General features: G+C 53.4%; 47 protein-coding genes and 1 riboswitch (1 of these 48 running past the window's edge). Of the genes, 11 read left to right on the forward strand and 36 right to left on the reverse strand.

Annotated elements, in window-relative coordinates; all coding sequences use genetic code 11:
• On the reverse strand, positions 1-1,162 hold the 5' portion of the coding sequence (locus ACFSOY_RS08965) for a methyl-accepting chemotaxis protein (RefSeq protein WP_386045807.1). It extends 503 nt beyond the left edge of the window; 1,162 of the gene's 1,665 nt are visible here — the first part of the coding sequence; the start codon lies at positions 1,160-1,162; its stop codon lies beyond the left edge, outside the window.
• A gap of 229 nt (positions 1,163-1,391) precedes the next feature.
• On the opposite strand from ACFSOY_RS08965, the gene ACFSOY_RS08970 reads away from it, so the two are divergent.
• Positions 1,392-1,934, forward strand: a complete 543-nt coding sequence (locus ACFSOY_RS08970; RefSeq protein ID WP_386045809.1) for a GNAT family N-acetyltransferase — start codon at positions 1,392-1,394, stop codon at positions 1,932-1,934.
• Positions 1,935-2,229: 295 nt separating this feature from the next.
• Positions 2,230-2,325: riboswitch (cyclic di-GMP riboswitch) on the reverse strand.
• Positions 2,326-2,396: 71 nt separating this feature from the next.
• On the opposite strand, the gene ACFSOY_RS08975 is transcribed toward ACFSOY_RS08970, so the two are convergent.
• Genes ACFSOY_RS08975 through ACFSOY_RS08985 form a run of 3 tightly spaced genes read right to left on the reverse strand, consistent with a single transcriptional unit; the run spans position 2,397 to position 4,748 of the window.
• Complete coding sequence (locus ACFSOY_RS08975) at positions 2,397-2,837, reverse strand: glycosyltransferase family 2 protein (RefSeq protein ID WP_386045811.1); 441 nt, start codon at positions 2,835-2,837, stop codon at positions 2,397-2,399.
• 58 nt (positions 2,838-2,895) lie between these two features.
• Positions 2,896-3,588 carry a response regulator gene (locus tag ACFSOY_RS08980; RefSeq protein ID WP_386045813.1) on the reverse strand — a complete coding sequence of 231 codons (693 nt, stop codon included), beginning with the start codon at positions 3,586-3,588 and terminating at the stop codon, positions 2,896-2,898.
• A gap of 14 nt (positions 3,589-3,602) precedes the next feature.
• Entirely contained in the window at positions 3,603-4,748 is a 1,146-nt protein-coding gene (locus tag ACFSOY_RS08985; protein WP_386045815.1) for a sensor histidine kinase, read from the reverse strand.
• Between the two features lie 461 nt (positions 4,749-5,209).
• Between ACFSOY_RS08985 and ACFSOY_RS08990 the strand changes: the two genes are divergently transcribed.
• From ACFSOY_RS08990 to ACFSOY_RS09000, 3 genes are all read left to right on the forward strand, one after another.
• Complete coding sequence (locus ACFSOY_RS08990) at positions 5,210-6,451, forward strand: helix-turn-helix domain-containing protein (RefSeq protein ID WP_386045817.1); 1,242 nt, start codon at positions 5,210-5,212, stop codon at positions 6,449-6,451.
• Between the two features lie 106 nt (positions 6,452-6,557).
• Positions 6,558-7,448: a YitT family protein gene (locus ACFSOY_RS08995; RefSeq protein WP_386045818.1), complete on the forward strand. Its 891-nt coding sequence runs from the start codon at positions 6,558-6,560 to the stop codon at positions 7,446-7,448.
• Between the two features lie 27 nt (positions 7,449-7,475).
• Entirely contained in the window at positions 7,476-7,658 is a 183-nt protein-coding gene (locus ACFSOY_RS09000) for a hypothetical protein (RefSeq protein WP_386045819.1), read from the forward strand.
• A gap of 161 nt (positions 7,659-7,819) precedes the next feature.
• Here ACFSOY_RS09000 and metK read toward each other — a convergent pair whose 3' ends face one another.
• The 6 genes from metK to ACFSOY_RS09030 all read right to left on the reverse strand — a co-directional run bounded on the left by metK (position 7,820) and on the right by ACFSOY_RS09030 (position 13,016).
• A complete protein-coding gene (metK, locus tag ACFSOY_RS09005) occupies positions 7,820-9,013 on the reverse strand; it encodes a methionine adenosyltransferase (RefSeq protein ID WP_386045821.1) in 1,194 nt (397 codons plus the stop codon).
• A gap of 202 nt (positions 9,014-9,215) precedes the next feature.
• Positions 9,216-9,461, reverse strand: coding sequence for a small, acid-soluble spore protein, alpha/beta type (locus ACFSOY_RS09010; RefSeq protein WP_386045822.1), 246 nt, complete (start codon positions 9,459-9,461; stop codon positions 9,216-9,218).
• A 108-nt stretch (positions 9,462-9,569) separates the two neighbouring features.
• On the reverse strand, positions 9,570-10,508 hold the full coding sequence (locus ACFSOY_RS09015) for an LCP family protein (protein ID WP_386045824.1): 939 nt from the start codon (positions 10,506-10,508) through the stop codon (positions 9,570-9,572).
• 85 nt (positions 10,509-10,593) lie between these two features.
• Positions 10,594-11,085: a hypothetical protein gene (locus ACFSOY_RS09020; protein WP_386045826.1), complete on the reverse strand. Its 492-nt coding sequence runs from the start codon at positions 11,083-11,085 to the stop codon at positions 10,594-10,596.
• 86 nt (positions 11,086-11,171) lie between these two features.
• Positions 11,172-11,900, reverse strand: a complete 729-nt coding sequence (locus tag ACFSOY_RS09025) for a WecB/TagA/CpsF family glycosyltransferase (RefSeq protein WP_386045828.1) — start codon at positions 11,898-11,900, stop codon at positions 11,172-11,174.
• Positions 11,901-13,016 carry an LCP family protein gene (locus ACFSOY_RS09030; RefSeq protein ID WP_386045830.1) on the reverse strand — a complete coding sequence of 372 codons (1,116 nt, stop codon included), beginning with the start codon at positions 13,014-13,016 and terminating at the stop codon, positions 11,901-11,903.
• 212 nt (positions 13,017-13,228) lie between these two features.
• On the opposite strand from ACFSOY_RS09030, the gene csaB reads away from it, so the two are divergent.
• Positions 13,229-14,365, forward strand: a complete 1,137-nt coding sequence (gene csaB / locus ACFSOY_RS09035) for a polysaccharide pyruvyl transferase CsaB (protein ID WP_386045832.1) — start codon at positions 13,229-13,231, stop codon at positions 14,363-14,365.
• Positions 14,366-14,401: 36 nt separating this feature from the next.
• Here the strand turns inward: csaB and ACFSOY_RS09040 are convergent, their stop codons facing one another.
• The 17 genes from ACFSOY_RS09040 to ACFSOY_RS09120 all read right to left on the reverse strand — a co-directional run bounded on the left by ACFSOY_RS09040 (position 14,402) and on the right by ACFSOY_RS09120 (position 39,298).
• Positions 14,402-15,997 carry a copper amine oxidase N-terminal domain-containing protein gene (locus ACFSOY_RS09040; protein WP_386045834.1) on the reverse strand — a complete coding sequence of 532 codons (1,596 nt, stop codon included), beginning with the start codon at positions 15,995-15,997 and terminating at the stop codon, positions 14,402-14,404.
• 125 nt (positions 15,998-16,122) lie between these two features.
• On the reverse strand, positions 16,123-17,061 hold the full coding sequence (locus ACFSOY_RS09045) for a lysylphosphatidylglycerol synthase transmembrane domain-containing protein (protein WP_386045836.1): 939 nt from the start codon (positions 17,059-17,061) through the stop codon (positions 16,123-16,125).
• Between the two features lie 16 nt (positions 17,062-17,077).
• Positions 17,078-17,815 (reverse strand): SDR family oxidoreductase, encoded by a 738-nt coding sequence (locus tag ACFSOY_RS09050; RefSeq protein ID WP_386045838.1) that lies wholly within the window; start codon positions 17,813-17,815, stop codon positions 17,078-17,080.
• 2 nt (positions 17,816-17,817) lie between these two features.
• The gene (locus tag ACFSOY_RS09055; RefSeq protein WP_386045839.1) at positions 17,818-19,176 is read right to left on the reverse strand and encodes an FAD-binding protein; all 1,359 of its coding nucleotides are present in this window, start codon (positions 19,174-19,176) and stop codon (positions 17,818-17,820) included.
• Positions 19,177-19,194: 18 nt separating this feature from the next.
• Positions 19,195-20,088, reverse strand: a complete 894-nt coding sequence (locus ACFSOY_RS09060; RefSeq protein ID WP_386045842.1) for a decaprenyl-phosphate phosphoribosyltransferase — start codon at positions 20,086-20,088, stop codon at positions 19,195-19,197.
• Positions 20,089-20,104: 16 nt separating this feature from the next.
• Positions 20,105-21,460, reverse strand: coding sequence for a glycosyltransferase family 39 protein (locus ACFSOY_RS09065; protein ID WP_386045844.1), 1,356 nt, complete (start codon positions 21,458-21,460; stop codon positions 20,105-20,107).
• A 181-nt stretch (positions 21,461-21,641) separates the two neighbouring features.
• The gene (locus ACFSOY_RS09070; protein ID WP_386045846.1) at positions 21,642-21,788 is read right to left on the reverse strand and encodes a hypothetical protein; all 147 of its coding nucleotides are present in this window, start codon (positions 21,786-21,788) and stop codon (positions 21,642-21,644) included.
• Positions 21,785-23,071, reverse strand: coding sequence for a tetratricopeptide repeat protein (locus tag ACFSOY_RS09075; protein ID WP_386045848.1), 1,287 nt, complete (start codon positions 23,069-23,071; stop codon positions 21,785-21,787). Before ACFSOY_RS09075 ends, ACFSOY_RS09070 begins: the two co-directional genes overlap by 4 nt.
• 129 nt (positions 23,072-23,200) lie before the next feature.
• Positions 23,201-24,868, reverse strand: coding sequence for a CPBP family glutamic-type intramembrane protease (locus ACFSOY_RS09080; RefSeq protein WP_386045849.1), 1,668 nt, complete (start codon positions 24,866-24,868; stop codon positions 23,201-23,203).
• A gap of 73 nt (positions 24,869-24,941) precedes the next feature.
• Positions 24,942-26,240 carry an ArnT family glycosyltransferase gene (locus ACFSOY_RS09085; RefSeq protein WP_386045851.1) on the reverse strand — a complete coding sequence of 433 codons (1,299 nt, stop codon included), beginning with the start codon at positions 26,238-26,240 and terminating at the stop codon, positions 24,942-24,944.
• A 174-nt stretch (positions 26,241-26,414) separates the two neighbouring features.
• The gene (locus tag ACFSOY_RS09090) at positions 26,415-27,887 is read right to left on the reverse strand and encodes a S41 family peptidase (RefSeq protein ID WP_386045853.1); all 1,473 of its coding nucleotides are present in this window, start codon (positions 27,885-27,887) and stop codon (positions 26,415-26,417) included.
• A 75-nt stretch (positions 27,888-27,962) separates the two neighbouring features.
• Entirely contained in the window at positions 27,963-31,622 is a 3,660-nt protein-coding gene (locus ACFSOY_RS09095) for an S-layer homology domain-containing protein (protein WP_386045855.1), read from the reverse strand.
• A gap of 281 nt (positions 31,623-31,903) precedes the next feature.
• Entirely contained in the window at positions 31,904-32,413 is a 510-nt protein-coding gene (locus tag ACFSOY_RS09100) for an SLAP domain-containing protein (protein WP_386045856.1), read from the reverse strand.
• Between the two features lie 117 nt (positions 32,414-32,530).
• Positions 32,531-35,650 carry an S-layer homology domain-containing protein gene (locus tag ACFSOY_RS09105; protein ID WP_386045858.1) on the reverse strand — a complete coding sequence of 1,040 codons (3,120 nt, stop codon included), beginning with the start codon at positions 35,648-35,650 and terminating at the stop codon, positions 32,531-32,533.
• 466 nt (positions 35,651-36,116) lie between these two features.
• Positions 36,117-37,253, reverse strand: coding sequence for a glycosyltransferase (locus tag ACFSOY_RS09110; protein WP_386045859.1), 1,137 nt, complete (start codon positions 37,251-37,253; stop codon positions 36,117-36,119).
• A 21-nt stretch (positions 37,254-37,274) separates the two neighbouring features.
• The gene (locus tag ACFSOY_RS09115) at positions 37,275-38,624 is read right to left on the reverse strand and encodes an O-antigen ligase family protein (RefSeq protein WP_386045861.1); all 1,350 of its coding nucleotides are present in this window, start codon (positions 38,622-38,624) and stop codon (positions 37,275-37,277) included.
• A complete protein-coding gene (locus ACFSOY_RS09120; protein WP_386045863.1) occupies positions 38,624-39,298 on the reverse strand; it encodes an S-layer homology domain-containing protein in 675 nt (224 codons plus the stop codon). The genes ACFSOY_RS09115 and ACFSOY_RS09120 overlap by 1 nt, the downstream gene beginning before the upstream one ends.
• A 128-nt stretch (positions 39,299-39,426) precedes the next feature.
• On the opposite strand from ACFSOY_RS09120, the gene ACFSOY_RS09125 reads away from it, so the two are divergent.
• Complete coding sequence (locus ACFSOY_RS09125) at positions 39,427-40,086, forward strand: YigZ family protein (protein WP_386045865.1); 660 nt, start codon at positions 39,427-39,429, stop codon at positions 40,084-40,086.
• Here the strand turns inward: ACFSOY_RS09125 and ACFSOY_RS09130 are convergent.
• Entirely contained in the window at positions 40,070-40,603 is a 534-nt protein-coding gene (locus tag ACFSOY_RS09130; RefSeq protein WP_386045867.1) for a hypothetical protein, read from the reverse strand. The two genes, ACFSOY_RS09125 and ACFSOY_RS09130, sit on opposite strands and share 17 nt — an antisense overlap.
• A gap of 265 nt (positions 40,604-40,868) precedes the next feature.
• Here ACFSOY_RS09130 and ACFSOY_RS09135 point away from each other — a divergent pair, with 265 nt between their 5' ends.
• The 5 genes from ACFSOY_RS09135 to ACFSOY_RS09155 all read left to right on the forward strand — a co-directional run bounded on the left by ACFSOY_RS09135 (position 40,869) and on the right by ACFSOY_RS09155 (position 46,290).
• Complete coding sequence (locus ACFSOY_RS09135) at positions 40,869-41,447, forward strand: sigma-70 family RNA polymerase sigma factor (protein ID WP_386045869.1); 579 nt, start codon at positions 40,869-40,871, stop codon at positions 41,445-41,447.
• 201 nt (positions 41,448-41,648) lie between these two features.
• A complete protein-coding gene (locus ACFSOY_RS09140) occupies positions 41,649-42,917 on the forward strand; it encodes a tetratricopeptide repeat protein (protein ID WP_386045870.1) in 1,269 nt (422 codons plus the stop codon).
• Positions 42,918-43,307: 390 nt separating this feature from the next.
• Entirely contained in the window at positions 43,308-44,609 is a 1,302-nt protein-coding gene (locus ACFSOY_RS09145) for a helix-turn-helix domain-containing protein (RefSeq protein ID WP_386045872.1), read from the forward strand.
• A gap of 19 nt (positions 44,610-44,628) precedes the next feature.
• On the forward strand, positions 44,629-44,799 hold the full coding sequence (locus ACFSOY_RS09150; RefSeq protein WP_386045874.1) for a hypothetical protein: 171 nt from the start codon (positions 44,629-44,631) through the stop codon (positions 44,797-44,799).
• Positions 44,800-44,997: 198 nt separating this feature from the next.
• The gene (locus ACFSOY_RS09155; protein WP_386046791.1) at positions 44,998-46,290 is read left to right on the forward strand and encodes a helix-turn-helix domain-containing protein; all 1,293 of its coding nucleotides are present in this window, start codon (positions 44,998-45,000) and stop codon (positions 46,288-46,290) included.
• Between the two features lie 175 nt (positions 46,291-46,465).
• On the opposite strand, the gene ACFSOY_RS09160 is transcribed toward ACFSOY_RS09155, so the two are convergent.
• The 8 genes from ACFSOY_RS09160 to ACFSOY_RS09195 all read right to left on the reverse strand — a co-directional run bounded on the left by ACFSOY_RS09160 (position 46,466) and on the right by ACFSOY_RS09195 (position 57,637).
• Positions 46,466-46,843 carry a hypothetical protein gene (locus ACFSOY_RS09160; RefSeq protein ID WP_386045876.1) on the reverse strand — a complete coding sequence of 126 codons (378 nt, stop codon included), beginning with the start codon at positions 46,841-46,843 and terminating at the stop codon, positions 46,466-46,468.
• Positions 46,844-46,996: 153 nt separating this feature from the next.
• Complete coding sequence (locus ACFSOY_RS09165) at positions 46,997-47,374, reverse strand: hypothetical protein (protein ID WP_386045878.1); 378 nt, start codon at positions 47,372-47,374, stop codon at positions 46,997-46,999.
• Positions 47,358-52,610 carry an RHS repeat-associated core domain-containing protein gene (locus ACFSOY_RS09170; RefSeq protein ID WP_386045879.1) on the reverse strand — a complete coding sequence of 1,751 codons (5,253 nt, stop codon included), beginning with the start codon at positions 52,608-52,610 and terminating at the stop codon, positions 47,358-47,360. Before ACFSOY_RS09170 ends, ACFSOY_RS09165 begins: the two co-directional genes overlap by 17 nt.
• Before the next feature lie 59 nt (positions 52,611-52,669).
• Positions 52,670-54,562 (reverse strand): phage head spike fiber domain-containing protein, encoded by a 1,893-nt coding sequence (locus tag ACFSOY_RS09175; protein ID WP_386045881.1) that lies wholly within the window; start codon positions 54,560-54,562, stop codon positions 52,670-52,672.
• 402 nt (positions 54,563-54,964) lie between these two features.
• On the reverse strand, positions 54,965-55,399 hold the full coding sequence (fabZ, locus tag ACFSOY_RS09180) for a 3-hydroxyacyl-ACP dehydratase FabZ (protein ID WP_386046793.1): 435 nt from the start codon (positions 55,397-55,399) through the stop codon (positions 54,965-54,967).
• A gap of 44 nt (positions 55,400-55,443) precedes the next feature.
• Positions 55,444-55,956 carry a CDP-diacylglycerol--glycerol-3-phosphate 3-phosphatidyltransferase gene (pgsA, locus tag ACFSOY_RS09185; protein ID WP_386045883.1) on the reverse strand — a complete coding sequence of 171 codons (513 nt, stop codon included), beginning with the start codon at positions 55,954-55,956 and terminating at the stop codon, positions 55,444-55,446.
• 6 nt (positions 55,957-55,962) lie between these two features.
• Positions 55,963-56,802, reverse strand: a complete 840-nt coding sequence (locus ACFSOY_RS09190; RefSeq protein WP_386045886.1) for a flagellar hook-basal body protein — start codon at positions 56,800-56,802, stop codon at positions 55,963-55,965.
• A 16-nt stretch (positions 56,803-56,818) separates the two neighbouring features.
• A complete protein-coding gene (locus ACFSOY_RS09195) occupies positions 56,819-57,637 on the reverse strand; it encodes a flagellar hook-basal body protein (RefSeq protein ID WP_386045888.1) in 819 nt (272 codons plus the stop codon).
• Between the last annotated feature and the right edge of the window lie 34 nt (positions 57,638-57,671).

Below are 57,671 nucleotides of genomic sequence, written 5' to 3' on the forward strand. Positions count from 1 at the left end.
CCAACAGGTTGGTCTGTGCCGCGATCCCGGTGATCACCTCGACGATCTTGCCCACTTGTGAGGAGCGCTTTTCCAGCGCTTGCACCGCCTCGCTCGTATGTGCGGTCGTCCGGTCGATCGAGTTCATCTGCCCGATCGTCTGCATGATCGCCCGATTGCCCTGCTCCGCCTCTTGCGCGGTCTGCGAAGATTCGTCGGCCACGCCGATCGAGCGCTTGACGATCCGCCCGATCTCCAGCGCCATCGCATCCATCGCGCCTGCCGCCTCGACAGCCGCATGCGCTTGCGATTCTGCGCCGCCCGCCACCTCCTGAATGGTGGCCGCCACCTGCCGGATGCCTTCTGATGTCTCCTCCGCATGGTGGGAAAGCTCTTTTGACGAGCTGGCGACCTTGCCCGCGATCTCCCCGACCTGACCGATCAGCCCGCGCAGGTTGTCCACCATGCTGTTGACCGCCACGCCGAGAACGGCGATCTCGCGAAAGTCGCGCCCGGTCGCATAGCGGATGTTCAGGTTGCCCGCTGCCACCTCTTTCATCAGCTTGCCCATCGCAAGCAGCGACCGCTGGATGTTGCGCGTGTAAAACCAGATGCCGAAGTTGCCGATCACCAGAGCTGCGACCACCAAGATCCCTGTCACATTGCGCAGCTCTGTCAGCGCTGCCAAGATGTCATCATCTGTCACCGAGGCGACATAGACGAGGTTGCGCTCCGGCACAAATTCGAACGCGTAGGTGCGCGCTTCACCGGAGGAGCTGCTCTTTAGCAAGCCCGTTTTTTCCTGTATCATCTGCGCCTTCAACTCTCGGTCGAGGGCGAGGTCTCCTTCTCGATCCAAAGCGGAGGAGCCGTCCGGCCGCAACAGGACGGACGTCACCTTCCAGCCGATGCTTTCAAACTGGCGCAGTCCGTTCTCCACCACATAGGTCGCCTCTCGCTCGAACATCCGCGAGTCGGACGTCTGCAGCAAGATCCCCACCTGTTTGGCCGTCTGTGCCGCATGACCATGCAGCTGAAAATTGGCACCTGCCCGCAACTCATTCGCCATCACGAAGTACACCGTACCCCCGGTGGCAAAAACGACAACGAGCAAGAGCACCGATACAAACAACGTCAATCTTGTCTGCACAGAAACGCCCTTGCTCGTCTTTTTCTTGTTCATGGTGTCGTACCCTCCCCGTCCTCCTACAGTCTTCACGTTCAGTATCGCAAAACAACATGAAGGAAAGATGGAGATTTTGTAAAAAACGTAAAGGTGTTTTTTATTGCGTCACCGCCGCTCCCAGCCGATCAAGATTTGAAAATTTCAAACGAATGCTCGATACTGGTGCAAAGGGGCGCAGTCCATCTGTAGGAATGGGACGAGCGCTTGCGAGAGGTGAAGATGCTTGATGATGAACCGTGAGATCGAATACAGATCGTTGCAGCTGAGCGATTTTGATCTCCCCCTGCTCAAAACATTCAAACGCGATCAGGTGACCCATCGCGTCTGGTATGTGGAGAGCGGTCGGTGCCAGCTGAAAGATGACCATTTTGTCGATCGGTGGGACGATGAGAAAAAGGAACAGGTCATGCGAACGCTCGCGCAGTGCCTGCGGTCGGGAGGCGTTGTGTTCGGCGCCTTTGTCGATCACGATCTGGTCGGCTTCGCAAGCGTGGAAAGCGAGCGCTTCGGGGTCGCGCAAGACTATCTCGAACTGTCCTACCTCCACGTCTCGCATGACTATCGAAACTGCGGCATCGGGAAGCGGCTGTTTGAGCAATGCTGTGCGGGCGGAAAGCGGATGGGCGCAAAAAAGCTCTACATCGCGGCACACCCTGCCGAAGAGACGCAGCATTTTTACCGCTCGGTCGGCTGCACGCTGGCGGTCGAGCTCAACCGGAGCATCTATGAGAAAGAAAAATTGGATCTGCAGTTGGAAGTCCTGCTCTAGCACCCTCGGACAGTGCAGACCTGCTTGGGGAGCGGCAAGCTGCCGCTTCCTCTTTCCTTGATCAGATCAGGTTGGGTCAGGTTGGAAACTGCGAAAAGGGGGAGAAAAGCAAAGAAGCCCTGCACGCGTTGGGGACACGTACAAAGGCTTCTTTGTGTGGGGGGTAGGGGGATTACAAAAAAGGGTAAATGAGTAATGCTACCCGATGAGTCACTGCTGATAAAAAAATCCACCTCGGTGGGTTGCCGAGATGGATACTTTGCAGACTGTGGGGTAACAGCCCGCGACCGTATCAATCAGCAACCTGGCAATCTTGGTCGGTTTAGGGAGAACCGACGTTAGACCCATGGCTTTGCGTCGCCGCCTTTCAGCGGGTTTGCCTTTATTGATTGACTCATCTTATGTCTTTATTATAATCACGGGTCAATTAATCGGTATATAGGTCTTTAGTCCTATTTTCACCTAGACCGTTCCATCGCTCCAAAACGCCGCCAGCGTCGGCACCACTTCGAGCGGCGAGACTTTTCCGCGCAGATCGAACACGCAGTGCACGCTGCGTCCGTCAGTTCCGAACAGCGGTGCCATCGCTTTTGTCAGATCGCCCTCCACCACTCGAACCAAGCTGACCGTGCCGCGCTTTTTGGCGATCGATTCGACGATTCTCGCCGTCTCATCCCTAGAATCGCAGTCGAGGACGACCACCGCAAGCTCCCGTCCACAGAACGGCTCAGCAGTCGTGAGCGTTCGGAGGATCCCTTCGATGTAAGAGGCTCCCTCCGCGACGACCAGGATCGCTGTCACCGGCACCCCCCGCCTGTGTTTGTGAACGAAAAATCGCACCGCCTTCCACAGCACCATGAAGATGCCATATAACGCAAACCCCCAAATGAATAGAGCGAGCACTCTTGACACCTCCCTATAGTGTCAATATATGCCGCTCCGTTCGCCCACGTGCTTTCGGTTATAGGCGCACCCAGCAGCGCTTGGCTGCGGTGATCACCGCCTGCGTTCGATCGTCCACCGACAGCTTGCCCAAGATCGAGGAGACGTGATTTTTCACCGTCTTCTCCGAGATGAACAGCGTCTCGCCGATCGTGCGATTGCTCTTTCCTTCTGCCATCAGCTTTAAGATCTCCATCTCGCGCTGGGTGAGGATGTCCTGCCATTCGGAGGAGAGCTCCTGCTCCTGCGGCTCAGGATCTCCCTCGTACACCTGATTGGACAGGCGCTTAAACTCGTTGAGCAGCTTGGTGGTCACCTGCGGGTGAATGAAGGACGAGCCGCCCGCCACCTGACGCACCGCATCGACCAGAACGTCAGACTCGACATCTTTGAGCAGATAGCCGTTCGCACCCGCGCGGATCGTCTCAAAGATATACGCTTCATCATCGTGGATCGACAGGATCAGAATGCGCGCGTCCGAGTTCGCCTCTTTGATCAGTCGAGTCGCTTCCACGCCTGTGCGCTTGGGCATGTTGATGTCCATCAGCACGACCTGCGGTGCCACTTCGAGCACGAGGGAGACGGCCGTCTCCCCATCGCTGCACTCACCGACGATCTCCATGTCATCCTCCAGCTCAAAGATGCGTCGCAGCCCTTGGCGAAACAGCGTATGGTCATCAGCTAGAAACAGCTTGATCTTCTGTTTGTCCATTTCAATTCCCTCCCTCATTCCGTGAACGGTAACGTGATGAGCACGCGAGTTCCTTTTCCCGGGGTGGACTTGAACTCTACCTTGCCGTCGAGAAGCTGAATGCGCTCCTGCATGCCAAGCAGTCCGAAATGACCGGCCTCACGACTTTGCAGAGCTTCCTCGACAGGAAAACCGACGCCATCATCATCTATGTGTACTGTGATTTGTTTCTCGGTCAGTTCCAACTTGACGTTGGCAACCTTCGCCTTGGCATGTTTCCAAATGTTGTTCAGCGCCTCTTGCACCGTTCGAAACACCGCCACTTCCAAGGCTGGATTCAGCCGCTTCTCACGACCGAACACCTTCAGCTCGGCGATGATCTGATGCTTGTCCTGAAAGCTGGCCAAATAGCGCCGCAGGGTGGGCACCAGCCCGAGGTCATCGAGCGCCATCGGCCGCAGATCGAAGATGATCTGCCGCACTTCAGCCAGTGAGGCGCGCACCATCTCTTTTAGCTCGCGCAGTTCGTCGCGCACCTTCTCCACATCGCGATCGAGCATCCGCTCGCAGATCTCAGCCCGCAAGACGACGTTGGCCATCATCTGCGCCGGACCGTCATGGATCTCCCGCGCCACTCGCTTGCGCTCTTCCTCCTGCGCTTGGATGACGCGCATGCCAAGATATTGGCGCTGCTCTGCGCTCTTCAGCGCCATCCCGATATTCTGCAGATCGCCCGAAAGGTAGGAAAAGGCGATCGACAGCTGCGTGACCAGCGCTTCCGCCTTTTGAATCGTCGCTTCTAAGTTGCGGAGCCTTCTGTCCAGATCCTCTCGTCGGCGGCGCAGCGCTTCTTCCCGCTCGCGGATGACGAGCAGCTGCGACTGAAGCAGATGCGCCTCATCATAAGCTGACTTGATCGTCGTTTCTGAATAATGACCAAAATTCTGGCTGACCTCCACCAACTTGCGTCGCGCCTGGCGGTACTCTTTCTCCAGACGGTCAACCTCTTGGATCGTCTCCTGCACTTGCCGTTGGATGATCTCGATCTCATCCGCCAAGTTCTGGCGCTCTTTGCGAGCGCTCTCCGCGATCTCAAAGACCTGTTGTTTCCCCTCCTCGATCGCCAACAGCGTTCCTGAAATGGCTTTGTCGAGGATTGTGGTATCGAAGTCATTTGCCAACCTGGGCAACCTCCTGAACCGATTTCCCTCAATGGTGATCTATATAGTTTCCATGCAAAACATCGATTTTCCTGCACCCTCCCAGATCGCGAGACAAGAAAAAGGGGCGCAGTTGGGTAGGACTGCGCCCCAGTGCAATGGGGTAAGGGTGATATGGTATAGAGTACGAACCAGTCCCAATTTTTATGGGGGAGCGTCAAAAGACTGAGGAATGAAACTTCAATTAAACTGAAACGACGATATCTGCACATTACCTTTAAAGATTCGACAAAATACAACTAATTTTTTGTAAATAATATAAAATAACTATCAGAATGGAAGAAAATGAATGCGAATCGCCGCCTGAGAATCCCCAATGGCAAAGGCATGTCCCTGTTCGTTTTGATTATAAATCATAGTGTTGCTACGATAAATGTAACAAGCTGAATCGTGATAAATATGGATTAAGGGAGGAACATCACATGAGTAACTCCTCTTTGGGAGAGCGTATTAAGAAGGCCCGCAAGGAAGCCGAAATGACCCAAAACGAGCTCGCACGTGAAATTGTCACCTCTAGCATGATCTGTCAGATTGAGAATGGGAAAGCATATCCCTCTTATAAAGTGCTGGCAGCGCTGGCAGAACGCCTCACCAAGCCGATCGAATACTTCGTTTCCGACACGGAGACGAACATTCGGCAACGCTCCTCTTTTACGCTCGCGAAGGCGCTGATGGCTTCTGGCTCTTATGCGAAAGCGTATTCACTGCTCAAGAGCATGCAGGAATACGGGCAGACGGAGGCGGACGATTTCTATATGACCTTGGCCAAATGCTGTCAAGAGCTCGGCAAGTATGACGAGGCGATCGAGCGGCTCGATGAGCGGCTGGCAGCAGCGCACGGCGACAGCGACCAGGTGTTTACGATCTACCTGCGCATGGGCGATGTGGCCGATCACTCCGGGCAGTATCAGCTCGCCCTCTACCACTGGCGCAAAGCGTTCGAGATGCTCGATCGCGTGGACGCCGATCCGTTCGATCGCGCTCAGCTCTTGACTTCGATCGGCAACACCTATCATCGCCTCGGGTGCTATGAGGAGGCTGTTCAGTTTTTGGAGCAGGCGTTCGAAGAGCGCAAGGAAAACGTTTCGCTCGAAGACCTCGGTCAGATGTTCTTGACGCTGTCCTTGTCCTATCGCGACTCGAACAATTTCGATCAGGCCACCCTGTTCTCCGACCGCGCCCACGCGATCTTTAAAAGCTTGAACCACCTGCACCTCGCCACCGAGGTGCGCCGATCGCTCGCCGTGCTGCTCGCGAAGCAGCATGGGAAGATTCAAGAGGCGCTGCAGATGCTCGACGAGTGCACCGAGCGCTATATGAAGAACGACGATCTGTACAACATCGGCCTGACGCACGTGGAGACTGCTGTCGTGCTGCAGTTGGCCGGCGAGGTGGAGACGGCGATCTCGATGGTCAACGACTCGCTGGAGCTGATCGCGACAGACGATCTGGAGCTGGCGCGCGCTCATCGATTGCTGGCCGAACTGCACCGTGAAAAGCGCTCGATCAAAGAGGCGATCCATCATCTCTACCTGTCGCTCAACCTGTACCAGCGGCATGGTCATTCGGTCGGGATGATGGAAGCGATGAACCTGTCTGTGACGCTCTATCACGAGTGGGAACAGATTCGCACCACCCAATTTGAGGAGTTGATCATCGCTTAATCATTATTCTCATACAAAAAACCGGGAACTTTCCCGGTTTTTTTTTAATCCGACTAAAGAAGTATGTTAGAATAATATCGGACAAAAATTATGAAGGAGTGTTGAGATGGAAAACGCACCTATGGACTACCAACCGATTCGCCGTACAAAACCGTCGCTGGCGAAGCTTCTGAAACGAATTATCTTCATCATTTTAGGCGCTTCGCTTGTGTCGGTCGGACTGGAGATCTTCCTTGTCCCCAACAACATCATCGATGGAGGAATTGTCGGCATTTCGATCATCGCTTCCCATCTGACCGGAATCAGCATCGGTATCTTCTTGCTCGTGTTGAATCTACCGTTTCTGATCATCGGCTACAAGCAGATCGGAAAGACGTTCGCGCTTTCCACCTTGCTCGGCGTCGTCGTGATGTCGCTCGGCACTTCCTATCTGCATCCGGTTCCCGAATTGACAGATGACCCCTTGCTGGCAGCCGTCTTCGGCGGCATCATTCTCGGGATCGGCGTCGGCCTGGTCATTCGCTACGGCGGTTCGTTGGACGGCACAGAGATCGTCGCCATCCTGTTCAACAAAAAGACTCCTTTCTCCGTCGGCGAGATCGTGATGTTCTGCAACATCTTCATCCTCGGCAGCGCAGGCTTTGTGTTCGGATGGGATCATGCGATGTACTCGCTGATGGCCTACTATATCGCCTTTAAAATCATCGATCTGACCATCGATGGATTTGAAGAGTCGAAGTCGGTCTGGATCATCTCCGAGAAGCACCGCGAGATCGGCGACACGCTGCTCGCTCGCCTCGGACGTGGCGTCACCTACCTCAACGGCGAAGGCGGCTACTCGGGAGATGATAAAAAGGTCATCTTCTGCGTCGTCACCCGCCTTGAGGAAGCGAAACTGAAATCGATCGTCGAAGAGATCGACGAGCACGCCTTCCTCGCGGTTGGCACGATCGCCGAAGTGCGGGGCGGACGCTTCAAAAAGCGCGACATTCACTAGAGCGCGATATCACGAGGAGGTTTCCTGATGAAGAAAACCTGCCGGTACTGCAAAGGCCGCGGCAAGATCCTCACCTCCTTGCCGATTCCGATGCAAGTGATCTGTACACAGTGCGGCGGCACCGGGCTGATCGACCTGCCCGATCAGGTCGTCCGCAAACCCACTTCCAAAAAGCAGGAACCGAAACGCCAAGCGGGCGAATCGTCCTGATCGATCAGACCGTACCATTCCTCTGCGCTGTGCTGGCGCAGAGTTTTTTTTATCTACAGCCACTCCGCTTGTGCAGTGCCAGTGCTCAGACAAGCAAAAAGGCATGCGATCGCACGAAGCGTGCGAATGCCATGCCTTTTCCGAAACGAAAGATTGAACGATTACAGACCAGCGCCTTGACGCAGAACGTTCGCTTTGTCGGTGCGCTCCCACGGGAGATCGACATCGCTGCGACCGAAGTGGCCATATGCTGCCGTCTGACGGTAGATCGGTCGGCGCAGGTCGAGCTCTCTGATGATGCCCGCTGGACGCAGGTCAAAGTTTTGCTCAACCAGCTCAACGATCTTCTCGTCTGCAACTTTACCGGAGCCGAACGTGTCCACCATGATCGAGACCGGGCGTGCGACGCCGATCGCGTATGCCAACTGTACTTCGCACTTGTCAGCAAGGCCTGCTGCTACGATGTTCTTCGCCACATAGCGCGCCGCATAGGCAGCCGAGCGGTCAACTTTCGTCGGATCCTTGCCGGAGAACGCGCCGCCGCCGTGGCGTGCGTACCCGCCATACGTGTCGACGATGATCTTCCGTCCGGTCAGACCTGCATCACCTTGCGGACCGCCGATAACAAAGCGGCCGGTCGGGTTGATGAAGTACTTGGTGTCCTCGCCGACGAGCTCGGTCGGCAGAACCGGGTTGATCACATGCTCGTGCAGATCTTCTTTGATCTGCTCAAGCGTAACCTCTTCCGCATGTTGCGTCGAGATGACGATCGTGTCGATGCGAACCGGCTTGTCTCCTTCATACTCGACCGTCACCTGCGTCTTGCCGTCCGGACGCAGGTAGGGGAGCGTGCCGTTCTTGCGCACTTCGGTCAAGCGGTGTGCCAGCTTGTGAGCGAGCGAGATCGGCAACGGCATCAGCTCTTCGGTCTCATTGACCGCAAAGCCGAACATCAGGCCTTGGTCGCCTGCGCCGATCGCTTCTATCTCCGCATCGGTCATCTGTCCTTCACGAGCTTCGAGCGCCTGATCGACACCGAGTGCGATGTCTGCAGATTGCTCATCGATCGAGGTGAGCACTGCGCAAGTATCGGCGTCAAAGCCGTACTTCGCGCGCGTATAGCCGATCTCGCGGATCGTCTCACGCACGATCTTCGGGATATCAACATATGTGTTCGTGGTGATCTCGCCCGCTACGAGCACGAGACCGGTTGTGACAGAAGTTTCGCATGCCACGCGCGCATTCGGATCTTTTGCAAAGATCGCGTCGAGCACAGAGTCGGAAATCTGGTCGCAAATTTTATCAGGATGCCCCTCGGTGACAGACTCCGAAGTAAACAGGTAACGCTTCGCCATCTAAACCATACCTCCCCATTATCTATTGGAATCCCAAGCTTATACTATGTTGGAAACCCTAGGATGTTTGTTTACAAAGAAACAAGCACATATTACTTCATTTTATAGTATGTGTCAATGATATAGGCTTGATACTTCGCAGGAAAAGCTCCGGCCAGTGCCGGAGCCCCATTTACACTATGATATTGTCAGTTATAACCAGCTATTCTTTTCCGTTCTGACCAGGCTGTTGCCCGGCGATCATCGCCTGTGAAAACGCGACCATCTTGCGCACCATGTGCCCGCCGACCGCGCCTGCGTCGCGCGTGGTGATGTGACCCCAGTAGTCCTCGCTTCCTTGGTATACGGGCAGACCCATCTCCGCTGCGATCTCATACTTCATGTCGTCGAGAGCTTGATGAGCTTGTGGAACGAGCTGCTTGTTTCGACGTCCGCTGCCAAGCGCCATAGAACATGCACCTCCAAAGAAGACTCAAGCGATGCTTTTACTTCGCCTGGTATCTCTAGTATGCCGATCGCCCCGAATCGATAGACTGCAAAAAGGTTGTCACCCCTGCTAGTTTTTCATCTTCAAGACAATCTCTCTCAGCTTGGCCTCATCATATTTCCAGTAGGAGATGCCGTACACGTCCAAGAACGTCCCCGGCACCGTCTGCGTCGTAAAGCTCGCCTCTTCGCCCTGCAAGGCGGTCGCAAGCTTGCCCATCTCCGAGATCGACATGTCGGTGCGGAGCGAATCGCTCATCTGGCGCAGCGAGCTCATCCAGTCGAGCACGTTGGTCGCCCGCATGCGGGCCATGTAGGCTTCCACAAATCGCTGCTGCCGCTGCACCCGGGCGATGTCGCCCATCTCCTCGTGGCGAAAGCGCACCACCGTCAGCGCCTCTTTGCCGTTCAATTGCTTTTTGCCCGGGCTGAGCTTCACCGTGCCCTCCGGGTCGAACAGCTCCTTGTCCACCTCAAACTCCACGCCGCCGATCGCATCGATCCCCTTCGCAAACCCTTGAAAGTCGAGCATCAGGTAGCGGTCGATCGGCAGGCCGGTCAGCTCCTGCACCGTCTGCTTCAGGCGATCCATCCCGCCGATCGCATAGGCGGCGTTGATCTTCTCCATCCCGGTCGGCAACTGCACCCGCGTATCGCGAGGGATGGAGAGCAGCGAAGCTTTCTTCTTGGTCGTGTCGATGCGCGCCAAGATCAGCGTGTCGGTGTTCATGCCAAGTCGCCTGAGCTCTTCCGGCGAATTGGGATCGCGATCGATTCCGATCAACAGCACATGGATCGGCTTGTCATCCGCCAAGGGGGCTTGCGAATCGACGCGATCGATCACCTTGCGCTCAAGAAAAAAACCGTAGCCAGCAAGCCCGACCAAACTCATCACCACCAGGAACAGCAGGCTGATGAGCAGCAGTCGTCCGACGCGAAGCTTCCGTTTCGGCTTCGGCTTCGGCACTTGCTTCACTTGTTTGCTAAATGTCTTCCCCTGATAGGCCATCTTGCTTCCATCCCTCGCAACCGCGCACTGCGCACCAGAATACAAAGAGGCACTGCGAAGGTCTCACAGCGCCTGTTCTCATTGTCTATTGAATGGTGTACGTACCGCGCACCATCACATACGGATCGTTGGCAACCGCCTTGATTCCACGCCCGTCATTCCGCGGGACGAGGATCATGTGGTTGGTCGGCACCGGCGCGTCTGCTGCGAGGTCTGTCGCCCCCGTCACGTCTGACAGCCCGCCGGAGCTGGAGGCGATCGCCGTCGCGCTGCCGGAGCGCACGATGATCTCCGTGCCCTCTCCGCCCTTGAGCGTCTGCCCGGTCTTCAGCTGAATCACCTTAAACGTATCGACACCGGAGACGGGAGTCGTGCTGCCGCCACCCGGATTGCCACCCGGATTGCTACCTCCGGAACCGAGACCTGCGATCTTCGCGTCGACATAGCTCTTCGTCACGATCGGATCGTCGGCCGAACCTGGTGTGGAGTTGCTGTCAGCCTTCCCGATCTGGCCGATCATCACCCCGACTGCGAGCGTCAAAACCATGGTTCCAAAAAAGGCGATGCGTCTCTTCATCTCTGTGAGTCCTCCATCCACTGACCATTCTTAAGTCCCTCACTTCGACAAAAAAAGCTCATCTCCTGCCCTTTCTGACCCATTTTTTAGCGTTTTACGCGGTTTTTGTCGCGCAGGACGGTGATCACAAAGCGCGGCAACACGAGCTGTCGACGCCAGCGGCTCGGCTGTGAAAGCAGGCGGTACAGCCATTCGAGCCGCAGTCGCTGCCAGACCTTCGGCGCCCGCTTGACCGTGCCGGCGAAGATGTCGATCACGCCGCCGATCCCGATCATCACCGCCGCGCCGAGCTCCGCTTTGTGGTCGCTGATAAACAGCTCCTGCCTCGGCATGCCGAGGCCGACCAGCAAGAGCGACGGGCCGAACGATCTGATCTCCTCCACCACCTCGGCCGTCTGCTCCTCCTGGAAATAGCCGTCTCGACCGGCGATGCGCAGGTCGGGGTGCTTCTGCTGCAACCTTTCGAGCGCCAGGCGGTTGGAAGCGGGCGTCGCGCCCAGCAAAAAGACGCCGAGCCCGCTCTGCTCCGCGTGTGCGATCAGCGCTTCTGACAGCTCAGCGCCCGTGACGCGCTCGCGGAGCTTCGTTCCGTAATACTGCGAAGCCCAGACGGCGCCGATGCCGTCCGGGGTCACGATGTCAGCCTGATGCAACAGGCGCATCACCGTCTGATCCTCCTGAGCGATCATGATGATCTCCGGGTTGGCTGTGATGATATGGTGGGGCGCCGCCCCTTCTGTCATCGCCCGCTTGAGACGATCGATCGTCTCAGCGAACGAACTCGTGGAAAAAGGCACACCTAATATGTTGACCATCTATGCATTCCCTCGCCTCAATTGTTCCAAGACAGCTTGGACTCGCCTGCGCTCCGCATCGCTGACAAAAAAGTACCACAGCTTATCTCGCTGTGCGATGCGGTTGACGCCTTCGATCTTCAGCGTCTTGATCTGCTCCGGTTGGTTGTAGGCATAGGACATGATCAGCCGCACCCATTCGCGCGGCGGAACGTCTGTCTGCACATGTTCGCCGACGATTTCCGCCAAGCGAAACATGCGCGCCCAATTGTCCGGTTTGCCGCCTTGTTGAATCATAGCACGAATCACCTGCTGTTGTCTGCGCATCCGTCCGGTGTCAGCTTCGCTGTCGCTGCGAAAGCGGGCGTAGTCGAGGGCGAGCTTTCCGGTCGACAGCTGCTGTCCTTTGCGCAGATGAATCGAGGTCCCATCCGCCGCATCCTCGTAGTCCATCGACTTCTCCGCCTGCAAGTTCAGGCCGCCGATCTCATCGATCACCTTGCGAAACCCTTCAAAGTCGACGATCATCGTGTGGTCGATCGGCACGCGCAAAAAATCTTGCACGGTGCGCCTCAGCAGCGGAAGCCCGCCATAGCTCATCGCGTGGTTGATCTTCGTGTACCCGTGTCCGGCGACCTGCACATACGTGTCTCGCGGGATCGACATCAGGTGCACATCGCCGCCGAGCTCCGGCACGGTGGCGAGCAGGATCGTATCGGCGCGCGCCCGCTCCCCTTTGTGGCGAGAGTCGACGCCGAGCAACAGGAAGGTCTCCACCCGCTTCGACAGCACGGTCTGGCGCGCAGCGCCCGAGCGATGCGACGGGGCGGGCAGGAGCGACGCTTGCATCTGCCGCTCCGGCTGTAGCTCCGGCTGCTTCGCGCTCGTCCCGCGCCGCTCGTCCGCCGCTTCCGATGCGCCTTTTTTCAGAGGGGCAGGAGCCTCGCGACCGCCTGCCGCTCCGTCCGGCTGCTCCCCCGCGCCATCTGCGCGGTACGGCGAAGCGCTCGGCTCGTATATTTGTTCCGCCACCCGGTAAAGCTTGTAAAATCCGCCGAGCGAAGCAGCAAACAGGATGCATAGCAGGACCCAGCTGGCTACCCAAAGTCGTTTTCGATTCGGACTCATCCTGTTCATTCTGCCACTGCCCCTTTGCCTTGTCGTCCCCCCTAGTATGCAAACCTCGCCACCCGCATACCCAAGCAGGTTTTTCCACCGGCCGCGCAGGCGACCGCAAGCCAAGAGGTTACCCTTTCCAACAGGGTGGCAAGCTGATATACTAGTTCTGTATTTTCAGGCGTGTTCAGCATTGATGCAGGCGCCCGAATCAGGTAAGGAAGTGACAAGCTATGCCTCGCATTCTGGTATCTGGCTACTACGGATTTGACAATCTAGGCGACGACACCGTCCTGTACGGCATCATGTCGAGCATCCGCAAAAGACAACCTGATGCGGAGATCATCGTTCTTTCCAACCAGCCTGACCGCACAGAAGCACTTTTCGGCATTAAAGCGGTAAATCGCTGGAATTTTGCGGTGATCATCCGCGAACTGCTGAAGTGTGACATGCTGGTCATGGGCGGCGGCAGTCTGTTGCAGGACGTGACAGGCGGACGCAGCATCTTCTACTATCTAGGCATCTGCAAGCTGGCGCAGTTCATCGGCAAGCCGATCGTCTTTTACGGACAAGGCATCGGACCGATCACCAAGCCGTTTTCTGAAAACTTGATTCGCCGCGTGGTCAACCAAGTCAACCTGATCACCGTGCGTGATGAAAAATCCCGTCAGGACCTTTTGCAATACGGCGTGACCAAGCCGGAGATCTACGTGACGGCAGACCCGGCGTTCGCCATCGACCCGGAGATGTTTTCAAAAGACGCCGGGGCGAAGCTGCTCAAGGAGTTTGGCGTGAAGACTCGCTATCTGGGCGGGTTTAAAAAAGTGGCGGGCATCGCGATCCGCAACTGGCCTTCCAACGAGACCTACTATCGGGTGCTGGCCGAAAACGCAGATGCGCTCGTGCGGGATGGGTGGCAGGTGGTGTTCATCCCGATGCAATACCCGGGCGACGTGGGCGCGTCACAGCGCGTGCTGTCCCACATGAAGGAGCGAGCGGTGCTGCTCAACCGCCAGTTCTCGTTCCGCGACATCGCCAACATCATCGCCAACACCGACCTGATCATCGGGATGCGCTTGCACTCGTTGATCTTGGCCGCTCACTGTGGCGTTCCGTTCGTCTCGCTCTCCTACGATCCGAAGATCGATCGCTTCGTGCAGCGGGTCGGATACGACTATGAGATCGATTCGGTGGTCAGCGTGACCTATGACAGCTTGCGCGCCCGCATCCTCGACTGCATCGAGAACCTGGAGCACTACCAGGTGATGATGCGCCCGCATGTCGAAGCGTTGCGCCAAGAGGCGGAGACCAGCGGAGAGCTGGCCGTCGGGCTGCTCGGCAAGCGAAAAAACCAGCCGCAACGCGCATGAGCGCAGCTGCAGGCTGGTTTTTTATTGCCATCTGATCTAGCGAATCGTCTTCACGCTGACCACTTCGATGCCGAGCATGCGGTTGTCCTCCAGAAAATGGCTATCCGCGTCCAGATCGGTCTTCCACATGCCGAGGAGCGAATACTCGCCAAACGCGTCGAGCAGCGTGACCCCCCCGTAGACCACCACCATATCCTCCTCCTGCACCGGAATGTTCGGTTCAAACGTCAGAAAGACGACCTCTTCCATCGGATACTCCTCTGGGATGGTCTCCTCGATCTTAACCCCTTCGATTCGACCATCTTTGAAGATGCGCAGCGTATGCTCCCCCGCTGACAGGCGGAATTTCGACCACCCTTTCGCATCTTGTCCGAGCAGCGCGAAGGTGCCCGCATGCTCGCCCGTCACGCGCAGGGTGAGCTCGACGCCTTGGTTCTGCAGGTTGAGCTCCTTCTGCAGCGCACCGGAGAAGCGGTGCTCAAACTCGCTCAGCGACAGGGCGAACGCCTGCTCGAAGAGCTGCGCCCGATCACCGCCCTGCTTGGCGCGATTCAGGTAGGCGATCAGCTTGTCCTTCCCAAACTGTCCGATCAGCGATCGAACGGCGAGATAGTCCTGGTATTCCAGATTGTACGGTGCATCGTTGAGCGCTTCGAACTTGGCGTTGTTATCGAGGATCAGCGGCACGTAATCCCCTTCTGCCATCGCTCCCAACACCTCAGCCCGACACTGGCCGTCCATGCTGCTGCGCAACACGCTCGGCGCGCCCTGATACCCGATGTCCAGCCCGATCTGCCACGCCATCCCCTCGTTGATCCAGTTGGGGATCGGCATCCGATGTTGGCTGAACGCGGAATGCACCAGCTCATGGGTGATCGTGCTCACCCGCTCTCTCGCCGAGGACAGCTTGTAGAGCGGCAAGGCGATCCGATTGCCATAGGACAGACCGTTCGACCAGTCGACCAGTTGGTCCGCCTCCCACCCTGTCGCGTTCATCTTCTCCAAGATCGTCTTGCGGTAGCCCTCATCGCTGTTGCTCAGATAGATCCAGACGGGCAATTCAAACGAGACGCCCGTGTTCTGCGCCACGTGCTGCATGATGCCGAGGCGGTCGATCTCCGCCTTCAGCGCCGAGACCTGACCTTCGCGCAAGGCCGAGTCGCTGCCGATCACGCGGACGGTCGGCGCTCCCTGCGTTTTGATCGTCACCTTGCCTTGACCGTCCCATTTGACATCATTGCCAAACGACTCACCGACAAAGCGCGCCGGAACCATCGTCCGCCCGCCGATCAGCTGTGCGGGCGCGCCGAGCGCGACCGTTCGTGACCCGACTGTCGCCACTTCCTTGCCGATCGTCAGCCGCACGACGACTCCATCCTTTTTGCCTACCGCCGTCTGCGTCGCCGCTTCCCACGTTACATCTGCGCCGACGCTCTCAAAGATCGTCCGCATCGGCACGAGGACAGTTCCGCCTTTGTTGAGCGGCTGCACATCGAACGGCAGCTTCTCCCCATCCACATAGACATCAGGCCGCTCATTCGTGCCCGCCTGTGCCGTCCCATCGCCCATAATGATAAGAAAAGTCAGATAGATCAGTGTAAAAAATCCAATCTTCTTCCAAATATTCGACATCTTTCCACTCTCCCTCTCTACCATCCTACCTGCTCTCGATGGAAAAATGCAAGAGTCTGGGGGAAGAGAGAGCCTCAGGATGTGGCCGTGCATAAAAAAAGAGCCTGTCCAGCAGGCTCTTTCGCTCAGGGCATATACGTTTTGCGCTTGAGAAAGAAAATGAAAATGCCGATCAATACGCCGAGCCAGAGGGTGACGAGGCGGATCAGCAGGGTGATCGAAACGGCAGTCCCTTTGGCCAGCCCGAAGTAGAGGAACATCCCGGTCATGCTGCCTTCGGCGATGCCGAGCCCGCCGGGCAACATCGACAATGCGCCCGCCACCGTGCCCAGCGAGAAGATAAACACGACGTGCAAAAGCGACAGATCGAGGCCGAGGTTGACGATCAGCACATACAGCGAGATGCACTCCATAAACCAAGCGATCACCGACAGCAGGGTTGCGAACGAGAGCGCCTTAAAGCGGAGCAGTTCATACGTGCTCTCATAAAGCGTCAACAGGCTGTCTTTGCGCTTCTGGAAAAAGGAGATCTTCGCCAGCCGATCGATCAGCCAGAGCGAGATCGACCGCGACTGCAGGATCACCGTGATCGCCAGCAGCCCGGCGAGCACGATCAAAAAGGCGAGCGTGCCATAGGCGAACAGCGAGACGCCGGCACCGACCAAGCAGAGCATCGCGAACAGATCGGTCAGACGATCGGCAAAGACGGCGGGGGCGGAGCGCGCCATCTCGACACCCGCCCTGTTTTTCAACAGGTACGATTTTAACAGCTCGCCCACCTTGCCCGGCGTGATCGACATCGACAGCCCGATAAAATGGATGTTGAGCGAGTCTTTCCAAGGCACTTCGATCTTCAGCACCTTCAGAAAGTATTGCCATTTCAAAAAGCGCACAAAATAGGAAGCGAGCGTTGTCGCGATGGCGAGCAGATAGGTCGGCACTGAGATCGAGAAGATCACATCCTTGACCTCGCGCACGTCACCCCAGAAGAAGAACAGGACGGAGACCACCACTCCGATCATCAGGCCGGTGATGATTCTTGACGTGAGCTTGTTCGCGTTCATCGATCAATCTCCCCGCCTATAAGTTCAAGCGCTTGAAGATGCGCTCCGGGACCGCTTTGATGATCATCATGATGTAGCGCCAGAAAAACGGAGTGTACGCCACATCGGCCCGCTTTTTGATCCGCTTGTAGATCGTCCGCGCCACATCCTCCGGCTTGGCGACCAGAAACATGCCCTCTTGGCCGTAGGTCATCTTCGTATCGACAAAGCCAGGCTTCACCGTCAGCACGCTGACGTTCGACTTGCTCAGGCGGTTGCGCAGGCCCTGCACGTACAGCGACAGGCCGCCTTTTGCCGAGCCGTACATGAAGTTGCTCTGGCGGCCGCGATCCCCGGCGACGGAGGACAGCACGCAGAGAAAGCCTTCTTTGCGCGCCTCAAAATAGTTGGCAGCCAGATTTAAGACCGAGACGGCGGAGAGGAAGTTGGTCTCGATCACCAAGCGCGCCTCCTGAAACTCGTTTTCGGCCAGCTTCTGATCGCCGAGATAGCCATAGGCGAGCACCACCCCGTCGATCTCCCCCACCGCTTCGACGCATCCGGCAAAAAAGTCGGCATGGCCCTCATAGTCGAGCGCGTCAAACGGGTGAACGGTCGCCCGCACCTCGTGGCGGATCGAAATATCCTGCGCGATGCGCTTCAGCTCCTCCAGATCGCGCCCGGCGAGCAATAGGTTGTGCTGCTGCTCAGCAAACTGATAGGCGAGCGCCTTGGCGATGCCAGACGTCGCCCCCAAGATCAGTACGTTTTTCATCGTCACCCCTCCACAATTTGGAGTCTCCTCGCTTGCGAAGAGGAAAACCGATTGTTCGGATCGACAGTCGCCTTGATCTCCTGAAATCGAGGTAATGTCGGGTACATCTGCGCGAACACGTCTGGTGCCGCCTCCGAATCTTTCGCCAGATAGACACGCCCGCCATGCGCAAGCACCAGTTGGTCGAGCTCGCGCAAAAACGGAAACAACCCCGCATCATGAATCGGGATGTCCAGCGCCAGCGTGTACCCTTTGAAGGGAAAGGAGAGCAGACCGCCATTTTGCGGTCCAGAGCTTTTGAGCACCGCGAGGAACGAGGAGCGCCCCGAGCGGCTCAGCCGCTCCAACATCTGGGTCAGCCCCCGGTAGCTCGTCTCCGGCGGGAAGACCGCTTGGTATTGCACAAATCCGCGTTTGCCATAGGCGCGGTTCCAGTTGTGAATCCGATCGAGCGGGTAGAAGAACGAGTCGTAATCGACGATCTTGCCCCGCTCGTCCTTGTAAGAGTTGTAGTAGGTGAAGTTGAACGCCTTGATCGACGCTTTGTTCAGCGCGAACGAGGGGAAGTTGAACGGCACGTTCAGCTTCTTCTTCCGCTTGATCCGCAGCGGATCGCCCTTTTTCACCTTCGAGCGCGGCGCATGGTTGCCGAGCATCAGCACCGATCGACCCAGCGAGCTTCCCGAGGCGAGGCAGTCGATCCAAGCGACCGAATATTGATAATCTTCGTTCGTCCGGGCGAACAGTTCAAACGCGTGTTCCAGGTTGCGCGCCTTGAGGTAATCCACCTCGATGTAGGCAGACTCGACGGGGATCAGCCGAAAGCGGGCGGTCAGGATGATCCCGGTCAGCCCGATCCCGCCGACCGTCGCGTGGAACAGGTCAGCATGCTCCTCGCGGGAACAGCGAACGATCTCACCGGAGGCGAGCAACAGCGTAAAGTCGAGCACATGCTCCGAAAAACAGCCGTCCACATGATGGTTCTTGCCGTGCACGTCGTTGGCGATCGCGCCGCCGACGGTGACATACTTGGTGCCGGGCGTCACCGGCAGGAACCAACCCCGGTGCAGAAAATGGTCGATGATCTCCTCAAACGACACGCCCGCCTCACATTCCAAAACGCCCGTCTGTTCATCAAAATGCAAAAAGCGCGCAAACTGCGTGTGCAACAGTACGCCTGCGCGCAGGTTGAGGGCCGTGTCGCCATAGGAGCGACCCAAGCCGCGCGAGATGTAGCTCGGCTGTGCACCGCTCTCGATCAGCTTGGCGATCTCCTGCACCTTGTCCGGCCGGTAGAGGTTGCAGACCTCCACCGGATAGTTGCCCCATCCGGCGATGGTGCTTTCCTTCTGCTTGATCATAATCTTGTCCCCCACGAATTACTTAAAGTACTTCAAGATGATGACGACAGCCAGCCCGTAGAGCAGCACAGTGACCAGCAAGTGCTTGTCCTGGAAGATGTCGCGCTCCGGCTTGCCGCCCTTCTGCTCCATGAAGATCAGGTACAGATAGCGGAAGATCCCATAGATGACCAGCGGGATCGTCCACATCAGATGGATCGTTCGACCGGAGGTGAACGTGAACAACGCATAGCTCATGATCGTCGCCGTCACCACGATCGAGTTCAGCTGATTGAGCAGCTCAGGCGAGTAGCTGTCCAGCACTTTGCGATGCGACCCTTTGTTCTGCTCCAACAGATACAGCTCATGTCGACGCTTGGAGATCGCCAAGAACAGGGCGAGCAGCATCGTGCAGAGCAAAAACCACGGCGTAAACGGCACGTCGATCACCAGCGCACCGCCGATCGCCCGCAGGACAAACCCGGAGGCGATGATCATCACGTCGATGATCACCACATGCTTGAGCTTGAACGAATAGGCGACGTTGATCACAAAATAGACGAACAGCAGCACGCCGAACAGCCACTCCAAGTACAGCGCCCAAACGATCGACACCACCAAGAGCACCGCGCCGAACGACAGCGCCAAATAGGGTGAGAGCGCACCGGAGGCCATCGGGCGATGGCGCTTCTCCGGGTGCTGGCGATCCGCCTCGCGATCGACAAAATCATTGAGGATGTAGACACATCCTGAGACGAAGCAAAACAGGAAGAATCCGATCACCGAACGAAGCAGCAGATCGACATTCGCCACTTGAAACGAAAAGATCAGTGCAGCAAAGACCAGCAAATTTTTCGTCCACTGCTTCGGACGAAGCTGTTGGAACAGCAATATCAACACGTTCGAGTCGGCTCGAACTGCCTCTTGCTTCAAAACGACACCTCCAAGATCATTCGACAGAGAGCGATCCGCTCTTCTTCACGCCGCGCCAGATGCTGTTCGCAGCGAAGACGGCGCAGAAGGCGAGCAGAAACAGCACCGGGAAGTTGTAGCGCGCCTGCCCTTCGAACACAAAGTAGATCAGGATGAAAAAGCTGATGTTCAGCGTCGGCAGGAGCAGGGTGTTGGACAGCTTGGCGCTGCGGGAGAACAGACTGCGCAGCGCCGCCACGACGCCTGCGCCGACAAACAGGAAGGAAAGCGTGCTCATCGCATAGATCAGCACATCTGCCACCGCTCGGAACGCCTTGATGTTGCGCTCAAGCTCCTTCGTCCAGCTCGGATGCTCTGGATACCAATCGTTCATCGCCCAGCTCTGCACGTCCCACGCGCCGCTGAAGAAGGTCGCTTGCAGGCGCAGCAGCCCGAGCTTGGCAAATTCGAGCGGATGCGCCAGAATCCACCGCTTTCCTTCCGCTTTTAACAACGGGTCGAGCTCATGGGCAAGCTTCTCACTCCGCTTGCCATGCTCCAGAATCTGATCGATCTGGCTGCGCAGCTCTGGCGATGCGGCCGCATCTTTCAGGGGCATCCAACCCCCTGTAACATTATTGGCATTGTTGTTCAGGTATAAAACATAGCCAGAATTATAGGAGACCGGAATCAGCCGGTCAAACTTTTGATAATTGCGAATCGTCCACGGTGCGACTGTCGCCGCCATGACCAACGAGACGGAGAGCAAAAAGACCAAAGAGCTGCGCAGATCTTTTTCCCGCAGGTAGTACACGGCGGCCGCCACCAGCGGATAGGCGAGAAAGACCGGCTTGGTCAGCGCCGCAAGCCCGATGAAGATGCCGAGCAGCGGGATGCGCACATAGCGGTTGAAGCGATACAGTTGCAAAAAGATCACCGCTGCGAACAGGAAGGCGAGAAACACCTCTGCGCCGATCACGTTCACATAGGCGATATAGTTCGGCAAAAAAGCGACCAGCGCGTATGCCCCGAGCGCCAATTTGCGCGAAGAGGTCAGCGCGCGGAAGATCGGATAGACCAACAGCAGCGTACAGGTGGACAAGAGCAGGTTAAACCATCTGCCCGCCTCGACGCTCGTCGTGCCGACCAGCTTATAGAAGATGCCCAGAGCGGTCGGATAGCCCATGCCTTGGAAGGCGATCGCTTCCCCTTGGTACGTATGACCGTACCCGTTGGCGATGTTCGCCGCAATCTCTTGATAGGTCAGAAAGTCGAAGATCGGCGTGCTCGGTACATTTTTCATCCAGATGATGCGGAAAAGGACCGCTACGAGGGTGATGATCAGAAACGAGATCAGCTCGTAATTCGGTCGCTTGCGAGAAATAGTCGTCATGGATACAGTCCTTTTTCTTACTATTTTACTCAATGATACTAGATTCGGCAAAAAAAATCGCCGAGAAAAGTCTCTCGGACGATCATATCAGCGATTATTCAGAAGAAAAGAGAGCAGCGGCACAATCGTGTCACCCGACACTGTGATTCACCGATTGTGGCGATTTTCAGTGCGCCAAGAACTATTCCTGGACAGGAAATGTGATCGAATCATCTTGGACGCCGCCCACGACGAGTGTGGTCGTAGACACTCCGTTTGGAATGTAAGCGCTTAAGAGAAAGACGCTTACCGCCAAGACGGGGAGAACGGAAAAGAGTACTCTTCTCACAGATAAAGCCCCCTCACTCTTAGTCCTTTCCTCATGATGAAAGTCATCTTTTGCATGTACTCGCTCGCTTTGTCAAGCTCTTCACGAGCTTCATAAATGCTTACGATATTAGAATAACACTTAGAAGCCTCCACGAGCAAGCCGTATTTTTCAAAAAGTTCGACAGAACTTAACATATACTCTAATGCCCGCTCGTAATTTTGAAGTTCTTGATACATCACGCCGAGCGTGCGGTAGACGAACGCCCGCTCGCGATCCTCTTTTCCGAGCAGTTCCAACGAGCGGAAGCACCATTTTTCCGCTTCTTGATAATCTTTTTTCCGGAAGTGAACGGTGCCGACCTCGCCGTAGACGTTCGCGACGAGCCCCGTTTCCCCCATTGCTTGGAACTCGTTAGCACACTCTTCGAACTGGGCGATCGATTCCTCGTAATTCCCGAGCTCGTACTGCAAGATCCCGTAGTTTTTCTTCGCCACCACTTCATCGTAGCGGTTGTTCACGCTGCGGAACATCGTGATCGCCGTGCGGGTGGTCTCCGCCGCCAGCGCATATTCCTGAATCTGGTAGTAAGCGGCAGCAAGCGCCGTGTAAGCACGTCCCATCTGCAACAGGTTCGGCGTGCCCTGATAGGCGACGACCGCCTTTTTGAAATATCCGATCGCTTCCTGTACCTCCCCCAGGTACGCAAGCGTTGCCGCATAGTTGTGATAGAGACCGCCGCGCGAGATGCTGTTCAGCGTCTCGCTCTTCGCCAGCTCCTTGAGCGCCTGTTGAAAATAGTGCTTCGCCATCACATAGTCATGCTGTTCCATCTTTGCGCGCCCCAACCAGCGCAACAGATCGACCGCTTGCGAACGGTCTTTGTCCAGCGCGACCTCCTCCAGCATCGCTTCGAGCAGGCGCGTCGCCTTCTCGAACTCTTTCGCGTAAATGTATGCCGAGGCGAGCTCTTTGCGCACTTCGGTGCGATCGACAGAAGGTTCGTCAGACAAGCCTTCGAGCACTTGGATCGCCTTGTCATACTGCTTCGCCGAGATCAGCGACTTGGCCAGCTTATGACGAGTGTCATGCTCCAGCTTATCTTGCATATCCATCAAGAATTGATCGATCGGCACATCGAGCTTGCGCGAGATCCCCTCCAACAGCTTGAACGAAGGATTCGCCTTGTCGCTTTCGATCTGGGAGATCATGCTCGGGGTGACCAGACCCTCAGCCAGCTCGGTTTGCGTGATCCCCTTTCTCATGCGCCATTCCCGTATCTTCTGTCCTAGCGTTTTATTCATATCCGTTCCTCCCCCAGGCGGTCTATCATTCACGAAGTAGTTTACTTAACGTTAATCTTATACGATGCATACGATAAATAAAAGTATATAATGCGTATTCTGCCCACATTTTCGAAAGGCAATTCGATTTTACACAAAATCGAATTGCTCTTTTCGTCGTTTTATTAATGACAGCCCATACCCGACGAGCAGCGGCAGGATCAAGAAGAAAATGCCCGATGCCACCTGTACGGCCTCTCCGGAGAGCAGCAGTGGAATACACATCAAGATCGTATCAAAGACGACGTGTGCCATGATCACCGTCTCCAATCCGTAGCGCAAGAAGCAATAACCGATGATCACCCCAAAGATCGTCAGTTCGATAAAGCGCGTGTAGATCGGATAGATCGGATACAGCGTATGGCCGAGCGCCCAGATCATCGCCGGAAGCAGCGTGGCGATAAACGCATACTTGACGTAGCGCTTCAAGAAGGTGACCCCGAACAGTCGGTAGGTGATCTCCTCCTGAATCCCCGCCAGCCACGCCATCAGCGGAAACAGTGCCGGCACCCACATGTTGGCGGGCGACATCGACAAATCGTTTTCATACCAGACGCCGAAAAACGTCTCGCCCACAAAGTAGAAGACCCCTTGAAACCCGAGCCAAGCGAAGGCGAGCAGAAAGCCCCGCTTGGTCGCCAAGCGCATCCGCTCACTCCACTCCGGGTCTTTGAACGACATCCACAGGTTGTGGTCGACCTCGCGCGTGAGCATTCCCCCGGTCAGCGTCAGCACGTAGTTGCCCGCTCCGAACAGGATCGAGATGAACACCACGACCGCGATGGCGATCGCGCCGAAGATCATGACGCCAAACAGACCGCCTCCGCCCTGCAGCGTCTGCGCCTCCAAGATCGGCCACTGGTTGATGTTGCTAAAGGCGAAGAACGCCGTGACGATCAAGGACAGCCACAAGCTCGACCAGTAGGGTCGCTTCTGCTTGATCAAAAACAGGAAGACAAAGGCGCAGACGAGGAGCAAAAAGGAGAACAGCGCGCTCACGCCGGTCAAGATCCCCGCGTACAACTTCTGCTTGCTGTGCCACGTGTCGAAAGAGGCCGGAACGTAGTAGGACGATTCGACGAGCGATGCGTGCTCGCCCTCGACCGTCACGTGATAGTACAAGCTGAGCTCGCCCACTTCAAACTCTTTCGCCTTCCAGGAGAAGCGATACTCACTGCCCGACGACAGGAGCCGCACCCCCGTTTGGCTCAAGCTTTCAAACTCAAACTCGCCTTCCAGGTCGTAAAGATCTTCTTCGACCACCCCAGCGAGCGCTTTCAGATCGACGCCGAGCTTGATCAGCGCAGCCTGCGCCTTTTGGAGCGCTTCCTCCTTGCTGATGATCACATCTGTCGGTTCCACTCGTTCATATCCGACCACCTTGCCGGTGACCAGATCGTGGTTCGTCTCATAGCGAATATCGCGCTCGCTCAGCTCTTGCGGATAAAAGGTGACATGCCAATAGGTGATCGGCGCCTCTTGCGGTGCCGAAGCTGCAAACGAGTCGCGCAAATCTTCCTTCCCAAGGTAGCCATCGACAGACTCAGCGCTCTGCATCACCGCGCTGCTCTTCATCTGCTCGACATTGACACCCGCCTCTGTCCAGCTTTGCTTGGCGAGCTCCACCGCTTCCTCGCGGGAGATCATCTTCCACTCTTGGGCAGCGAACATGTCCTTCCACGAAAATACAAAATAAAGCACGAGCCCTAAAATCCCAACGATCCACAGCCAGCGATCCGTTCGTTTTCGAGCGCCCATGCGTCCACCTCCCTGCAAACAATTCCATCACTTTCCTCCGTCTAGCATCTCAAGGTCCTGCCCAATTGTCAAATCACAGCACTTTGTACTGGATGGCGAGCTCTTCCAACCACCAGCCGATCAAAAACACCGCCGCGAAGATGCAGAGGGCTCGACGCCTGCTTCTGCCCAGCTCCCCGAGCACAAAGGCGGCAAGCAAGATCACAAAAGGCATCGCGGGCAATTGGTAGCGCGTCTGAACGAAGAAAAACGAGATCGCGCCGAGAAAATAGCCGGCGACGAGCGTGGGAAAAAGCGCATTTCGCTCCTTCCACAGCGCGAAAAATGCCCCGATCAGCCCGAGCGACATCAGCGTCCATTGGTAGCGGGCGTAAAAGTTATCGGAGAAAATTTTAATCCAATTCCATTTATAGGTGGATGCAAGCCAGTCATTTTGCGCGGAGAGGTACATTTTGAAGCGCATCCAGGTCAATTCGGCAAACTCTTTCGGGTGAGCGACAATCCATGCTTTCGCCCCTCGCTTCATGATCCGGTCCGCCTCAGCGTCCGTTCGGTTCCCGCGCATCGCTTCCTTATAGGCGGGCACCCCATAGATCGCCTCGGTAAAAAAGCCGTTTGCCCGATCGTTGTTGCCGATCAACAGGTTGAGCCCCGACGTGGTGTCGATCAGCACCCACTCGTGCTGCTCCGCATAGTTGCGGATCGTCCACGGCGCGATCACCACGATCATCACCAGCACCATCAGGCCGAGGTGCAGCCAGGTCGCTCTGGGCAATCGCCACGTCTTTCGCTGCCAGAACAGCCAGATCAGGCAGAGGGCAGGCAACAGCAACGCGATCGAGCGAGTCAGCGCGGCAAGCCCGAACAGCCCGCCGGCCAGCAAGTACCAGCCCACCCTTCCCTCCTCTGCCCCGCACAAGAATGAATAGAGCGCGTAGAGGAACAGAAAGAGAAAGAGCGACTCGGTTAGCAGCACGCCCGAATATCCGATAAACGGGAGATAGAGCGCGGCGAGCAACAGGGCGAGCAAGGCGACCTTCGCCTCGAACAGCCTGCGACCGATCAGATAGATCGCATACAGCGTCGCCACCGAGAGCAGCGCCTGTACCCCATAGACCAGCCGATACTTGTGACCGAACAGTTCGTACAGGCTGGCGAGAAACATCACATAGCCGGGTGCCCGATAGGTGGCACCATGTCGCTCTCCAGTGACAAACGTTCCCTCTTCCACCAAGCGCAAAGCCCGCTGATCATAATCTTGCATGTCGGAGATCGGCGTCACTTCCAACTTTGCAATATAGTCGAGCCGAATCCAGAGCGAAACGAGCAGGATGGCGATGATGAGCAAAGGAAGTCGCAACTGTTTGAACAATTGGCTCCACTCCATTCCAGTCCAGAAATTCTGGGATCAGCGCCACCGCCTCTTTCTTCTTATATGTTGCCAAGCTGTAAATCATCCCAGACTTTTCAGTATGGCCTTATTTCCTCGGAAATAAAAAACGCACCTTGTGACAGGTGCGTGTCGAAATGCCGAAATGCGTATGGTTTAGTCGACGTGCAAGGTGATTGCTGTGTCAGATTGTCGCACACCACCACCAAGAATCAGATCGAACGCTGCGGTCGACAGGTAGCTGACGCCACCTTGCAAGCGAACCGCCCCGTTCAGATCGGCGCGCTTCCCATCGAGGAACAGCTGGCCGCTGCCCAGCTCTACCCGCACCTGCCGCTGCTCCAGTTGAAACTCGACGGAGGAGGTCTGCTGCACCCAGTTCACCTCTGAGCCTAGCGCTTCGACCACATAGCGAAGGGGCAAGTATTGCTGTTGACCGACTCGTAGCACGGTGGGCATGTCGAGCAACTTCGTCCCGTTCAAGTCCCCCCACCCACCGCTCGGATAGAGGGTCAACGTCTGCTTGCGCCCGGGGAACAAATATTGCATCCCTGCGTTGAGGAAGATTTCTGGCGCTGTCAGCCGAATATCGGGGGTCAGGCCGACGAGGTGGTTCGTCGTGCCGTCGCTGAACTCCCATTTGTCCACCGACAGCTTGAGCACCCCACCATCTGGCATCGGCATCAGCTCTTGCATCGTGCCTTTGCCATACGTTTGCGCGCCGATCAGCACGGCGCGACCGTTCTTTTGCAGAGCGCCTGCGAGAATCTCGGAGGCGCTGGCGGTGTGCTGATCGACGAGCACCGCCAGCGGAAGATCGAAGCTCTCCTCATCCGCTTGCAACTCGATGCGCTGCTCACCCTCATGGATGACGATCATCGTACCTGCCGCAAGAAAGCTGTCGGCGACCGTCAGCGCGGAGTGGACATACCCGCCGCCGTTGCCGCGCAGGTCGAGCAGGATGCCTTTTGGCGAAGTCGCCGCAATCTTTTGGTACGCTTTGTGAAACTCGCCGCTCGTCTCGGAGGCGAAGGAGAGAATCCGCAGATAGCCAACCCCATTGCCCGAATCTTTCGACAGCACGGTCGGCAAGGAGATCGTCTTGCGGGTGATGGCGACCTGTTTCGACGCTTCAGTCCCCCGGCGGATCGTCAGCACGACTTGCGTGCCCGCCTTGCCCCGGATCTTCGCGCTCACCTTGTCGATCGGCTCGCCGATCACGCTCTTACCATCGACGGCGAGGATGCGATCTCCTACCTGAAGCCCTGCTTCCTCCGCCGCAGAGCCGGAGTAGATCTCGGTGATCATGATCTCCCCCGCCTTGGTCGCCTGCAGCGCACTGCCGAGGCCGGCAAACTCCTGTTCGATCGCCTGCTCCAGCTGTTCATACTCGGCGGTAGTTAAATAGGAAGAGAACGGATCGTTCAACACCTGGAGCATCCCTTCGATCGCCCCGCGCAACACCGCTTCTTGATCAGGATGCGAATAATGGCTTTCCACGATTCGGGAATAAATTTCCAGCAGCGTGCTGGCGTTCTGATCGGATACTTCTCTCTGTGCGGCGCTCACCGATCCGCCTAGCAGGGTCAGACTGAGCGCCGTCGCGATCAGAACTCGTTTCCATCGCATGCAAAAACCCCCTTTCCCAATTCTTTCGAGCTGGGAAGGGGGTTTCCTGCTGCTGCGATTTCCTGCTGCGAGGAACTACAGGCGTTTCAGCTTGCGCATCACTTTATCGGCGATAATCGCCGCATCCGCACGGTTCAAGAACGAGTGCGGGTCGAAGCGGAAGGTCTGCTTTTTCTGGTCGCCCGTCAACTGGTTCGGACGCCCGACGATAATGCCTTCCTTCGCGACTGCGGTGATCGAAGTGATCGCATAGAAGTCGACCGTGTTCGCGTCGGTGAACAACTTCTGCAAGTTGCCCTTTTCCTTATCCGGATCAGGGTTCAGCTTGAGGTTCATCGCCCGCGCGATCATGACGGCCGCCTGCTCGCGGGTCAAGCTCTGGTTCGGGCCGAAGATGCGTGGGCCCATGCCGCGGATGATCCCGCGCTTGACTGCCGTCTCAATGTAGCGGTAGTCGTACAGCGCACCCGGAATCGCCACGTTTGGCACATCGTCAAACGTCAGGTTGTTCGGGTCGTAGGACAGCGGCAGATCGAGCATCTTGACCATCATCGTCGCGAACTCGCCGCGGGTGATGTTGTCATAGACGCCAAACTCATTGTTGTTTTTCGGCAACATCACGCCTTTGGAGAACATCGCCTCCAATTGGTTGCGGCCATATGGATGACCGATGATGTCGTTGAAAGAATACGCGTCATAGAAGACCGCATAGTAGCCAAAGCCGTCGAAGGAAGCGGTGACCGTCTTCTTGCTCACATCGACGACGCCGCCGAGGTTTTTCCACGTGTTGTTGTGGAAGCGCCAGACGGACAGCTTCGGTGCGACCACATCGCGGATGTCCCCTTCATATTTCAGCGTGATCGTTCCGCGCTGCGACGGCTCCATCCACTTGTTGATCGTGCGGGTGTAGAACTCATAGCCGTTCATGTACGGATGCTGGCCGTTGATCGTCTTCCACTCGTTCAGAGTGGACGTGTCGAAGTAGCCTGCATCGATCCAGAACAGTTTGGACGCATACCCGAAGTGCGCCGGAACGGACAGCAGATTGACTGCGATGTCCATCGGCTGCACGTCGCGGATCGTGCCGTCCTCATTGTACTTCTTCACCGTACGACCGTCGGAGCGGTCGGCGATACCAAACAGGATCTGCTGCGAGTCGAACAGATCGATCGTCTGCGAGTCCTGACCTGGCGTGGTGTTCGCCTGACGGAGCAGCGTGTTCTTCGGCAGAGTGACAGTCAGATCGCTGTTGAACACTTTGACCGAGCCGCTCTTCGGAATGGTGGTCTTAAACTGACCGCCCGTCGTGTTGGAAGCCGCATAGTTGACTTCAAACTCGCCGTCGAGCTTCTGCGTGCCGCGGTACACGGTGAACTTCACCTTGTTGATGCCCGCTTTCAGGTTGTTCAGCTCATAGCGGAAGATGTCGTTCGCATCTTTGCGCATCTCCGCTTTGCCGATCAACACTTTGTCAGCGCCTTCCGCTTGAACAGCAATTTCGAGGAAGTTCTGGTTGATCACCCGCTCGTTCGGCAATTTCGGCGAGAGGATGACAAACGGGGACAATTCGCGCGTGATCTGCAGGGTCGACGAGACGCTCGCGCTGTCGAGGTTCGCCTGCACGGTGATCGAGCGCACGCCGGTGCGCGGCAGCTGATGCTTCGGAATCCGCATCAGATACTTGCGTTCCAGCGGATCGCTTGAGTCGATGCGCAACAGCAGCGGATCATCGGAGACGAGGTTGCCCGACGCATCGTTCGAGGCGGTCACATATTGAACGCCATCGATGGTGACGACCACCTTGTCCACGTTTTGCACGGTGAACAGGACGTCCGTCTCCTTCTCGTTGGTCACAAATTGCAGGGTGCCCGTGTTTTTAAACTTCAGGTTCGGGTCATCGATCTGCGGGGAGAGCGGATCGTGCGGAACCGGCTTCAGCCCGTTGATGACCGGAACATGTTCGGAAAACAGGTAGATCGACAGGTTGGTTGTGACCGGAACGCCATTCGCCACCCCGGAGAGGGTCAATTGGTTCGGCCCGTTGACCAACTTCATGTCGTTCGGCACGACGAAGGTGAAGTTGCCTTGCGCGTCGATCGTCGTCGCCGGTGCCAGATGGTCGATCAGGCGCACCGAGCGGCCGTTGATCTTGATCTGGACGGACGCTTGGTCCGGGTTGCCCGCCGTGTTGTTGAAGTTGACCAGACGACCTTTGATCGTGGTGAACTTCTTCGGGTTGTTCTCATCGGCCGGGTAGGTACCGTTCTCGTTGAACACCTTGCTGTTGAACAGGTTGTTCAGCTGAATGAACGGAGCCGGGACATAGTTGACGTTGACCGACTTGGTCTCCGTGCCGCCAGCCGAGGTGACGGAGACGGTCAGCGTCTGCTCGCCAGCCGGCATGTTGTTGATCTTAAACGCGACATCTCCGTTCGACGTCTTCTTCTTGTCATAGCTGAAGACGGACGCCGGGAGCTGTGCCCCGTTTTGCGTCGAGGTCAGCGTCACGCTGTTGATGTCAAACGTATTTTCGATCTTCGCTTCCAGCCAGATCGGCAGTTCGAAGATCGTCGAGTTCGGCGCAAAGATCGTGCTGGAATCATAGACGACCGTCGCCGGATCGAGATCGCGAACGTTGTAGATCTGGTTCAGCTCCGAGATGTAAGCGGTGTTCGCGTTGCGGTAGCTGAAGACGATCGGATAGTTGGAGCCCTGCGTGCCGTACGAGCCGCGCACGCGGATCTGATACTGCCCGTTCGCCGAGATGTTCAGATCGGTGTCGGACGTGTACGAGAAGATCGTGTGGCCCGGATCGGTGCTCACCTTGGTCGTCGTCGCTGTGAACGTCGTCGGGAGCGTGTTGGTGCCCTCGTACAGCTCCAGAGTCAACGTCGGGTTGGGAGGATTGGTCGCGTCAGTCGCGAAGACGATCTTCCCGGAGATGCGCCCGGTGAGCGCGCCGCCCGTGTTCGGGCCGACTGTCGGGTTGCCCTCCAGCAAGACCGGGTTCGGGGTTCCCGCCCCGTTGACGACCGACGTGTCATACGCGGTCGGATAGCCGTTAAAATAGACGAGCTGACGATTGAGCGAATAGGTCATCGTCGCGTTGCTGGCGACGATCGCCAGCGAGTTGAGACCCGGTTGCAAGTTCAGATCGGACACGATGAACGAGTTCTCGCCTGCCGCGTAGGCCAGCGTCCCGTTGACCGTCACGCGATCTGCGTTCGGTGCTTTCAGCATGAGCACAGTAGTCGGAGATGTGACGATCAGCGGCTTGCCCGCCTCCAGCACGCGTCCGTCTACCAGCTTGATGTCATAAAGTACAGGTACATTCGAAAAGTTGACATAGCAGACACCCGGCACTTGGTTGCCGCTCGGGTTGGTCCCGAAGACGGTGATCTTGTTCAAGCCCTGGAACAGTTCGACCGACAGGAACTTAAACGTGTTGCCGTTCTCGATGATCGGGTTGACACCCGTTCCTCGTGAGATGTTGACCACCTGTCCATTGACTATCTGCTCGACCTGATAGGTGATCGAGTTGGCTGACACGCCGTTAAACGAGCCGACAAGCTGCACCACATTGGTGTTGACCTGTGTCGGGTCTGCCGCGTTGGTCGAAAAGTTGGTAAAGCGGAAATATTGCGCATCCGCTTCTGCCGACCCAACGGGCAACAACGTGAGCACCATTGCTAACACCATGATCAGACTGAGCAACTTTCGTTGCAATGGCTTCACCCTTGTTTCCTCCCTTGCACGATTTTTCATGTGATAACAGATTTCGACAAGTGAGGGAAGACTCCTTCCGCGTTGCGATTGCAGTTCTTGACAATTGGTAGAAGTTCGAATCTGCGGATATTCCCCCCTTTTTCTATATCGGTAGAAGTGCGGAAAAGTTTAGCATAGATTGCTAGAAATTGATGAAAGTTATTTTTGTTTGCTCCGCGATGCGATGGTAGTCAATTAATGACAACTCAGCTCCGCAAATATAAAAGCACCCCTTAACGGAGTGCTATCCATTACTCAAATGCGACCGTATAAGCTGAAAGGTCTGCGTTTTGCTTCAGCACTTGTTGAGGGCGCCATGCAAAAGTCCAGAATCGAGATTCTCCAAATTGAAGTGTCCCAAAGTCTTGCAGTCGAAATACACCATGCGCTACTTTGTCACCTGTCGCATCAATCAGGGAGAGGGGAACTCCCTCCATCGTGAACTCTTCCATCAGATCACGCCCATGTCGAATAAATACTTTCACAAAATATCCACCTTGAATCGTCCCCGCATCGATCGGGACAAAGTTTATCTCTCCAATACTGAGAGGTGGCAATGTATTTAGTTTAGACTGGAGATCGATCTTCTCCTGTTCCGAATACCTTGCTTCTTGTGCAGGTGTAAATCGCAGCACAGTATGAGGTAACACCGTTCCCGTTGTCGGAATGCTAGACTCGTCCACTTCCGGTTCAAGTTCATCCTGCACTGGTTTACTTCCACCAAACATCCTTGTAAAGATACTTTCTTTTTTCTGATCCATCTGTACACAGTGCCTCCTGAGAGTTCGTCCTTTCCATAGTGTAACTCAATATAGGGAAGAAAAAAAGAAAGAGTCCCTGTTGAGGGACTCTTTCTTTTAGTTATTTTCAAGGAATCCTTAGAGGATACCCACTGTTGCAGCAACACCTGTTGTTTCTGGAGCAGTTTCGTTCCCGTTCTTATCGAGAACTTTCTTGACCAGTGTAACAACCGGAGTGTTGGCTTTGTCTTCAAACGATTTGTTTGCAACATGGATTCTTACAGTCTTGTCGCTTGTGTAGGTAACATCCGTTACAGTGTATCCAGCGACTGTGAAGCTATCCAAACCAACAGAAGATTTCAGGATGTCTTCGGAGAAGGTTACATCGATTGCATCGATTTTACCATCCGGAGCATCGATTTCAGTAGTTACACGGCTCATGATCGTTGCAGCGATCTTATCTTCGATATCCGCCGCATCAATTGTGATCGTGTTGCCTACTCCTTGAATGCCAGCACCGTTAGCATTCAGCAGAGTACCACTGATCACGATGTCATCAGCATTCGACAAGTCGGTAGTCAGAGCTTGACCGTCTTGCAATTCAAGAGTTACGAGTGCACCATTCGTTTTACCACCATTGACCAACTTCAACTCATAGTAAGCGCGGCTTACTACAGCACCATTAATCTTGAAGGTGTTCGTATCAATTTTGGACAGCGGTTGCAGAACTTCGAAGGTGATCTTCTTCTTGCCAACAGCTTTAACATTCACGATGTCGTCGCTGTAGATACCGTCTTTCAGGATAGCAACTGCAGGAATCACTGTTTGCAGATCCTTCGTGTAGAGACCTTTGGAGTCGGAGACAGCACCAACGGTGAAGGAAGTGATATCTGCCAGAGTGATCGAAGAACCCAGAGTGATCACTGCAGTCATATTGTTGTCAGCAGCAGTTACAGTGGAGTTCTTCGGCAGCTCATGCACAGTTCCACCAGCAGTGTAGCGGTAAGCGCTGGTTGCAGTGATCGAGCCTGCGCCAACAGTGTTCATCGGCTTGCTGTAGGTTACGAAGATCTTGGAAACTTTGCCATCAGCAGAAGTAACAACTTTGATGGAATCGTTCACTTCCGGGTTGGTGGAGTCAACTACCGCAAAGTTCACAGTTACAGGGTCGATGACGTTCGCTACAGGAGCTGCGACGTCCTTCACTTTTTCGATGGTGACAGAGTAGTCGCCTTCAGCAAGACCGCCAGGGATGCTGATCTTGTAAGCGCCTTTAGCTGCGTCAAACACCGGTGCGTTTGTCGGGTGACCTGCACCGTCAATGCCGTTGACCGAAACAATCTTGCCATCTTTATCTTTGATGGTGTAGTTCAGGCCGTTGTCAGCACCAATCACCGTTTCGGAGTAGTGGACGAAGAGTTCGTTTTGACCGTTCGCTGTTACTTTAGTAACGGTAGGCTTCACAGTATCCAAGTTCAAGGTTCCGTTGAAGCTACCAACTGCGAAAGCGTTACCCCAAGCGTCTGCGATGACACCATCAGCAGCAGCAGCCGGGTTGTTGATGAAGAACGTGTTGACGCCAGTCGGCAGTACAACATCGAATACTACATCAAGTTGCGTATCGCTTACCGGCGTGATCGTGCCTTCGTACTGAGGTACTTTGTTGTAAACAGCGTAGATCGTTGCAGTAGCCGGCACTGTAACTTTTTCAGAGAACTTGAAGGTTGCCTTTGTTTTCAGCGTACCAGCGTCATCGACCAAAGTCACTTTGCTAACTTCAACAGTCGGTGCAGTGGTATCTTTTACAAAGTTGAATTTATGCTCGCCCGCTGCAACTTTCAACTCATTGTAACCAACTTGATCGCCGCTCACTTTCAAGGTGTGTTCGCCTTCAGTGAGGTTCGCAGCTACAGTCAACACAACCGAGTTGTCCTCATCGTTCGGTGCACCCGCGACTACCGAGTAAGTACCTCCATCCAGAGAGAAAGTACCTGCCGACTTGATCGGAGCAGAGAATTTAACTTTCAGCTCGTGCGGACCAGCTACTTCAACACCAGCTACGGTCGGAATAGCAGTATCGAACATCGTGACGTTAAGCTCTGCAGCATTAACTGCTTCGCCATTTGCCGCTTTAATATCAGCGACAGCCACGGTGTAAACATCTTGGTTTTTCGCTTCTTCATCCAGTACGATCAGTACGGATTTGCTGTCGTCTGCCACAACTACACTGCTGATGTCTTTCACATCCAAGCTGCCACCCGGACCAGTGATCGTGAAGTTAGCATCGGTTGCATCATCGATCGCGCCAGAGAAGTCAACTTTGATTTGTTTCAAGGACGGTGCGGTTACACCAGTTACTTCAACTGCGGTGGATGCCTCAGTGGAGATCTCTGCAGTTTTGCCGTTGTAAGTTACAGTGAAAGTGGTGCTTGCAGCCAGTTTCGCAACTTTTACAGTCGCCGACTTCTTGTCAGCAGACAGAGTTACGGACTGAACGCCTACAGAAGCGCCAGTAGCTTTCACTTTAACAGCTACATCAGCAGAAGTCAGGGACTCAAGCGCTTTGGTGAAGGAGAGTTCGATCGTCTCGTTGTCCTTCAGGGTAGCGCCTTTCAGTTGACCAACTGCGTACTCGTCCTGAACTTTCAGGAAGTTGGAAGCTACAACTGCAACTTGTTGACGCTCAGCGTTCGCTTGCGGGTTGAAGTTGTTGTTGTTGTCGCCGGACAGGAGCTTCGCTTCTACTGCGAACGCTACTGCATCTTTCGCCCAAGTGGAGATGGAGCCTGCATCTGCGAATTTCAGGTCAGCGCCTTTACCAGCTACGTCAACGCCCAGAGCGTTTACGAAGATGACTGCCATCGCTTCGCGAGTCAGGTTGGAGTTCAGACCGAACTTGCCGTTGCCTTCGCCGGACAGCAGACCAGCTTTTACAGCTGCTTCAACTGCTGCGAAAGAGTAGTGACCGGTCGGAACATCGGAGAAAGTTGCGGTAGCCGGAGCGTTGGTCAGATCCAGTTCCAGAGCTTTCGCCATGATGATCGCGAAGTCTTGGCGCTTGATGTTGCCAGTCGGGCGGAAGGTGTTGTCTTCGAAACCGTTGATGATACCCTTTTGAACCAGCTCAAGGATTGCGTCCTTCGCATAGTTGTTCGGGATGTCGGTCAGTTGCACGGAAGCGGATGCGACCGGTGCAACCATTGCGGATGCAACTGCAGTTGCAGCTACAGCAGCGGTAAACTTCTTGCCTTTGTTCACAGAGACTTCCTCCTTCTGATGGCGAGACTTGATCGAACTCTTCTTCGCAATCGCTGCAACAGTTCAGCGATTGCGACAGTTTTCTTCAAATCTCTCTTGTTAAAAAATTGTGTTTACCCTTGAGGTTTATAATTGCTCCTCCCGATCTCTGCAGATCGGCAGGCTGGCTAGCAAGTTGTGGTCCTGGTGGCGCCAGAACCACTCCCCGGCGAGGCTCTCATGACAGCCTCACGGCGGTTAAGTTTCTCAAGGGCTCGAGCCTATGTCTGTAATATTAGCAAACTAGAAATAGTTTGTCACTAGGAAGTAGACAATTTTTGTCTACGAAACTGCAGAAATGTTCCTATTTTGCCATATTCCCATTCGACAAACCACCCTTGCTCACACCTCGCTATCACTCTCGCAACCACGCGCCAAAAACAAGACCCCTACTCAACCTATTCGAGCAGGGGTCAGCATATGCTATCTATTTCGGTTGCTGCAACAGATCGGTGTAGACTTTTGTCGTTTCGGCGACCAGTCTCCGCATCGTGAACCTGCGGTAGACCATCTCCTGCCCCGCTTTCGCCAGCTCCAATCGACGCTCTTTGTCCTTCACCAAGAGACAGATGCTCTCGTAGAGTGCTTGCGGGTCGGACGCCGGAACGAGGATGCCATCCTCGCCCGACGTGATCACCTCGGGCGAGCCGCCGACCGCCGTGGTGACGACCGGGACGCGCGCCGCCAGCGCTTCGAGGATCGACAGCGACAGCCCTTCCGACAGCGAGGGCAGGCAGAATACGTCCAGCTGTGGCAACAGGTCTGGAATGTCTTTGCGGAAGCCGAGGAAGCGCACATACTGTTCGATGCCCAGCGCTTTCGCTTCCGCTGCCAGCTCATCGTGCAGGTCGCCGTCGCCAAACCACGGGAAGACAACATCCTGTCGCTCTTGGACGATCTGCTGAATCGCCTTGAGCAGATAGGTCAGCCCTTTGACCGGATGCAGCCTCGCCACCGTGCCGACGATCGTCACCTCATCCGACACGCCGATCAGATCGCGCAGCGATGTCTGCGGCACATGTTCGACCGGCTCCTCCGGCAGTTCGATCGCGTTGTGGATGACGTTCATCTTCGCCTCGGGCAATCCGATCTTAATGAAGTCGTTTTTCATCGCGTGCGAGACGAGGATGAAATGATCCACATAGGGCCAGGTGATCTTCTCAAACGTGCCGAACAGCGTCCGCTTCCACGCGGCCGGATAGTCGAGCGCCAAGTTGCTGTGCACCGTCGTCACCGACTTGGCCGGGTAGCCTTCCGACTTGTTCGCCAAGCGCCCGATCATGTTCGCTCGCACGCCGTGCGTGTGGATCACGTGCGGGCGCCAGTCGCGGATCAGATCGCGCAGCGGATGCAGGCCGCCCATCGACTTGGCATCGCTCTGCAACACGGTGGTCGGAATGCCCAGCTCGCGAACGCGCTTGGCGAATTCGCCTTCATAGAAGGCGGCCACCTGCGGGTGAAACTCATGAGTGTCTAAATCGTTGACCAGCCCGAGCAGGTGCTGTTCCGCCCCGCCGAACTCTCCGCCCCCGATCAGATAGAGGACGCGAATCGGTCTCTCCACATTGCATCCCCGCCTGTCCTTTTATGCTTTCGCCTTTCCAGCCTGCAATCGAATGCTCACATAGAGCAGTGCGATCAGCGTCCAGAAGTGCGTGATGACGTTCAGGTCTTCAAAAATCGCTGCGGTGAAGTTCTCCACCAGCATACCAAAGAGTGCGGCGACGATACCAGCGTTCAGCGCGAAGAGGAACGTGTCGCGCTGCTTGGAGCCGAACACCGCTTTCACCCCTTTGATCACCGGGGTGAAGACCATCGCCACATAGGCGAGCGTGCCGACGATCCCGATCTCCGCCAGCAGTTTGAAATACTGGTTGTCGATCCACGTCGCGCCCGGAACGCCGTTGCGGGTCGCGACCGAGTCGCCGACAGTGCCGATCCCGGTGCCAAACACCGGATACTCTTTAAAAATCGTCAAGGCGCGCGCCCAGAACTCGACGCGACCGCCTTCGGAAGCTTTCTGCCAATACTCGGGCGTGAAAGCGAGGGTCAAGCGCGATACGACGCCTTCCGCCACGAACGGTGCGGCGACCAAACCTGCGATGCCGACGATCGCCAGCCACTTGTTGCGGGTGATGATCGTATAGACGAGCATCCCCGCGAGGAAGCCGATCCATGCACCGCGGGAGTAGGTCAGCACCAGGCAGACCAACATCAGCAAGGATGCGCTGCCGTAGATGATGCGACCGCCCCAATTTTTCGCCCACAGGGTCAGGGCGATGGCGATCGGCGTGATCAGCACCATGAACCCGCCAAGCGCGTTCGGGTTGCCGATCGAGGAGAAGACGCGAATCTTGATGCCTTTCTCCACTTCCGAGTAGGTCCAGGACGGCGGTGTTTCCCAGCCGGCCAGCTTTTGATAGATACCGAACGCAGCCACCAGCGCCGCCGCGACGATCATGCCGTGCACCATGTCTTTGATCGTGTCTTCATCATCGATCAGCGCGTTGAGCACGAGGAAGTAGAGCGACGCTTCCAACAGAGTGCGCACACCGTCGAGCACGATGCCGATGCTCGCGTGCGCTTGCACCCAGTGGTCATACGGCGTGATTTTCAGCACCGACGGGTTGATCACCCAGTTGGAGATCGCCGACAGAATCGTCGCGACAAACGTGAACAGGATCAACCAGTGCAGGCGGCTCGCCTTCCAATCGACGCGGCCTTCCACCTTCGACTTCCAGAAGAAGAGCAGGTAGAGCAGGAAGATCAGCCCTTCCTTCCAAGCAGGGATCAATGCCCCGATCAGCGGCAGGTCGCCAAACAGCTCCCGCAGCATGTAGTTGATGATCGAGAAGAAGGAGAGGATCAGCAGGACGTAGTAGGTCAGGTCGCGCACGCGCTGCGCGCGCAATCCCAGTTGCGGTTGTGTCTGCATTATTTCTTAGCTCCCTTCTTCGCATCATCTGGGCGCAGATCTTTCAGCGCCTTGGCGAACATGTACGCGGTCGCCGCGCGGTCTGCCGTATCGTCCGGCTTGAAGTTGCCATCTGTGTTGCCCTTCGCATATTGGTTGGCGACCAGCGAGCGGATCGCCTTTTCATACTTATGTCCTACGATGTCTGGCAGCGGAAACGCCGTCTTCTCGTTGACCGGAATGTCGAGCGCTTGTACGACCCCATTTGCCAACTCACCGCGGGTGACCGGACGATCTGGCAAAAATCCGCTCTGCACATCGAACGGAATCTGCTTGCGCTTGGTTGCTTCTGCCACCACCGCAGCCGCCCAGTGCGAGGTCGGCACGTCCACATATTCGCTGTTCGCAGGCGCGGTCAGCTCCTCGATCTTCACACCGTTGACCTTGAGCATCAGCGCGACCAGTTCGGCACGCGTTATCGGCGCTTCCGGATAGAAGTTCCACACCGTTTCATCTCGGCCTTTCATGTAGCCATGATTGTACATGTACTCGATCTCATAGACCGCGTAATGGCCGGATGGGACGTCCTTATAGATCGTCGAGCCAAACGGCAATTCGTAGAAAAAGACAAGTGTCATGAGATACAGTGCCGCCATGATCCCGGCGAACCACTTGAACGTCGATTTCCTCTGCATGATATTCCTCCATCATTCCTTTTCGTTCAAACGCAATCATTCAATAATTGTAAGTCTCAGGCTCCTCCGCGTCAATTCACAGCTTGTTGACATTCTGTTACGATTAGAGCTGAAGGAGGGAATTCTTCGTGCTCACATCCTATCGCACCCTGCTCGCACCAAGCGAAGAGACTATCATCATCAAAAAATCTCGCTTCATCGGCTACGCGACACCTGTCGCGTCAGAAGAGGAGGCGCTCGCGTTTATTCAACGGATTCAAAAGCAGCACTGGGATGCCACCCATAACTGCTACGCCTACGTGTTCGGCCCGCATCAGGAGATTCAGAAGTCGAACGATGACGGCGAGCCGTCCGGCACGGCTGGCAAACCGATCTTAGAGGTGATCAAAAAGGAAGATCTGCGCAATGTCGCCGTTGTCGTCACCCGTTACTTTGGCGGCATCATGCTCGGCGCAGGCGGCCTGATCCGCGCCTATTCGCAGACGGCAGCAGCCGGCTTGCACGCGGCGGGCATCGTCACCCGCAAGCTGTTTCAGGAGATCAGCATCGCGATCGACTACACTTGGCTCGGCAAGGTGGAAAACGAGATCCATGCGACAGACGACTATCACCTCGATCGCGTCGAGTACATGGATCGCGTCACCGTCTATGCGCTGGTTCCCGTGGAAAAGGCGGACGCTCTGCACAAGCAGATCATCAACGCCACCCACGGACAGGCAGAACTGCAAAACACGGAGCAAAAGTATGTATTCGAACAGGACGGACGGTTGATCAAAACGGATTCCTGATCCCGTAGTTCATCGTCTCCCGGTAAAACGTCTGCACGATGCGCGCGTGGCGAAGCTGTTGGAGGGCAAAATCGCTGCTCTGCAAACACTCCACCTTCTGCCCGCCGCAAAAGAGCAGCGTACAGCATGTCGAGGTCTTCCCCGGCACCACCCGGTCGATCAGATGGGGCGCCACATACCCGGTCGTCCCATCTTTTTGCACCCGGGGCAACCGCATTTTGATCGGCACGAGCATCAAGCTCGGCGCGATCGGAAGCGGCACATACAACCTTCTCCCCAGTATTTCCCCATATCGCTCCCTAACTGCAGTCAGATCGACTCCAAAATGGCGCGCCACCCCTTTGAGCACAACGGGTACAGGTCGCGGATCATTCCACATCTGTCCATCCTCTGTCATCACTCTCGTCATGTCTCCTCCGCCTTCCACATATACAGGCGCCAAGACGGCCAGATCATAGACGAACGATTCGGTCGGCGCGGTTTGCATCAGATCGCATTCGAGTTGTAGAAGCTCCACGTTTCCTTTCCCCTTTCATCACTACTTCACCTACATTTAAATCGGCGTTTATTACCATATTTTATTTTTCTAGGTAAATTGAGTCAACCCAACCTTTGACAAAATTCGACTCCCGTTCGACCTGCGCCCAGTCGACGGGCACCCACTGCTCGCTCCAGCCCGAGTTGGGCTGAGCTGACTTTTGTCCCCGTGTTCACTCGATCGCTATGCTGATGTTGCGTATACGACATGGCACGGGACCGGTCCCCTCTAAGGGGAATTTGATATGCACGGCGAAGATCGCTGGCAAGCAACCGTTTTACAGGCGCAGCAACAGGATGGGCAACAGTTGATCGCACTGCTCGACGAGTTTGAAAATGTGATTCAAGGTGCCGTCGCACGCTTCTATGTGCCGCCTCATGAGCGCGGCGATCTGCTGCAGGAAGCGTATGTCGCTTTTCTCAAAGCTGTTTACAAGTTTGACCCGACGCGAGGTGTGCCTTTCGCCTCCTATGCGAAAGCGAAAACGCATGAAGCGACTTGGCAATACATGCGCGTGCGCGGGCGCAACCAGATGCGGGAGCTGGCAGACAACCCGCTTGCTGACGATGAGGGGGAAAGCATCTCTCTGCTCAGCCTATTGCCCGATCCTCAGGCGGAAGAGTCGTTTTGTGAGCTGGAATGGCGGTCTTTGCTCGCCTCCCTCTCTGAGCGAGAAGCGCTCGCCGTCGAGAAGATCATGATCGACGGCATGTCGATGGCCGCTCTGGCTCGTCAGACGGGCGTGTCTGCCGATACGGTCAAGACGTGGAAGCGGCGTGCGCTGGTGAAGATTCGGGAGGAGCTTGGAAAGGGGAAGGAGTGAGGGAGTGGTGAGTAAGTAGGGTCGTGATAGGGATGGCAGGTTGGTGAGCTTGCGAAGAAGCCCCTTGCGCAGAATTGGCGCAAGGGGCTTTTACGGTGCTTTTGATGATTTCGATCAGGAAGCCTTGCAACCATTCTTTGGATCATTAACTAGATATGCTACTATTAGATTTAACATATTTTACTTACGGCGGTGACCAACATGAATGACTCGTATCGTAGAATAATAGGAGCACGAATCAAATCCGCTCGACAGAATCGCAAGTTTTCACAGGAAGAATTGGCTGAGGGCGTCTGCTCTCGCCAAACGATCAGTTTGCTAGAGAATGGGCAGCACTTGCCGTCTACTGAGTTTTTGAAGAAGATTAGCGATAAGCTCGAAATACCCTTTCACGAAATGTTGGGTGTTGAAATTCAAGAGTTTGAAGCAAAGATACAACTCGACATTCTCAAAATCTATGTGGAGACAGAGGACTACGCTTCCGCAAGTTCTTTGATCGAGCAACTTGAACTTCGGGAAGATTTGCTCGAGTATCAACGCCGGGAACTCATGCTGTTTCATGCAGAATGTTTAATGCGTACAAAAAGGGTTGATCAAGCGATACAAATGCTAACCGACATGAAACTGCGTCTGGAACTTGAGCATGAACCGAATGATCATCTGGCAGCAATTCTATACAATAAGCTTGGGAGCGCCTATTATCTAAACTCAGACATTGTAAAAGCATACTCGACCTACCAGCAGGCTTATCAGATCAGTCATCGCTTCCCGTTCAATGTGACCTCTGCCGATATCGTGTTTAATTTAGGAATGATCTGTAGTCTGATGAGAAGAAAAGAGGAGGCCCTTACCTTTTATGAAATCGCTCAACAATATTACGTCGAAATCTCCGACAATCGGAGATTAGCTGACACATTATTTAACAAAGCATTAATTTACCGGCATCTGAACGACCTTTTCTCAGCCGAGCAGTGTCTACAACAAGCATTGGCATTGTTTGCATCACTCAATATGCCCCAAATGGCCAACATCGTCAAAATGGAGCTTGCATATTCGATCCTGTCAGCAATTGATCCTGACCAAGCTGTTGTCGACCTATTGAAATGTGCGGAGACGTTTGAAAGGTATGGTGACACTCAACGTGCAGTCTACACGTATACGAGACTTGCTAAGTTATTGATAGGCTACAAACGATATGATGAATCAAAAAAATATCTTCTCCTTGCCTTAAGTAAATTCACAGATGATGAATCGTTCAAACTCCCTCGCTTCGCATTTCTCTATCAAATATTCGGCGATTATTTCTTACAGATCCAAGAGTTTGACAAAAGTATCGAGTATTTGATCAAATCAACGACCTTATTTAATAAGATGGGATTATTGAATGATGCCGCGGAGTCGTTACAATTGTCTGCAAAGGCATACGAAGAACTGCAAGAGATCTACCGGAAGTTAGCAAGTTCATCCTGACCGGATCAAAACCGCCCTATAATGCATCAGCGGAGGAAATGGTGAGAGCAAAGTTGGATCAATCGAACCAAGTTCGGGGCGTATCAAGAATTTTGTGTGAAGTGTAGAAAATGATCATAAATATATCGCGTGCTTCCCTCTTTGGCATATAGGCGATATTTAGCTCTTTGATGCCGATGACCTGCTTGCGAATCGTGCTGTTACTGCTGTTGGTGGACACCCGTGACTCAAACATTCCCCCGTTTGACCCTGAAAACAATCTGTAAAGACCCTCTTTATTAAGAAGAAACAGCAGTTATCTAGATGAAGAATCGCTGCGACCGTGGGATGATAATCACAAATATGATATTATTATGTTCAATATATATCAGTTAAACGGTGGTGATCAACATGAACGAAGCATATAAGAAAATAGGCGAGCGGATCAAACATCATCGACTAAATCGCAAACTTTCTCAGGACGAACTGGCAGAAGGCATCTGCTCTCGGCAGACGATCAGCCTTCTTGAAAATGGGCAGCACTTACCTTCTACTGAGTTTATGAAGAAGTTTGCCACGAAGCTCGGAATTCCACTTCACGAAATTTTAGTCGATGATACAAAGGAATTAGAAGTTAAGGTGCAGCTTGACATCATCAAGGTGTATGTGGAAACGGAAAACTATATCTCCGCAATTCCTTTAATTGAAGAGCTTGATCAGCTAAAAGATCTACTCGAATACCAACGCCGAGATCTTATCTTGTTTTATTCGGAATGTCTGATGCGGACAGGTAGAGCAGATCAGGCAATTGTAAAACTGACCGAACTAATTCAGCGGCTGGAACTTGAACGTGAATCGGATGATCATCTAATGGCGACTTTGTACAATAAGCTCGGAAGTGCTTATTACATGAACGCTGACAATGTGAAGGCATATTCTACCTACCAGCAAGCATATCAGATCAGCCAACGCTTTGCCTTCAATTTGACCTCTGCAGACATTGCGTTCAACTTAGGAATGATTTGTAGCTTGATGCGAATGAGAGAGGAGGCTATGAATTATTATAAGATAGCAAAATCGTATTTTGATGATGCATCGGATGTGAAAAGACTTGCCTACACTTTGTTTAATTTGGCCTTGGTTCACCGTCAATTAAGAGAACTTCCAATTGCTAACAAGTATTTGCTACAAGCTACAGCAATCTTTGAATCGCTGAACATGATCAATCGTGTAAACATAGCAAAACAAGAGCATGCATATTATGTCTTATCAGAAACCGAACCTGAGGAAGCAATTAAGAATTTACTGCAATGTGCCGTAGAGTTTGCGGAATTAGGTGATACTCCCCTTGAAATTTATACTTATTCAAGACTAGCTAAGGTACTCATCAAATATAATCGATTTGATGAATCAAAAGAGTACCTCCTAACAGCATTAGGAATGATTCCCGAGAATCAATCGTACAATCATCTCTGTTACCCCATACTTTTTCAGGTGCACGCCACCTACTTACTCCATGTTAAAGACTTTGAGAAATGCATAGATTACTCTTTCAAATCGACAGATATTTTTGATAAAATGGGTTTGTCAAATGACGCAGCAGAGTCGTTACAGCTTTCCGCAGAGGCGTTTGAAAAACTCGGTATGTTCGATAAGGCATACCATTTGCAGCGAAAAGTGTGTGATTTGTTACGTCAAGCTAAAGACAACTAACCCGAGAGGGGGGAATAAGATGATCCGGAGAATATCATTAATTATTTCGGTCACCCTGTTCGCCATTGTTCTTTCCATTGAACTGTTTAGCCCGATTGTAACGGAAACAACACCTAAATCGAATATTGGCGAATATATAGCTACAGATTTGCCGATTGGTCCTCTTTCAAGTAAGAAACCAAGCATATAGTAGGGCAATGTTAGGAGCTCCCTTTCTACAAGGGAGCTTTTTTTATTGCCAACGTGTGCTAATCCCCCTTATAAAACCGCTGACAACATTTTTTGTTTTTTGGCATCCAATATTCCGTTAAATTAAAGATAGTAACTTTTATTTGAACAAAAAGTGGTTTATCCACAACAAATATCCCACCGGAAGGAGATAAGCAACATGAATACTCATCTTTCTCTCGGACAAAAAATCAAACAAATCCGCATGAAAAAAGGTGTCACACAGATTGAACTGGCAAGAGGGCTTTGTACACCGAGCATGATCTCTCAAATCGAGAGCGATCGGGCTCGACCGTCCTATAAGATTCTTTTCGCGATCTCAGAGCGATTGGACGTGCCGCTCGAACATCTGCTGAAAGATGTGAACCTCGATCTGGAACACACCAGCAAATTTAAGATGGCGATCAGCATGGTGCGTGCCGGAGAATATCAGACAGCCATCCCTTTCCTTCAAGAACTCCTCGACCAACCACAAGCCCGCATTCCGACCGTTCAAGTTCGGCTCGAACTGGCAAATTGCCTCTTAAAGATGGGTTTTGCAACCGATGCGATCCCGCATCTGAATGATGTACAGGGTTGGGCTAGTGCACGCCAGGATCACTCGATTCTCGTCACCTCGCTGATCCAGATCGGACTTGCATACAAACAAAAGAACGAATATTCTGTTGCCCTTTTCCATGTACAGCGAGCTTTAGATGTTCTGGAGAAGATGGAGGAGATCGAACCTGTCCTTCGCGCAAAGGCATTGACTGCGCTTGCCTCCATCTATGAGGAAACGGGAATGGCGACCGATGCGGCTCGATCTTACGAGGAAGCCCTCTTGCTAAATCGCGGGGGAATCGAGGAGCGCGGGGCGACATTCCTTCGATTGGCCGAAACGTACCACCGAATCAAAAACTATGAAAAAGCGGATGAGTACGCAACAAAAGCTTTTACGCTCATTGATGAACTGCTCCACCTCGAACAGCAACAGGAGTGGAAACATCGATTGGTTATGCTCAATCGCAAGCGCGAGAACTGGAAAGGATCGATTACCGATCTGCTTTCGATGGCAGAGGGATACGAAGCGGAAGGCAAAAAAGAGAAGGCAGGTATTGTCTATACGGACATCGCCTTGATCTGTTCGGAAAACGACGAGCTTGATGAATCGTGGGCGTTTGCGGAGAAAGCCAGAATGCTTCTTCCCCCTACCCATCCAGCGATGGGACGTGTACACCGCGTGTTGGCATTCGTATACTGGGGACGCAACGACGCTGATCGCGGTCAAAAACATTTCGAGAACGCAGCAATCATTTTGGAACGGCATGGGAAATTCACCGAGCTTGAGGCGGTCACTCTGCAGATGTGTCACCACTTAAAACAGACGGGTCAGCACAATGAAGCCTTCACTCGCCTCGAACAGTTCCACACCCTGATGAAAAAAAGAATGGCTCAGCGCGGCATCGTGCTTTGACTATGAAAATCAACAGACTTGCACACCGACCCTCTGATTGGTGTACAAATGCCCTCCTTGCATTTTTGCAGGAGGGCATTTCAGATTGCAGACAAACGCCCTCATTGCTCAGCAACAAGAGGGCGTTTGTCTGCAGTCTGAAACTCCCAGTCTACAACTGGGAGTCCCAACTAATCTAACTCTTTTGATTGCGCCAGTACAGTACTTGTATACCGTTGATGTTATATACATCGAGGATATCTTTGCACAAAAGCTTCAATTCATCTACCTCCTTACTTTTTCGTACAAACTGAATGATTGCCTGAAATCCATTTCCAAAGCATTCGTAGTTGACAAATTTGAATGGCTTAACTCGTCTTTCGTTCGCCATGTAACTCCAAATCTTCAGGATCGTGTCGGTAGAAACTCTTTTCTGATCGTATTCTTCTACGCTTCCCAGCGTTTTGACTATAATCTGGACGTTTGTCCCTTTTTTTATTGGGAAATCTGGTGGCTGGTATACAGTCTCAAGATCATCAAATGTAAATTCTCCAGTTTCAAAAGGATGGCCCAAGTCTTCTCCCTCCTAGACACCATATCGACCAGTTTGTTTCAAATCGTGGATTCTATTGTCTCATGCTTGATTTTAGTCTGTGTAAATCGTGTCTGCAGAAAGTAGAGACCGCACACACGGTGGTATGCGATCTTCTATCGTATGCAGTGGGATCTACACCTTCTTGTTCACCCAAGATATCATTTGGATGCCAAAATAGTTATACACATCTAAGATGTCTTGACATGCTAGTTTTAGCTCGTCGACAGTCTTGCTTTTTTTCACAAATAAAAGTTTTGCCTGAAAGCCAGTTCCAAGACATTCATAACTGACAAGCTTGAAGGGCTTTATTCGCCTGTCATTGTAAATATACATCCAGTTGTGGAAAATAACATCAGTCGAGTAAGTGCCTTGGTCAAATTTTTCGATGCTAGTTTCGGTCTCGACCCTTACTTCAACGACCGTCCCTTTTTTGACTGGGAAATCAGGTGCTTGATAGACCTCCTCAATGTTGTCCCACTTTTTCGAACTGGAATTAATAGGCTGGTCCAAGTCGTCTCCCCCCAGGAGTTAATTTTAGAAGGAATCCCCCTATAGTAACGGCAGCTCCTATTGTTGTTAGTATTTTACGTACTCCATTCTCTTGAATGTACAACTCATACCTCGCCACACCTGCTTCTGGAAAAGTAATGTCCATCTTGATATTGTCCAAAACGGTGATGTTCGTTATGGGGCTGAGTTTCGAACCTAGTTGATAGCCTCCATACTTTCTATACAACTCAAGTTGGACTTTCGGGTCTTGTTTACCACCACTCGGCTTTATTTCCCATACTTTTGAACCAAGTACAACATCTGCTTCATAACGCTTCTTTTTCCCGTTGACAGTGGCTGAAATGCTTTCCTCTAAGACTGGAATTTCCCCGTACACCTGATAAAGTTTCTTGGCGACGTGGATTTGTGCGATCTCATGAAACGAGAGGAAGAGAGCATTAAATGCTGGCTCTCCCTTATCGTACCCATCCGTTAAATCGGGTGCAAAGTAGGTGAGACCATTTGCAAAAAAGACAGCGAGGGAAGCTTCAGTAGAATTGAACCCGCCTTTGATGTAGGTTTTCGCAATACTTCTTAACGCCCATGTGTAGGCATGTCCACTCGGATCAACGTAGGAAATTGGGTTGTTAGCAGAGTATGCGTACAAATTTTGGGTCAGCGGTTCCGTTAGTTTTCCTTCGAGTGTATCCTCAGTGAGGAATCTTCCCTGTTTGGGATCGTACCAACGCGCTCTGAGGTACTGCAATTCTGTCGTTTCATCCCACATTTCACCAGAGTATCGAAATGGGTTGGACACCTTTTCTGTCTTTGAGAGCGGGTTCCCCCAAATGTCGTACGTGTACTTGTTGAGCAATGCTCCTGTACTCCCTCGTATCTCCGTCACATCTCCATGACCGTTGTGCAGGTAGTACGTCATAACTCCTTGGCTATCTGATTGCGCGATCAAGCTATTGCCACGAATATAACGGGTCTTTAAGGAAGCACCCTCCTCCGTGACATCTGCTTCTGCGATCACTTGCTCCTCATCGTAATAGTACCGCGTCACCTTTCCGTTTTCCTTCCGCTCATAGAGCAAGCCATCGCCATTGTAGATATAGTCTACAGTCTTCCCAGATTCCATCGTCACCTTGACTAAGCGATTCCATACATCATACTCATAGTCTGCAGCTTGCACCTCCTGCTCACGTTCACTGGTCATAGAATCACGATTCCCTCGAGAATCATATAAATAGGTTTCGTTGAATTGGCTGTTTTGCTTAATTCGCCCATTCGTGTCGTACCCAGAGTGATAGGTGTCGAAGTTTTCGGTTTTTTGGGTTTGATGCCCTGCTACATCGTATTGATACGAGTAGGTATTGAGAACTGTCCCTAGATGGTATTTTTGGGTAAGCGTCGTAAGACGCTTGTTCTCACCATAATTCATCTCGGACAACATTCCATTTCTTTGTGCCTCGCTCTTGAGCTGCCCGCTTGGCGTATAACTATACGTCACCTCTGGTGTACTCTCTCCTTGAAGTGTGACCGACTCCAACCGATTGCGAATGTCTCTTACATAATTGATTTCTTGTCCGAAGGGATCGATCATCTTTTCTCGGTTCCCTAGCACATCGTATTCGTACGCAATGGTTTTGCCATCGGGAGTTTGGACAGAAGACAACTGCCAGAGCTCATTGTAGCCGTAAACGGTCGTGCCTGTTGAATCGGTCATCTGACTGCGCTTTCCGGCGGGATCATAGGAATAAGTAACAGACTCTCCACCGCTTCTTTTTTCGATCAGAAGATTGCGGTTGTTATACGAATAGGTCTGAACTTGTCCTTTGCGATCCGTCTTCTGGATCAAATTTCCGTTTCCATCGTAGGAGTATCTTTCAATTTGGCCTTCAGCATCTTTCTTTTCAATCAGACGGTTTATTGCATCGTACTTGTTCTCCTCCACTTTATTGTCAGGGTAGATTGTTCGGATGCGATTGCCACGCATATCGTACAGGTACTGTGTTGCTTTTCCTTCTGGATCTTTTACTGCGGTCAACTCTCGAAGTGAGTTGTAGCTATACTCGCTTGCATTGCCGTTCCCATCTTCAGAACGAATGAGATCGCCAGCATAGTTATAGCTATTTTTTTTCAAAACCTGAGTTTCTGCTGACTTTACTAATTCTTCCCGAACCTCACGTCCGAGCTTATCCAAGTGAATTTGAGTAGTAGTGCCGTCTTCATCAATGGTTTTCCGAATACGGGCGACGTCATCGTACAGGTTTTTAATTTTGCTTTGATCTGCGTGTGCGGTTTCCAGCACCCTGTTCCAAGTGTCATAGGTTGCTGTTGTACGCCTCCCTAATGCGTCCTCCGTCCAGATTTGATTCCCATAGTCATCATATCCAAGCTTCGTCTTGTATTCACGGATCCCGTTAGAAATAATCCCTTGTTCCGTTTTCCAACCCAACTGGTTCCATTGTGTGAAGGTGACATGACCAAGCTCATCGGTCACTTCTGCGTAGTTCTGAATATCGTTATATGTTGCGGTACGTTGAGTCAGATCAGCATGCTCCTGGTTGATCAACCGATCCAACTTGTCATATTGAAAGCTTGTCACATTTCCGTTAGCGTCAATGTGTTTCGTGAGATTGCCACTCAACGGATCATATTCAAATTCTTCAACGACTATTTCAGACCCGTTTTGCAGAATAGTGCGTCGTGTTGGAAATGCAGAATTATACTGTGTTCCATATGTCGTCTTCTCGGTCGTTTGATCATTCCCATTTTTGATCCGGGTACTGGTTCGGTTCCCATACCCATCATATTCGTAGTTCTCCTCACGTAAAACGGTGTTGCTTTGATCGGTAACACGATACTGTGTAACATTGCCCTTGGCATCATGAAGAAACGAACTAGTCAACGAGCTTGTAGGACTCACAGGCTCGGTCACACTCGTCAAGAGATGTGTCGTCGTGTTGTACACGTAACTCTTTCTCGTGCCGAGAGGATCTGTTTCGGTCAGCAAGTTTCCATATTCGTCATACGTCTTTTGAATTGTAACCGCATCGGAAACCTGTCCGTTTTTGGCCGTAGTGCTGATCAAGGTAGAAGGGATCGGCAAACGTCTTGTTTCGTCATACGACTTTTCAACAGTTCTCTGCTCATCGCCAACCGTTTGAGTAACTTTTGTGTTGTAGTAAACGGAGCCTGTTGCTGCATCAATATAATCTTTTTTCTGATCAAATTTCGAAATGACCCCATTATTTTGGATTGCTACGGAGAAATTCATGTCAGTGTTGAAGGAACTCCCCATATCTCCTACATAGGAGATTGTCTTGATGTTTTTGTTCTCGATGGAGCCATTGCTCAAGAGCAATTGATCTGCGGCGCTCGCAAGTCGATATGTCTCTGTTACAGCAGAAGCAGCGAGAAAGCGTTTGGTCACGTTCAGCTCGTACTGATAGTTGGTCTTGGCTCCTGTTGGATGTGTCACCCCAGTAATCAGAGCAAACGGATTGGATGTGTTTGGTGTTGTACCTAATAGGTTAAACTTTGCCGCCTTGACAGCATAGTCGTAAGTGGTTCGCCGACCTGCCACATCGGTGACCGAAGTGAGCAGTTCTTTATTGTTCGCCGTTGAGGAGACTTGCTTGGTGTAGACTACGGTGCGGTCACCTTGAGAAATACGTACATCTTGCGTGGAGTAGGCAATGTTGATCGAATTGCCAAGCGAATTCTCAATACGAGAAAGCACCTTTCCATAAGTTGCACTTGTGGAATAAATGAACTGTACGTAATTTTCGTTAGCATCGACGATTTTGATCAGGCGACCATCAGAGCTGAAATACTGTCTGGTCTTGGACGTCTCATTTCTGACAACCGAAGTAGAGGTTACCCCATTCACTACAACAGAAGTGTCAGTAGCATAAGAAATATTCTTCCACGGATACCCTTTTAACGAAATTCCTGATATCTCATAGGTACCTCCATCTGCCAAGTGGACATATTTTTTCCCGTTTTTCGTTTCTATAGACGGAATCTTCCAGCTCCATCCTGTACCGATTGGGTACAAAGTTTCCGTATATTTCTTCACAGTCCTGTTGTAATAATCTGTATATGACCCAATCACAACCGACTGAATCTCTGGTGTTGTATCATTAAAATAAGTGACTTCTCTTACACTCATATAGGTGCTGTCTCCCCCCCAAGAGCTATATGAGAAGATGTTGCCATTGTTGTTCTTTATCGTATTGCTCGCAGATTGTGCCTCAGTGTATGTTGAATAGATCCCAGAAGTCAGGGTTGAGTATGTTGGGCTACCAATTGATCTTGTTGTGTTAGCAGAAACTCTGCCAACACTGTTATTCACCGTTGTATAGATGTATCGCCAATAAGGTAATCCCCCACTGGTGTTCCATGGTCCATAGCGTACTGCGTTTGCTTGAGTGCTGATTGCAGTAGTGATTTCGCTGTTGGTGTAGTATGTGGTAGTTCCAGTCTTGTTTGTCGAAGAGACGACAATGCCAGCAGTATAGTCAGCAGTGCCATTACCATCACGATCTTCCTGAATATCGGAGATTTCCGTCCATGTAAGCTTATACCCAAGAGCTTCACGTTGAGTTTTGACATCAAAAGCGACTCGATAGCCATACTCATTGACATTGGTCGAGCCGACATCCGTATCATAAAGCTGGGCTTCTTGACTCGAATAGGAGCGTTCCAACGCAAAGTTAAAGCCGTTTCGCCCTGTTAGAACCATATCGGTCGAGTTTAGAGTCAATCCGCCAGAAAGTGTTGAAATGTTGTCGTTCCCAAGGGGAACGGTATAGGGTGCTTCGTTAATTTGTTCGCCTAATTCTGGTGGTTGCGGACTACTTGGCTGGCCAGCAAGGGCCATCTCAAGTTTTGGTTCGAAGGACTTTCTCTCTAGCTCAGGATCGCTTATGACTGTGCTTTCTTTCTTTTGCGAATCATTTTTTTGTTCAGCTTTGATCTTCTCAATGGTGTCCTTATAAGACTTCTTTTCGGATTTTGAAATTTGTAATGCAGCACCTATCTCGTTTAACGTGTATCCGCGGTTCATTTCCTTTTGAAGAAACTCTTTGGTGACTTTGTGTTGCCGCGCAAAACTTTCGGTCGGTTTCTCTTTAGTTTTAGATGTATGCTCTTTTTTATCTACTACTTCTGCATATGCGGAAGTAGTTGCAGTGAGGATCAAAGAAAGTACAAGCAGGTATATCAAGAACCCCTTTTTCCTTTTCATGAAAACATCACTCTCCCAAATGGCTTGTGACCGGCATATTAGTTCTCGTCCAAGAGACGTTATTGAATATCATCAAAATCCGACTTGAAAATTGTGAAACCATCGACCGGGAGTGGAGCATTTGCTGCGTAAGAGGCGGCGATTTCAGTAGCAGTTCGTGCTACGGAAGACATACGCATATCTTCGTACAGAGTGTTTAATTGATTGCCAAGATCGCTGCTCCCGACGGTTACCATCCCATGAACTTGACCAGGCAGTTTCGGCTGCGCAACCGTCGCAACCTCTGTGCCGTCAATATACACTTTCAATTCCGAACTTTTCCAAGTCATCACAAAGCGATGCCATCCTACTTGGGTGAGCGTATCTGGAAAGGTCACGCTCGAAAATTGACCTAAGGGGTCGTACGAAGTCACCCTCCAATATCGATAGATAGGATGATGCGTTACGTTGAATCCGAGCTGTAGACCACCGATTCTTTGATCGATTCTTAGCATAGTTCCCTCATCTTTTTGTAGAAGGTCGTCTGTTACATAGAACATGTGCTCCCAAGTACCTTCCTCCATGCGAATCGGTTGGGGCAGCGGAATTTCAAGCTTTTCGTTTGATCGATAATTGAGGGTGAAGGAGGTAGCGCTATCATGGGGTTCTTTTTGAATCCATTCCAAGCTCAACTTGGCTTTAGCTCCATCGATAAACAGAGCGCTCATTCCGCTCACATTGCTGTGGGAGGTGGTGGTGAAGCTCACCTTGTACCAGCCGCCCCCTTTGTCGCGGATGGTGGCAGTTCCGCCATTGACAAGACCGATCTCCATCATCGCCAGATCGATCTCAAGACCGACGTCTGACAGGGCTGTGCCGTCCTGCTGAACATAGTTGTTCCTCAACTTAAACTTTGCTCCAGGAGCCGCGTGATGTTTGCGAATCCAAAAGGAGTCGGTCAGGACACCACCGTTTGCCAACCATGTTTTATTTTGCATGTATCCAAAACGGTCGCCGCCCGTGTCTGTCTTCTCGATTTCCAATCGTTGCGTGTTCGGAGCAACGCTACCGATCCCAGTCGCCGTTCCCGTCACATACTCGCTCCAATCATGTTCTCCATCCGCCCAACGAGGATGCGCCAAAAAATTTTGGGTGCTTTTTTCCACTCCGATCGCCTTACCTAGATTGCTGGGCAGTACCCAAGAAGTGACTTGTTCCTTCTGTTCGAGCTGGAGACCATCAAGGAAGAAAGGAACCGCCTCTCCCGTCTCATCAGTTGCTTCAAACGCATACTGTAAATTGACCTTGCCATCCTCGTTTAAAGCTGCCACAGTCGTGCAGACGATTCGCTCCCAGTTTCCACTGGCAGTCTCTTGGGTGCAAAGTTGAAAATCAGGACTGCCATTCGCCACATCTAAGCGGATCTCGGCACCTGCAGTTGAGCGCACATAGGAGGAGAACGTATAAAGTTTTCCCGCCTCTCCGCCTAGTAAGGGAGCTTCAAGTGCCAGATATCGCTCCGATCCGGTTGCGACTATTTTTAGGCTGCTTTTCCCTTCCCAAGGTTGTTCTGCTGAAACATCTATCGTGCCATTGAACGGTGTCGTTCCCCAGTGCTTACTTTCACCGGTTGCGATGTCCTTGGGCAAAAGATTCTGGGAAGATCGGTCCGAAAAGAATCCAGCCTCTAAACGAGGTTCATGATGAATCAATGGCTTTTGCTCAGAATTGTAAGATTTGCTGGAGCGTTGAAACTTTAGCGCGAGGTTCTCTACTCGTTTTACCCTTGTCAGGTTCCCATTGGCATCATAGCCGAAACTCCGGATCACTTTACCGTCACGAACAATCTCCATCAGTCTGTTGTTTGCATCATATCTGTAGACATACGTTGAGCTTGCATAGGATAGATTGGTAGCTAGCAATAAAGCGGCAACCATGACAAGCAGGAACATCATTCGATGAAATCGCTTCATTCGTATCCCTCACTTTTATAGAATCACAGTTTAAAAAGCGTCCGAGTCGGTGATGATTTACAGTTGTGTGTTAAGAAGCAATAGGCAGACCCCCTCGGGATTGAGAAAATAAAAAAACATGTCATGACATAATATTATTTTAAACATATTCTATTTGCAATCATTAATACATAATTATTTGCATTTAGAGGCACTAGTGTTTACCAATGATTTACTTAATGCCCCCCAGCTATCTACCCAGTTACTAGCCCTAATCTGAAAAGTTCTCAACAGCCCATCAGGAAAATGTACAAGCCAATTCTGACGATCCTGAGTCGAGCGAATTCTATCCTCCCCTCCCTCATTCCAACAAAAAAAAGACCCGGAGCTCACACTCCGGGTCTTTCCCCTACCCACACTTATCTACTCTTGCTTGGCACCGAGCGCAAACGTCAGCTCTGCCTCGCAGACCAGCTTGCCTTCGACCAGGGCTCTCGCTTTGCCCTTGCCGACCGGGCCTTTCAGGCGGGTGATCTCCACCTCAAGGCGCAACACGTCGCCTGGGCGCACCTGGCCGCGGAAGCGGCAGCCGTCGATGCCGCCGAAGAAGGCGAGGCGGCCTTTGTTCTCCTCTTTCGCCAGCATCGCCACCGCGCCGACCTGTGCCAGCGCCTCGACGATCAACACGCCCGGCATGACCGCATAGCCCGGGAAGTGGCCGGCAAAGAACGGCTCGTTGATCGTCACGTTTTTGATGCCGACCGCACTTTGGCCGATCTCCAGCTCCACGATCTTGTCGATCAGCAGGAACGGATGGCGATGTGCGATGATGCTCTGAATCTCTTCAATGTTCAAGATCGTCTCCATGCTTCGAGACCTCCTCTTGTTCCCCTTATGTATTGCTAGATGTTGATCGATTTGAAGCGGCGCATGTAGTGGAACGAGATCACAAAGGACAGGATGATCACGCCCCACAGGTACGCCTCCGCATACGGCCAACGGAACATCAGCGCGACGAGTGCCGCGTAGTACAACACGGTGTTCAGCTTGCCCCAGACTGTGGCCGGCACCGTCTTCTTCCCCCTGGTGACATAGAAGACGGAGGCGACGATCATGCCGAGGTCGCGGAAGATCAACAGGCCGGCCATCAGCCACGACACCCGATTGTCGATCACGAACGAAAGAACGACCGACAGCATCATCAGCTTGTCGGCCAACGGGTCGAGCATCTTGCCAAGCTCGGTGACCAGCTTGTACTTGCGCGCCAGATACCCATCGAGGATGTCGGTGAGGCCGGCGAGCGCAAGCACGAGCAACGCCACTTCCATGTTGTATTTGTAGTCGGAAAAAAAGACGAGAAAATAGACTGGAATCAGTCCGAGTCGAAACACCGTTAAGATGTTCGGTACGTTCATGAGACATTACCCATTTCGCAAGTTGTTTGCCATCCCCATCATCTGGTCAACCGTCTGCAGCGCTCGGGCATTCATGCTGTACGCTCGCTGGGTCATGATCATGCTGGTCATCTGACCGATCATGTCCACGTTCGATTGTTCCATATACCCTTGTTTCAGTGTTGCCCCGTTGGGCAGATTGTACGCACCGCGAGTGAGCGCGGTCGGAGCCGCCGCATCTTTCAGCGCGTAGAGGTTGTCGCCGAACGGCTCAAGGTTGGTGTCCGGATGCTCGATCTGCACCAGTTCGAGCTGACCGACCGCCTCGCGCACACCGCCGCGCAGCGCTGTCATCCGCCCGGTCTTGTCCACCTGCAGCGACGACACATCGAAGCCTTCCAACGAGATCGGAAGGCGGTCGGTGCCGAGCACCGGGTTGCCGTCCGAGTCGGTCAGGTACGGCACCTGATTGCGGTCATAGCCGACCGCAAATGAGCCGTCGCGCGTATACGCATAGCCGGTCAGGTTGCCCGCGGCGTTGTAGATCCCGACTTCGAAGAAGCCTTCCTCGCCCTCGATCCCCACATCGAGCAAGTTTTTCGTCTGCAGGAGCGTTCCTTGCGTGAACTGTTGAGAAATGCCGACCGGAAGCACGCCGTGGCCGATCCGCAGTCCGCTGGTCGTCTGACGCCCTTGCAGCGCGCCTGTCACCTCTGTCTGCCGAATCTGCGCATACAGCATGTCCTTAAAATCGACATCCTGCTGCTTGAAGCCGACCGTGTTCAAGTTGGCCATGTTGTTCGAGATCGTATCCAAGCGCAACTGCTGACCTGCCATCCCATGTGCTGATGTCCATAATGCCCGCATCTACTCCACCTCCTCGTTATCCGAGCCTGCCGACGCTGACCGCTTTTTCCAGCGTTCCGTCCAGCGCCTTGATCATCCTCTGATTGGCCTCGTAGCTTCTCATCACGTTGATCATCGACACCATCGCGCCCGGCAGGTCGACGTTCGACTGCTCCAGCTGCCCGCGCTCCAGCTGTCCTGTGCCGCGGACCGGCGCTGCTGCGCTGGTGAAATACGTATCGCCATACTTCTCCAGCTTCGTGCTGTCGATGATGTCGACCGTGCCCAGCTGCGGGTTCGCCTGACCGGGCGGGTAGGCAGCTCCTGCTGCCGTCACATATTGATAGTCGCCATTTGCCTGCACGCGAATGCGGGCATCGTTGATCGGCAGACCTGTCCTTCCGTCGATCGGAAGCACCGGGTCGCCCGATGAGGTGACCAAGAAGTTGGTCCCCACCTGCGTCTTAAAGTCGCCGTCGCGCGTGTACATCGTCTGGTTGCCGTTTAGCACTGGGAAGTAGGAGCGACGGTTCGGTTCGTTGACCGGTGGAAGGTTGTCCAAGATCGCATAGGCGTTCTTGTTGCTCGACTTCTGCAGGACGCCTGGCATGAAGCGCGGCAACGTCTCTTCCAGAAACGTCCCGGTGCTCATCTCGCCGAGCACTTTGTTCTGCGCGCCGACTCCGCCCTGCCAGTCGTTGATCCGCAAGATCAGCTCTTCCGGAAACGAGCGCACAATCCCCGTGTCCGATTTGTAACCCACCGTGTTGGCGTTGGCGATGTTGTTGGAAATGATCTCTTGCATCCGCTCGTTCGCATGCATGCCTGAGTTTGCGATATAAAGTCCGCGAATCATCGGTCAAGCCTCCTCCAAAATCCGTTAGATATGA

Origin of the sequence: Tumebacillus lipolyticus (assembly GCF_042682745.1) — a bacterium.
GTDB lineage: Bacteria > Bacillota > Bacilli > Tumebacillales > Tumebacillaceae > Tumebacillus_A > Tumebacillus_A lipolyticus.

What these genes read in the sequence shown, in the direction of transcription:
- ACFSOY_RS08970 (WP_386045809.1), top strand. Translation starts at nt 1,392, where the DNA reads ATGATGAACCGTGAGATCGAATACAGATCGTTGCAGCTGAGCGATTTT.
- ACFSOY_RS08980 (WP_386045813.1), bottom strand. Translation starts at nt 3,588, where the DNA reads ATGGACAAACAGAAGATCAAGCTGTTTCTAGCTGATGACCATACGCTG.
- ACFSOY_RS08990 (WP_386045817.1), top strand. Translation starts at nt 5,210, where the DNA reads ATGAGTAACTCCTCTTTGGGAGAGCGTATTAAGAAGGCCCGCAAGGAA.
- ACFSOY_RS08995 (WP_386045818.1), top strand. Translation starts at nt 6,558, where the DNA reads ATGGAAAACGCACCTATGGACTACCAACCGATTCGCCGTACAAAACCG.
- ACFSOY_RS09000 (WP_386045819.1), top strand. Translation starts at nt 7,476, where the DNA reads ATGAAGAAAACCTGCCGGTACTGCAAAGGCCGCGGCAAGATCCTCACC.
- metK (WP_386045821.1), bottom strand. Translation starts at nt 9,013, where the DNA reads ATGGCGAAGCGTTACCTGTTTACTTCGGAGTCTGTCACCGAGGGGCAT.
- ACFSOY_RS09010 (WP_386045822.1), bottom strand. Translation starts at nt 9,461, where the DNA reads ATGGCGCTTGGCAGCGGACGTCGAAACAAGCAGCTCGTTCCACAAGCT.
- ACFSOY_RS09015 (WP_386045824.1), bottom strand. Translation starts at nt 10,508, where the DNA reads ATGGCCTATCAGGGGAAGACATTTAGCAAACAAGTGAAGCAAGTGCCG.
- ACFSOY_RS09020 (WP_386045826.1), bottom strand. Translation starts at nt 11,085, where the DNA reads ATGAAGAGACGCATCGCCTTTTTTGGAACCATGGTTTTGACGCTCGCA.
- ACFSOY_RS09025 (WP_386045828.1), bottom strand. Translation starts at nt 11,900, where the DNA reads ATGGTCAACATATTAGGTGTGCCTTTTTCCACGAGTTCGTTCGCTGAG.
- ACFSOY_RS09030 (WP_386045830.1), bottom strand. Translation starts at nt 13,016, where the DNA reads ATGAACAGGATGAGTCCGAATCGAAAACGACTTTGGGTAGCCAGCTGG.
- csaB (WP_386045832.1), top strand. Translation starts at nt 13,229, where the DNA reads ATGCCTCGCATTCTGGTATCTGGCTACTACGGATTTGACAATCTAGGC.
- ACFSOY_RS09040 (WP_386045834.1), bottom strand. Translation starts at nt 15,997, where the DNA reads ATGTCGAATATTTGGAAGAAGATTGGATTTTTTACACTGATCTATCTG.
- ACFSOY_RS09045 (WP_386045836.1), bottom strand. Translation starts at nt 17,061, where the DNA reads ATGAACGCGAACAAGCTCACGTCAAGAATCATCACCGGCCTGATGATC.
- ACFSOY_RS09050 (WP_386045838.1), bottom strand. Translation starts at nt 17,815, where the DNA reads ATGAAAAACGTACTGATCTTGGGGGCGACGTCTGGCATCGCCAAGGCG.
- ACFSOY_RS09055 (WP_386045839.1), bottom strand. Translation starts at nt 19,176, where the DNA reads ATGATCAAGCAGAAGGAAAGCACCATCGCCGGATGGGGCAACTATCCG.
- ACFSOY_RS09065 (WP_386045844.1), bottom strand. Translation starts at nt 21,460, where the DNA reads ATGACGACTATTTCTCGCAAGCGACCGAATTACGAGCTGATCTCGTTT.
- ACFSOY_RS09075 (WP_386045848.1), bottom strand. Translation starts at nt 23,071, where the DNA reads ATGAATAAAACGCTAGGACAGAAGATACGGGAATGGCGCATGAGAAAG.
- ACFSOY_RS09080 (WP_386045849.1), bottom strand. Translation starts at nt 24,868, where the DNA reads ATGGGCGCTCGAAAACGAACGGATCGCTGGCTGTGGATCGTTGGGATT.
- ACFSOY_RS09090 (WP_386045853.1), bottom strand. Translation starts at nt 27,887, where the DNA reads ATGCGATGGAAACGAGTTCTGATCGCGACGGCGCTCAGTCTGACCCTG.
- ACFSOY_RS09100 (WP_386045856.1), bottom strand. Translation starts at nt 32,413, where the DNA reads ATGGATCAGAAAAAAGAAAGTATCTTTACAAGGATGTTTGGTGGAAGT.
- ACFSOY_RS09115 (WP_386045861.1), bottom strand. Translation starts at nt 38,624, where the DNA reads ATGCAGACACAACCGCAACTGGGATTGCGCGCGCAGCGCGTGCGCGAC.
- ACFSOY_RS09120 (WP_386045863.1), bottom strand. Translation starts at nt 39,298, where the DNA reads ATGCAGAGGAAATCGACGTTCAAGTGGTTCGCCGGGATCATGGCGGCA.
- ACFSOY_RS09135 (WP_386045869.1), top strand. Translation starts at nt 40,869, where the DNA reads ATGCACGGCGAAGATCGCTGGCAAGCAACCGTTTTACAGGCGCAGCAA.
- ACFSOY_RS09140 (WP_386045870.1), top strand. Translation starts at nt 41,649, where the DNA reads ATGAATGACTCGTATCGTAGAATAATAGGAGCACGAATCAAATCCGCT.
- ACFSOY_RS09145 (WP_386045872.1), top strand. Translation starts at nt 43,308, where the DNA reads ATGAACGAAGCATATAAGAAAATAGGCGAGCGGATCAAACATCATCGA.
- ACFSOY_RS09150 (WP_386045874.1), top strand. Translation starts at nt 44,629, where the DNA reads ATGATCCGGAGAATATCATTAATTATTTCGGTCACCCTGTTCGCCATT.
- ACFSOY_RS09155 (WP_386046791.1), top strand. Translation starts at nt 44,998, where the DNA reads ATGAATACTCATCTTTCTCTCGGACAAAAAATCAAACAAATCCGCATG.
- ACFSOY_RS09170 (WP_386045879.1), bottom strand. Translation starts at nt 52,610, where the DNA reads ATGAAAAGGAAAAAGGGGTTCTTGATATACCTGCTTGTACTTTCTTTG.
- ACFSOY_RS09175 (WP_386045881.1), bottom strand. Translation starts at nt 54,562, where the DNA reads ATGAAGCGATTTCATCGAATGATGTTCCTGCTTGTCATGGTTGCCGCT.
- pgsA (WP_386045883.1), bottom strand. Translation starts at nt 55,956, where the DNA reads ATGAACGTACCGAACATCTTAACGGTGTTTCGACTCGGACTGATTCCA.
- ACFSOY_RS09190 (WP_386045886.1), bottom strand. Translation starts at nt 56,802, where the DNA reads ATGCGGGCATTATGGACATCAGCACATGGGATGGCAGGTCAGCAGTTG.
- ACFSOY_RS09195 (WP_386045888.1), bottom strand. Translation starts at nt 57,637, where the DNA reads ATGATTCGCGGACTTTATATCGCAAACTCAGGCATGCATGCGAACGAG.